This window comes from Thalassospira sp. MIT121401, assembly GCF_047125595.1.
In the GTDB taxonomy this organism is placed as follows: domain Bacteria; phylum Pseudomonadota; class Alphaproteobacteria; order Rhodospirillales; family Thalassospiraceae; genus Thalassospira; species Thalassospira povalilytica.
In genome coordinates, this window is sequence record NZ_CP138926.1 from 2,886,372 (window position 1) to 2,944,042 (window position 57,671).

Here is a 57,671-nt window from a genome sequence, read left to right on the forward strand (position 1 = left end):
AGTATCGTTCCGTGATCTACACGACCAACCCCGATCAAAAAGCAGCGGCAATTGCATCGCGCGATGCTTATCACGCGGCCCTTGATACTGCTGGTCAGGGCGGGATCACCACAGAAATTTCCGATGCGCCGACCTTCTATTATGCCGAAGATTTCCATCAGCAGTATCTGCACAAAAATCCTGATGGATATTGCGGACTGGGCGGCACCGGGGTTTCCTGCCCCGGTATGTAAAAGCCGAATTTGACCTGTCTTCAAAAACGGACCGCATCGCGTGGGCTATCGACAAATCAGATGCTTGTCATATTTCATGACCGGTATATTCTTTGGCTTGATTGGTAGGCAAAGGATATACAAAGAGATATGCCGGGTCCGTTTTTGAAAGACCGATACTTTATCGGCCTGCATATATCCTGGTGGCTACTGGGACTTTGGTTGTGCGGCGGCATTGAATATGCCCTTGCCATGACCGATAGTGACGCGACATTTCCCCCGCTTTCGACATCACTTGTCTTTTTCCTGTCCGTTGCCGGATTGCTTGCGATCGTGCATTTCATGGTGCGCCGAAACGCCAAATCACGGCAGCGGTTCTTTGCCCGCCTGCCCGGGCTGGTGTTCCGCATTGACGAGTTCGGCAAGATCGAATTTGCATCGGACCAGGGTCTTGACTGGGCCGGTGCATCAATTACGGACAGCCTGCGCAACCAGATTTTTGACCATGAAGCCCTGATGAACCTTCGCCAGGCGGCAATCGAGGCCAAAGGCGAAATTCAAACAACCGAAATGTCTGTAAAAACCAATCACGGTGAACAACGCTGGGTGCGTATTCAAATGCGTGCCTTACCGCCAATCACCCCGGATTGCCAGATCGATTGCATCATCTGGGACATCACCGAACTGGTCGAAGAACGCAACCGCCGCCAGGAAAGCGAAGAACGGCTCAAGATCCTTGAAACCCTGAGCAACGAAGCAATTTTTCTGCATGATGGCGGGAAATGCATCGATACCAATAATGCCGCCGAACGCATGTTCGGCTATGATCGTTCCGAACTTCTGTTGCTGAGTGCAGCGGACATTATATCAAGCGAAACCTTGCCGCTTGTCATGGCCAATATCCGCTCTGGATATAACAAACCCTATGAGGCGATTGCTGTTTGCAAGGATGGCAGCAAGTTTCCCTGTGAAATCAATGGCAGAAACGTCGTTGTCCAAGGCCAGACTTTGCGGCTGACCAGCTTTACCAATATCTCGGATCGCAAATTCACAGAGGAACAAATTCGTTTCCAGGCCAATCATGATGCGCTGACATCGCTTCCGAACCGCTATTTGTTCATGGACCGGCTGAACTTTGCGATCAAACTGTCAAAGCGACGGCGCGAATGCTTTGCCCTGATGTTCATCGATATTGACGAGTTCAAGTCGCTGAATGATACCGGTGGCCATTCCACAGGCGACAAGGCACTTGATGAAATTGCCAAGCGACTGACAGGAACATTGCGCAATGTCGATACCGTTGCCCGCATTGGCGGTGATGAATTCACCATTATTCTGCCCGGCACCGAGACGCCCGAAGACGCCGAACTTGTTGCGCGCAAACTGCAAACCGCCCTATCGGGCAGCGCCATTGAATTTGGTGATGACCTGTCGCCCTATACGGTGACAGCATCCATTGGCATCGCGCTTTATCCCGATCACGGCGAAACCGTCGATGAATTGATTGCCGCGGCGGATGATGCGATGTATGCCGCGAAAAAAAGCGGAAGGAACACCTTCCGCTTTGCGACAAACAACCGTTCACGTACCGAATAGCTGAACAACCAGCGAGCTTTGCCGGTTTATACCGGCTTCCCGCCATATTCACGGCTGAGATCGGCACAAACACGCCGAACCTTAAGCCCAAGTTGTTCGATGTGATCGTTTGGAATACGTGCAGCCGGCCCTGACAGGGAAAGGGCTGCGATCGGACTTCCGGTTTCATCGCGAACCACCCCTGCGACACATCGCAGGCCAACGGCATGTTCCTCGTCATCAAGGGCGTAGCCACGCTGGCGGGCGCGTTCCAGATCCTTTTCAAGTGCACCGGTCGAAACCAGTGTCCGTTCCGTGATTTTTGGCAATCCATGCTTGGCAACGACGGATTTCAGTTCGGATTCCGGCAGGAACGCCAACAGCGCCTTGCCAACACCTGAACAATGCATCAGTGCGCGGCGTCCGGGCGTGACCAGTGCGCGCATCATTTTGCGGCATTCGACCTGTGACAGGAAAATGACCTCCCCACCGTCGGCCACGGCCAGATTAACTGTTTCACCGCTATCTTCCATCAATGCCCGCATATAGGGACGGGCGATCTGGCTCAGATTGCGGTTTTTCGTGAATGCATTCCCCACACTGAAGGCCTGAACACCGACAAACCACAATGTCCGTTCGCCATCAAACGACACATAGCGTTCGTGTTGCATGGTCGTCAGCAACCTGTGGGCGGTTGATGGAGGCAACTTCACCTGTTGCGCAATTTCGGTCAGCGTCATGCCATCATCGCTTTCTGCAAGCGCATTAAGGATGCTTAACGCCCTGACCAGTGATTGAACCTGCTGCATGCAGATACGTCTCCCTGAACTGGTCCGTTTAACGGACCGCTATTTCACCATTGCCAGTGATATTATGGGATCATTCTAATGGGCGCACGGACTTTTGCTTCATCCAAACGAAAGTGGAATATGTAACAAGGTAAACCGTTGCTGCTGCAAACGAAACCAGCGTCCCGACATTCAGCCCAAGCACAGGATAGCTCAGCGATACGGCCAGGATATATGTCCAAAGTGCCCCCATGCCGCGCGGGAAATTCCGCACCAGCGTATGAACAGGTGCCGCCCCGTAACTGAAATGCAAAATGATCATTGTCGGATAAAGCGCAACCGGAAAACCCGAAAGCAACCCTGACCACCGTGGGCCAATCCACGCTGCCAGACCACTGATAATCAGCACGATCACCGACGCCAGTCCGGCCCGGAACAGGATAACGCGTTTGGTGACCCGCACCCGGTTGAGAATTTTGACATTCTCGATTTTCCGAAACAGGACGAGAGCGGCAAAAATCGCAAACAACAAAATGATCGCAGCCTGCGTCAGGGTCATTGATGTCAATTGGAACAACCACGACACCGCAAGATACACAGCAAAGGCCGCAAGCGAACTTAGCACAATCTGCGGGATCACGGGCAAACGCACCAAGCGACATGATGCGTGAAAATAGCCATACAGAAATGCCAGCGTGGCAATCAGCCCCGGCATCGCATAGACGGCACTTTCACTGGCGAAGGCAATGCCCTGCTCTACTGCGATAAAATAAAGCAAAATTGCCGTCCCCAACGGATAACCCGACAGGATACCTGCGGCACGCGGGCCTGCGCGTTCTGCCAGAAAGGACAGACCAAGAACCATTCCAACCGAGACACTCAGTTTGGCCAGTATCAGTTCCACGTTCGGGCACCTCGCGCACAACAGTCACTTAATGACAATTTATCAACAAATTGACTGTATCGCTATATGGTTTGCCGAACGCGGGCAAGCATGAACCACTTTGCAATGGTCCGCGCATTAAAAATGCGGACATCGTGATCGATACATCACGCCGAAAACAGAACGACCGCATCCCAAAGCAGCTTGATCCCTGTCAGGAACAGCAATGCGTAGCAAACCCTGTAAAACAGCACGACGTTCACCTTGTCATGCGCCCACAGCCCCATCCAGGTGCCGAACAATGCAACAGGTATCAGCACGGCTGACGTTCCAAGGTTTGCGCTGCTGAACTGGCCCAGGAACCAGTACGGTAAGAGTTTGACGTAATTGACGACGATGAAAAACATCACCGTGGTGCCGACAAAAATCGACTTGTCCATCCGCTGCGGCAACAAAAAGACTGAAACCGGCGGTCCGCCCGCATGGGCGACAAAGCTTGTGAACCCTGCAAGGCTCCCCAGGACCGATCCTTTTCCCCAGGTTGCTTCTTTTGGCGTGTCGCCTGCTTTCTTGCCACGCAGCCAGTGATCAAGGGTAAAGACAATGGCAATAAGTGCGATGATCAGTTTGACAGCCGCCACACTCAGATAACTGAAGGTCAAGACACCAACCAGGATCCCGACAAGTGCTGCGGGCACCAGAATAAGCATGTTGCGCCGGTCCCAACGATTGCGATAGGCCCAGACATTGGCAACATCCATCAAACACAGGATCGGCAACATGATTGCTGCTGCGGCTTGTGGCGATACGGCCAATGCCATCAATGGCACGGCGATCACCCCCAACCCGCCACCAAATCCGCTTTTTGAGACCCCGGCAATCAGAACAGCCGGCACTGCGACCGCATAAAAGAAACGATCTGTGATGAAATCCATGGAATTTCCCTGAGACAGATTAGGTCAGTGATGAAAAGAAATCCAAGGGCCGTTAAGCGGCCCCTTTGGCGCGATCTTCAACGTTCGGTAAGACGCGGCATCAATTCGACGAAATTGCAGGGGCGATGGCGAATATCGAGTTGATAGGTCAGGATTTCATCCCACGCATCCTTGCAAGCACCGGTCGATCCCGGCAGCGCGAACATATAGGTGCCCTTGCACACCCCGGCTGTTGCCCGGGATTGCACGGTTGATGTCCCGATCTTCTGGAACGAAATCCAGCGGAACAGTTCCCCGAAACCCGGGATTTCCTTTTCGTAAAGGGCACGATGGGCTTCGACCGTAACGTCACGCCCGGTGACACCCGTGCCACCCGTCGTGATGATCACATCAATTTCCGGGTTCTCGCACCAGTTTGCCAATTGGTCACGCAGTGCGCCCTGATCATCTGGCAAGATTTTCCGATCAAACACGCGATGACCGTTTTCTTCGATGCGACTGACAAGAACATCACCCGATGTGTCATTCGCGGCCGTTCGCGTATCACTGACCGTTAAGACGGCAATGTTGATCGATACGAACGGCTTGCTTTCATCTATCCCGGCCAAACTGACCTCCCGACTTTTTTGTGGCCAGATCAAACTAGTACGCCGCATTTGATGTGCAAGCCTTTTCATATTAACCGACATTTTGATTGCAGGCACCGAATCATGATCGACCAAAATCACATTGATTTTTGTCATTTAATTAGCAAACCGCGCAAATAATCACCAATCCCGGCAAAGATTTTTTACTTCTAATGATTTCCAATAACATCGATATTTATCAAATGATTATCAAACTATCTCAATCTTATATCGCAGGATTTTTGACATAATTGGTATTACCAATATTGGGCATCGACGTTACTCTGCTTGCCGCCCGACATTTTTCACCGTAGAAAAACGGTATGAAGATACCAAATTAGCGCCCCATTTGGACGCTATCAAACAATCACAAACAGGCAGGAAACAGAGGCCCCATCATGAGCGACGTGCTTTGGAAACCGACGACGGAACGCGTTGAAAACGCAAATGTCACCAGCTTTCGCCGCTGGGTTAACGATAAACACGGTCTGGATCTCCAAAGCTTCACAGCGCTGTATGACTGGTCTGTGGATCAGGCTGAAAAGTTCTGGCCTGCCCTGATTGAATATACTGATCTTAAAGCTGAAACCTGGGGTGAGCGCGTCCTGATTGACGGCAACAAAATGCCCGGCGCACAGTTTTTCCCCGATGCACGCCTGAATTTTGCGGAAAACCTTCTGGTTCGCGATGACAATACCGATGCCCTGGTTTTCTGGGGCGAGGACAAGGTAAAAACACGTCTGTCATGGGCGGACCTCAATATCGCCGTGTCGCGCTTTTCACAGGCCCTGCGCGCCGAAGGTGTCGGCAAAGGCGATCGCGTCTGCGGCTATATGCCCAATATGGGCGAAACCGTGATCGCGCTGCTTGCAACGGCCGCCATCGGGGCAACCTGGTCTTCCGCCTCCCCCGACTTTGGCGTTCAGGGCGTTGTTGATCGCTTCGGCCAGATCGAACCGACTGTGATGATTACGGTCGATGGATACCATTATAATGGCAAACAGCACGACATCCGCGAAAAGGTCCGCGATGTTGTTGACCGGATCGACAGCCTGAAAAAGGTCGTCATCGTCAAATATGCCTTTGATGGCACTGACAGCACCGGCATTCGCAACGCGGTTACCTATGATGATTTCATCGCCCCGTTCGAAGGCGCAAAGATCACCTTTGAACAGGTTGAATTCAATCATCCGCTTTATGTCATGTTCTCGTCGGGAACAACGGGCAAACCGAAATGCATTGTCCATGGCACCGGCGGAACCTTGTTGAAACAGGTCTCCGAACATGTCCTGCATTGTGACGTGGCACCGGGCGACCGGGTATTCTATTTCACCACCTGCGGCTGGATGATGTGGAACTGGCTGATGGCCGGTCTGGCTGCCGGGGCAACGCTGCTGCTGTATGATGGATCGCCCTTCTATCCCAGCGGCAACATCCTGTTTGACTATGCCGATGCAGAAGGCATGACCCTGTTCGGGACATCTGCCAAATATATTGATGCCTTGGCCAAGGCAGAACTCAAACCGCGTGCGACCCACGATCTGTCAACCGTACGTGCGATGACATCGACAGGCTCGCCGCTGGCACCTGAAAGCTTTGATTACGTTTACCGCGACATCAAGGAAGACATTCATCTGGCATCAATTTCGGGGGGCACCGACATCCTTGGCTGTTTCGTGCTGGCATCACCGGTTCTGCCGGTCAAACGCGGCGTCATCCAGACCCGCGCCCTTGGGGTTGCTGTGGACATCTTTAACGATGACGGCAAAGCCGTTCGCAACGAGAAAGGCGAACTGGTCTGCACCAAGCCCTTCCCGTCCATGCCGGTCGGCTTCTGGAACGATCCGGACGGATCACGGTATCATGCCGCTTATTTTGACCGGTTCGAGAATATCTGGTGCCATGGCGATTATGTCGAACTCGACGACGAAGGCGGCATGGTTATCTATGGCCGCTCGGACGCGACGCTTAATCCGGGTGGTGTGCGTATCGGTACGGCCGAAATCTATCGCCAGGTCGAAAAGCTTCCTGAAATTCAGGAATCGATTGTCATCGGTCAGGACTGGGATAATGACGTAAGGGTCATTCTGTTTGTTGTGCTGCGCGATAATTACGAATTGGATGCAGCTCTGATCGACAAGATCAAAAAGCAGATCCGCAACAACTGCACCCCGCGCCATGTTCCGGCAAAGGTGATTGCCGTTGCCGATATTCCACGCACCAAATCGGGCAAGATCACCGAACTTGCGGTGCGTGATGTGGTTCACGGGCGCCCGGTCAAAAATCAGGAAGCTCTAGCAAATCCCACAGCGCTCGAGCTGTTCTCCAATCTTGGTGAACTCAAGAAATAATCACACAACACCTCCTGAACATCCGGTCAGGAGGTGTTTTTCTTTTGCGGTTTCACGCGGCCCCGGCGGAAAGAGGCCGGAGTCATTCCCGTCCGATTCCGCACCGCGAAGTGCATCATTTTTACACAGGGTGAAATATTGACCTTTTTTTGAACAGTTGTTCATTCTGCGCGAAAAAAGTTCGTGCAATCTGCAAAAGCATCCCCTTGCACTGTCAATTCATCCGTTAAATTACTGATATAACAGATAATTCTCAATTCGCCATTTATAGAAGTTCAAACATTCATACCGCGACCAACAGCCAAAAACCGGCGATTTTCCGACCAAATCGGCTTTGGCCCGACCAGTATAAAATTTTTCGCACTTGACACATAGCGGCCTAAAATTTCTTAATTTGGCAATCCAATCTATTTGGATAGATGGATATGCTACATCGCGTATCCAGGGTGGTACAAAAGCTAAAAACAATGCTTTGCTAATAAGGGAGCTCATCTATGAAAATCAAAACGATCCTTGCCGCAGGCGCAATGACCGTTGCAGCCGTTGCCGCGCAGAATGCACAGGCTGGTGCCGTGCTTGACGGCATTAAGGCCAAAGGTTTCGTTCAGTGTGGCGTGAACACCGGTCTTCCGGGTTTCTCCGCTGCCAATGCCGAAGGTAAGTGGGAAGGCATTGACGTTGATGTTTGCCGTGCAATTGCAGCAGCAGTTCTCGGTGACGCAAACAGCGTTCAGTACACCCCGCTGACCGCCGCACAGCGTTTCACCGCTCTGCAGTCTGGTGAAATCGACATTCTGTCGCGTAACACCACGGCAACCACCACTCGTGACGCGAAACTGGGTCTGACCTTTGTCGGCATCAACTACTATGACGGTCAGGGCTTCCTGATCCCGAAAGCTCTTGGCGTTAAAAGCGCGACCGAGCTTGACGGCGCAACCGTCTGCGTTGAGCCGGGCACCACGACCGAGCTGAACCTGGCTGATTACTTCCGCGCGAAAGGCATGAGCTTCGAGCCGGTCGTTATCGAAAACATCAACGAAGCAACCGCAGCCTTCTTCTCGGGCCGTTGCGACGTTTACACCACGGATGCTTCGGGTCTTGCTTCGATCCGCACCACCATGGCGGAAAACCCGGATGATTACATGATCCTTCCGGAAATCATCTCCAAAGAGCCGCTTGGCCCGGTTGTCGCCCAGGGTGACGAACAGTGGTCGGACGTAGCTCGTTGGGCGCTGACCGCAATGGTCGAAGCAGAAGAGCTTGGCGTCACCATGGAAAATGTTGACGACATGAAAGCAAACAGCACCAACCCGGGCATCCAGCGTCTGCTGGGCGTATCGCCGGGCATGGGCGAAGCTCTTGGTCTTGACGAAGAGTGGGCTTACCGCATCATCAAGAACGTTGGTAACTACGGCGAAAGCTACGAGAAAAACGTTACCGCCAAGCTTGGCCTCGAGCGTGGTCTGAACGCTCTGTGGACCGATGGTGGCCTGCAGTACGCATGGCCGGTTCGCTAATACGATAGCAACCGTACGCTAAAACCTACGAAGCTCCGCCCCACTGCCTGAACGCATGGGCGGAGCTTTTCGTTAGGTGGCTACTGATTTTGGATACAATCTACACCTGAGGGTCATATGAGTAAGCCTCAAAATGCCCAGGGGGATGTTCGCTCCAAGAGCCTCGTCGATTACCTGAATGACGAGAACGTTCGCGCCGTGCTTTACCAGATCGTCGCGATCGGTCTTATCATTCTGGCTGGTTGGTACCTGGTGTCGAACACCCTGTACAACCTCGCGCAGCAGAACATCTCTACCGGCTACGGGTTCCTTGATCTTGAAGCATCCTTCGAGATCAGCGAGACCATGATTGATTACAGTGCCAAAAGCAATTACGCGACAGCACTGGTCGTCGGTCTTCTCAACACCGTAAAGGTCTCGGTGCTTGGCATCGTTCTTTGCACGATCATTGGTACGATTTTCGGCGTCGCACGCCTGTCGTCAAACTGGATCGTACGGAAACTGGCAACGGTTTACGTTGAAACCTTCCGTAACATCCCGGTCCTGCTTCAGCTGTTCTTCTGGTACGCGCTGATCCCCGGGGCGTTCCCCCACCCGCGTGATGCGCTGGAACCTCTTCCGGGTGTGCTTTTCACGTCGCGCGGCATGTATATGCCGGTTCCGGTGGCTGATACGGCCTATACCCTGATGGGGATTGCCGCGATCATCGCACTTGTTGCGATCTTCTTCATCAAACGCTGGGCGAAGAAACGTCAGGACGCAACCGGGCAACCATTCCCGATGTTCCTGACCGGTCTTGGCATTTTTGTCGGTCTTGTCTTGCTTGCCTATCTGGCAGGTGGTGCACCGACCGAAATGAGCATGCCGGAACTCAAAGGCTTCAACATTCGTGGCGGTTATAACATTTCGCCGGAATTCTTGGCGGTTCTGATCGGCCTGACTGTCTATACCTCGACCTATGTTGCCGAGGTTGTCCGTTCCGGTATCCAGGCTGTTCCGAGTGGCCAGTGGGAAGCGGCCGACAGTCTTGGCATCAAGCGTTCTGTCGCCCTTCGCAAAGTGATCCTGCCGCAATCCATGCGCGTTGCGATCCCGCCGCTCACCAACCAGTATCTGAACCTGACCAAAAACAGCTCGCTTGCGGTTGCGGTTGGTTATCCGGATCTGGTTTCTGTTTCCAACACGACCATGAACCAGACAGGTCAGGCGATCGAGGCCATCTCGATCTTCATGTCGATCTATCTTGGTTTGTCCTTGTTGACCTCGCTCTTTATGAACTGGTTCAACAAGAAAATGGCACTGGTGGAGAGGTAATATGTCCGATAACGCAAAATCACCTCCTCTTCCTACCGGCACCTTTGCCGAACGTGCCGTGTCCTGGTCGAAGAAGAACCTGTTTGACGGCTGGTTCAATTCCATCCTGACGATTGGCGCCATCGCCTTTCTGCTGTGGTTGATCCCGCCGATCATCGAATGGGGCATTGTCAACGCAACCCTGGAACCAACCATCGAGGGCTGTAAAGAAGTAAGCGGTGCCTGCTGGGGCTTTGTGAATGCCAACTTGCGGCTGATCCTGTTTGGCACCTATCCGTATGATGAACAGTGGCGTCCGCTGCTGGCCATGATCATATTGATGGGCATCATCTGCGGCAGCCTTGGCGCGGTTAAGTATCCCCGCCTGCGCAAGGCAATCATCCCGATGTGGGTAATCGGTGTACCGATCATTGCCATTCTGATGTGGGGTGGTGTTCTGGGTCTTACCTATGTCCAGAACAGCTATTGGGGCGGCCTGCCGCTGACCCTGATCCTGTCATCGATCGGTGTGATCTTTGCCTTTCCGTTCGGTTTGCTTCTTGCACTGGGTCGCCAGTCGCACATGCCGGCCATCAAAACCATGTCCGTGGTCTATATCGAAGTCATTCGTGGTGTGCCGCTGATTACGGTTCTGTTCATGGCATCGGTCATGTTCCCGCTGTTCCTGCCCGATGGGGTTACCATCGACAAGTTGCTGCGTGCACAGATCGGTATCATCCTGTTTACCGCCGCCTACCTTGCCGAGGTATTCCGTGGTGGTTTGCAGGCCGTTCCGCGTGGCCAGTTTGAAGCAGGTGACAGCCTTGCACTGTCCTATTGGCAGTCCATGCGCCTGATCATCCTGCCGCAGGCACTGCGTTTGGTTATTCCGCCAACCGTGAACAGCTTTATTTCGATGTTCAAGGATACCACGCTGGTCGTGATTATCGGCCTGTTTGACTTCCTTGGCACCGTGAAGCTGGCACTGCGCAGTGACCCGGCCTGGACCAAGTATTACGTCGAAGGTTATGCCTTCGCCGCGGCAATTTTCTTCCTGATCTGTTTCTCGATGGCGAAATATTCCGCCTATCTTGAAAAAGAGCTTCGCAAAGGCGAACGCAGGTAAGGAGTGAGGAAAGAACAATGACTGTAGCAACTGAAACCACTACCGGCGCTGTGCCTTCTCCGAGCGAGGAAGATGTCATCGTCGTCAACAAGATGAACAAATGGTACGGCAATTTCCACGTTCTGCGGGATATTGACCTTACCGTTCGCAAGGGTGAGCGTATCGTTATCTGTGGCCCGTCGGGTTCGGGTAAATCGACACTGATCCGCACGATGAACCGTCTGGAAACCTATCAGACCGGCGAAATCACCGTGGATGGCATCCTTCTTGGTGACGATGTCAAAAACATCGAAGCCGTTCGTCGCGAAGTATGCATGGTATTCCAGCACTTCAACCTGTTCCCGCACATGACTGTGCTTGAAAACCTGACACTGGCGCCGATCTGGGTTCGCAAGATGCCCAAGAAAGAAGCCAATGATCTGGCCATGCACTATCTTGAGCGTGTCCGCATCGCCGAGCAGGCCCACAAATATCCGGGTCAGCTTTCCGGTGGTCAGCAGCAGCGTGTGGCCATTGCCCGTTCGCTCTGCATGCAGCCGAAAATCATGCTGTTTGATGAGCCGACCTCGGCACTTGACCCGGAAATGGTCAAGGAAGTTCTCGACGTTATGGTCGAACTTGCAAAAGAAGGCATGACCATGCTGTGCGTGACCCACGAAATGGGCTTTGCCAAAGAGGTCGCCGATCGCGTGATCTTTATGGATGCCGGCCAGATCATTGAAATGGCTGGTCCGCATGAATTCTTCGACAATCCGAAAAGCGAACGTACCAAGCTGTTCCTCAGCCAGATTCTTTCGCACTAATCGGATTCTCAGACTTCTCGACCTTATGCAAAACGGCCCCGATCGGGGCCGTTTTCATTTTTGTGAAATTGATGCTTGCCCCCTGCCCGCCAATTGCCGAAACTCTGCGCAAACTGGATCACAACCGGAATTTCAATGACCCAAGCTGCATCTTCTCATTCGGATAGCACGGCCTTCGTTGCCGTTCAAAAACTCACCAAACGCTTCGGGTCTGTGGTTGCCGTCAACAATGTCGATCTGACCCTTTCGCGGGGCGAAACACTGGCGATTATCGGGCCGTCCGCGGCCGGGAAAAGTGTTCTGATGAAATGCCTGGTGGGCATTTATGGTGCTGATGAAGGTACCATTTACCTTGATCAGGATGATGTCAGCGATACCAACGCTCCCGAACGTCCGAAATGGGCGGCAAAGATCGGCATGCTGTTTCAACAAAACGCCCTGTTTGACAGTCTGACGGTCTGGGAAAACATCTGTTTTCGTCAGATTGAACTGGGCACACTCAGCCGCAAGGCCGCCAAAGAACGCGCTGTCGAACTGCTTGGACTTGTCGGGCTGGCCGAAGAAAGTGCGGAACTGACACCAAGCGATCTGTCGGGGGGCATGCAAAAGCGCGTTGGCATTGCGCGGGCAATCTCAACCGATCCGGAACTTCTGTTGCTTGACAATCCGACTGCGGGGCTTGATCCGGTTTTGTCGAACCATATCGAACTGATGATTTCAAAAATCGCGACACAGCGCGGCACCACCGTCATTTCGATCACCAACGATATGCAAATCGCCCGCACCCGGTATCAAAACCTGATGATGATGCATGATGGCAAAGTCTATTGGTCCGGCAAAACTGACGATATTGATGATGCCCACAACGCCCATCTGACCCAGATGCTTGATGGTTCATCGCAAGGCCCGATCACCATGCGAACCGGCAAACGCGAAGACGGCATCTTCGCCTGATCCCGTCCCTTGCCTCACGCCAAATCACGCACCGCTCAGACCGGACGCAATTATTACCCTTGATCAGTTTGCGGTATAGACCGACACATCGGCTTCACGGATCACATCCGACCAGATTGGCCCGGGATGGCGATCGGTAAACAGGGCATCAATTTCGGATAGGTGCCCCAGACGTACCATGGCGCGCCGCCCGAATTTCGAGGCATCGGTACACAGGAATGTCTGACGCGCATTGGAAATGATCGCGCGGGCAACCCGCACTTCCCGATAATCGAAATCCATCAAACTGCCGTCTTCATCGACACCGGAAATGCCGATAATGGCGTAATCGACCTTGAACTGGTTGATGAAGTCTATCGTTGCCTCACCGATCACGCCAAAGTCACGCTGGCGCACAACACCGCCGGCAATGATTACCTCAAACCCCTGATTGGCGGCGCAAATTTCCGCGACATGCAGATTGTTGGTGATGATTTTAAGGCTTTTATGACCCGAAAGCGCATGGGCCACTTCCTCGTTGGTGGTGCCGATATTGATAAAGAGCGATGCACCTTCGGGAATATGTTCGGCAACCAGTTTCGCAATTTCGCGTTTGCTGCCAAGGTTGAGAACCTGACGGTCCTGATAGGCCGTATTCTCGGTCGTGGACACGCTTGCCGCGCCACCGTGATAACGCGCAATTAGTCCCTCTTCGGCCATCTCGTTGATGTCTCGACGGATGGTTTGCGGGGTTACGGAAAAATGTTCGGCAAGGGAATCAATCGTCATAAAGCTGTTGGACGCCACAAGTTCGAGTATCTCACGACGCCGCCGATCCAGTTTTCCCATGCCGTTCTCTCCTGATATTTTCTGATTTTCATATTGGCGGGCAAATTTTCGTTACCGATCAAAATGCGGTGAATTTTCCTGTCTTGCAAGCGCAGTTGTGCAAATTCAGTCGCAATTTTTCAAGTACAGGGCAATCGGTTACACAAATTGGCTGGGGAAACCCGCAAACCAGTCATTCGATTTTGCTGTTTCAGCCCGAATAAAATCAATGAGTGGTCGAATACGCGCCGCGTCAATGACGTCATTGTGACACACCAGAAAATAGTCCCGATGGATTGGAATGCTGTGGGGCATCACCGCAACAAGGTCATCAAACATGTTGCCCATATAATATGGCAGGACACATAACCCGTAACCCGCACGACACGCCTTGGCCTGCGCAAACACGCTTGACGTCTGATAGGACGGCCGCAATCCGGGGACGATCTCACCCAAATAGTTCAGTTCGGGTGTAAAGATCATGTCTTCGATATAGCCAATAAAAGGATGCTTCGCCAAATCCGATCTTCGTTCGATTTTGCCGTGCTGTTTCAGGTAATCCTTGGATGCATAGATATAGAGTATATAGCTGCAGATCTTTTCAAAATAGTATGCCCCCGCCTTTGGCGTATTAAGCGAAATCGAAATGTCCGCTTCGCGCCGGGAAAGAGAAACAATTTGCTGAATATTGACCATTTCAATGGTCAGGTTCGGATGTTGCGACGCGAAGTGCGGAAGCCTGTCTGCGATGAAGAAACTCCCGAATCCTTCCGGAACACTTAGCCGGATCACCCCGCTTAGCGGTATTGTGCCCTCGCCGACGACACCAAGCATCTTGTCGGCTTCAATCGACATCGCCCGGGCCGGTTCCATCAGCTTTTCCCCCATGAAAGTCAGGGTATAGCCTGTTCCGCTTCGTTGAAACAATTTGGCGCCGATGCCTTCTTCAAGGCGGTCAATGCGCCGGGCAACCGTTACGTGGCTGGTGCGCAATCGGCGCGCCGCCGCAGACAGCTTGCCCTCTTGTGCAACTGCGAGAAAATACTGCAAATCATCCCAGGAGAATTGACGCATCCACCGACCTGTTCATTTTTGTACAATCATTGTCCAAAATTATATATTTGAAGGTGTTTTGGTCAATGTTATCGTAATTCAAAGTTCTGAATAACCAAATCAAACTAACAAAAAATACCAATAATTCAGATACTTGACTGACACATTTCACTTGCGCCCACCCATAACAAAAATGTGCAGTCAAACAACGTCCTACAGTCCGTTGTCTCATTCTTGACGACGGATACTTCATTCCATCAGGGAGGAATCTAGATGAAGAAGTTCACGATTGCATCGGTTGCAATTATGGCAGCAGCCGCTGCACTGCCCGCCCATGCCGAGATTTCAGATGACGTCGTCAAAATCGGCATTCTCAATGATCAGTCGGGCGTCTATGCCGACTTCGGCGGTGTCTGGTCATTCGAAGCAGCCAAAATGGCTGTTGAAGATTTTGGCGGCACCGTTCAGGGAAAGCCGGTTGAAGTCATTACAGCAGACCATCAGAACAAGCCTGATGTCGCGGCCAACATTGCACGTCAATGGTATGATCAGGACCAAGTTGATGCCATCATGGAATTGACGACATCTTCGGTCGCACTTGCCGTGCAGGGCATTTCAAAAGAAAAGAAAAAGATCGATATCGTTACCGGTGCTGCAACAACGGCACTGACAGGCGAACAATGTTCCCCATACGGTTTCCACTGGGCATATGACACGCACGCACTTGCTGTTGGCACCGGCGGCGCACTGGTCAATAACGGTGGAGACAGCTGGTTCTTTCTTACTGCCGATTACGCATTTGGCTATTCACTCGAAGAACAGACCGGTAACTTTGTAAAGGAAAGCGGCGGTACCGTATCGGGTTCAGTCCGTCATCCTCTTGGAACGAACGACTATTCTTCCTTCCTGCTTCAGGCACAGGCATCCGGGGCAAAAGTTATTGGCCTTGCCAATGCCGGTCTTGATACCGCCAACGCAATCAAACAGGCATCGGAATTCGGGATCGTACAGAGCGGCCAGCGACTGGCTGCCTTGCTCTTTACGCTTGCAGAAGTCCATGGTCTTGGCGCCAAGGCATCCCAGGGGCTGACCCTGACCGAGGGTTTCTATTGGGATCGTAATGACGAAACCCGCGAATTTGGCAAACGCTTCTTTGACCGCACGGGTCGTATGCCAAACATGATCCAGGCTGGCACCTATTCGGCAGTTCTTCAGTATCTCAAGGCCATTGATAAAACCGGCACTGACGAAACCGAAGCTGTCGCCAAGGCCCTGCATGAAATGCCGGTCAATGACGTTTTTGCCAACAATGGCAAGGTCGGCGCCAACGGCCGCATGATTTACGACATGTATCTCATGGAAGTAAAATCGCCAGACCAAATGACGGGTGACTGGGACTACTACAACATCCTTGATACCGTTCCTGGCACCAAGGCCTTCATCGATCCGGCCGAAAGCGGTTGCAGCCTGGCATCGAAATAAGACCATGACGGCAACCGAATTTCACACGAAACCCGGTAGCCAGCAAAACGAGACAAAGTCACGAGTGGTTCTTTCCGCTCGTGACCTTCGTCGCGATTTTGGCGGCTTTACTGCGGTCAACAACGTCAATATCGACGTTCATCACGCCAAAGTGCATGCGCTGATTGGACCAAATGGCGCAGGCAAAACCACCGTATTCAATCTTCTGACAAAATTCCTGCAGCCGACCAGCGGCAAGATCACCCTTCTTGGTCAGGACATTACCAAGACAGCGCCTGCGCGCGTCGCGCGCATGGGATTGGTGCGATCTTTCCAGATTTCGGCAATTTTCCCTCATTTGACGGTACTGGAAAATATACGCGTCGCCCTTCAGCGTCCGGGTAATTTGTCGACACAGTTCTGGCTGCCTTTGTCCAAACTCGATGTTCTCAATGATCGGGCGATGGAACTTCTGACCTCGGTCGGATTGCAAAATCAGTGCAACAGCCTTGCCGCGGACCTGTCCTATGGACGCAAGCGTGTGCTTGAAATCGCGACCACGCTGGCACTTGATCCGAAGGTTCTCCTTCTTGACGAACCAATGGCCGGTATGGGCGGCGAAGATGTCGGAATGGTCGCAGAGCTCATAAGAGAAGTTGCAAAAACGCGGGCTGTCCTGATGGTCGAGCATAACCTGAACGTTGTGTCTGACCTGTGTGACCACATCACCGTCCTGCAACGCGGTGAAATTCTGGCAGAGGGCGACTACGCCACCGTAAGCAATGACGAGCAAGTCAAGATCGCCTACATGGGGACGGACCATGACTGATAAAACTCTTCTCTCCGTTCGGGATCTCAATGCCTGGTACGATGAAAGTCACATCCTGCATGGTGTAAATCTGGAAGTCCGTGAAGGCGAAACCGTCACGATACTGGGTCGCAACGGTATGGGTAAGACAACCACCTTGCGTTCAATCGTTGGCATTCTGCGCAAACGTACCGGCACCATCAGCTTTGACGGTACCGACCTTATGAACCGCCCGCTTCATCATACTGCACGGGTCGGCATTGGTTTTGTCCCGGAAGAACGGGGAATTTTCTCGACTCTCAGTGTTGAGGAAAATCTTATGCTGCCCCCTGTCGTGTCCGATACCGGAATGACGGTAGAGGAAATCTATCAGCTTTTCCCGAACCTTAAGGAAAGACGTAACAGTCAGGGAACCAAGCTTTCCGGTGGTGAACAACAGATGCTTGCCATGGCACGCATGCTGCGTACAGGCGTCAAGATGCTGTTGCTTGATGAACCGACCGAAGGTCTCGCACCGGTAATCGTTCAACGCATCGGAGAAGTGCTGCAAACCCTAAAAGCGCGTGGCATGACCATCTTGCTCGTTGAACAGAACTTCCGTTTTGCAAGCAAGATTGCCGACCGCTTCTACGTTATGGATCACGGGAAAGTGACAGACGGTTTTGATTTGGCGGAACTGCCCGCGAAAATGGAAACCCTGCACGAAGTTCTGGGAGTATGACGCCGTGATTATGATTTTTGGTATTCCAATTCAGGCGTTTCTCGGTCAGCTTCTGATCGGCCTGATCAATGGTTCGTTCTATGCCATGCTCAGTCTTGGGCTGGCGATTATTTTTGGCCTTTTGCGTGTCATCAATTTCGCGCATGGCGCCCAATACATGATGGGCGCTTTCGCAGGTTTTCTTCTGCTGTCATGGGTCGGCGTCAATTACTGGTTTGCCCTTTTGCTGGCGCCGGTGATTGTTGGTTTGACCGGGATCGTCATTGAACGGTTTGCTTTGCGCCGTCTCTACAACCTGGATCATTTGTACGGCCTGCTGTTTACATTTGGCCTTGCGCTCGTGATAGAAGGCAGCTTCCGCTATTTCTATGGAACATCCGGCCAACCCTACGAGACACCCGAATTGCTGTCGGGCGGGGTCAATCTTGGCTTCATGTATTTGCCAATTTACCGCGGTTGGGTTGTTGTTGCTTCGCTGATCGTTTGTATCGGTACCTGGCTGTTGATCGAGAAGACAAAGCTTGGTTCCTATTTGCGTGCCGCAACCGAAAACCCGACGCTTGTGCAATCTTTCGGCATTAATGTCCCGTTCCTGCTGACGCTGACCTACGGGCTTGGTGCCGGGCTGGCGGCACTTGCAGGCATCATGGCGGCACCGATCTATCAGGTCAGCCCGCTGATGGGTTCAAACCTTATTATTGTGGTTTTTGCCATCGTTGTTGTCGGCGGCATGGGATCTATCATGGGGGCGATTGTTACGGGCTATATGCTCGGCATTCTGGAAGGCCTGACCAAAGTATTCTATCCGGAAGCCTCCAACATCGTGATCTTTGTGATCATGGCCATTGTACTGTTGATCCGGCCTGCGGGTCTGTTTGGTCGGGATGCTTGATATGACTGAAATTAGTATGACCTCCGAAACACGCAATCAGACTGCAAACCGCGTCCAGATTGCGCTTATCATCGCGCTGCTGATCGCGCTGATATTTGCGCCCTTCGTGTTGTATCCGGTTTTCCTGATGAAGGTGTTGTGCTTTGCATTGTTTGCCAGCGCCTTTAACCTTCTGCTGGGCTTTACGGGGCTTCTTTCCTTTGGCCATGCCGCCTTCTTTGGTGGTGCCGCCTATTTCACCGCCCATGCTGTCAAGGAATGGGGATTTTCACCGGAGGCCGGAATTCTGCTTGGTGTGGCCGGTGCCGCTGTCATGGGTCTGGTGATCGGGTTCTTCGCCATTCGCCGCCAAGGTATCTATTTCGCCATGATCACCCTGGCATTGTCGCAAATGTTCTTCTTCTTCTGCCTTCAGGCTGAATTCACCAAAGGTGAAGACGGGCTTCAAGGGGTTCCGCGCGGACATCTGCTTGGCTTCATCGATCTTAACGAGCCTTTGAACATGTATTTCTTTGTTCTTGGCGTCTTCGTTCTTGGTGTTTTTGCCGTCTGGCGGATCGTTCATTCCCCTTTTGGCATGATACTTCGGTCCATTCGGGAAAATGAAAATCGTGCAATTTCGCTTGGTTATTCGGTCAATCTTTACAAACTGGGTGCCTTTGTAATGTCTGCTGCACTTGCCGGTCTGGCTGGTGGTCTTAAGGCATTGGTTTTCCAGTTTGCCACCCTGACCGATGTTGCCTGGCAGATGTCGGGTGAAGTGATCCTTATGACATTGCTGGGTGGAATTGGTACCATATTTGGCCCGATTTTTGGCGCGGCCTTTGTGGTCACGGTCCAAAACTACCTCTCGACCACAGGATTCCCGGTCACCGTTCTGACCGGCCTTATTTTCATCGTCTGCGTATTATTGTTCCGTCGCGGGATTGTCGGCGAATTTAATGCGTCAAACCTGGCTGTAAAGCTGGGCCTGAAATCCCCCAAATAGAGTATCAGGCGCATGGAGCAAAAATTCGACTACATCATTATCGGTGCAGGATCGGCCGGGTGCACATTGGCAAACCGTCTTTCGGAGATGGCTGATGCAAACATCCTGTTGCTTGAAGCTGGCGGCAAGGATCGCAATCCCTGGATTCACATCCCGGTCGGTTACCTTTACTGTATTGGCAACCCGAACGTGGACTGGTGTTTCAACACCGTCCGCGAACCGGGGTTGAACGGCCGATCGCTTGGCTATCCGCGTGGCAAGGTTCTGGGCGGCTGTTCATCGATCAATGGCATGATCTATATGCGTGGTCAGGCCAATGATTATGACCAATGGCGCCAATCGGGTTGTTCAAATTGGGGCTGGGACGATGTGCTGCCCTTTTTCAAGAAATCCGAAGATTATTACCGCGGTGCTGACGAATTGCACGGCGAAGGCGGCGAATGGCGGGTCGAACAGGCTCGCGTGCGCTGGGAAATCCTCGAAGCCTTTCAGGATGCCGCCGAACAGGCCGGCATTCCCAAGGTTCCCGACTTCAATCGTGGCACCAACGAAGGATCATCCTATTTCGATGTGAACCAGAAACGCGGTATTCGCTGGAATACATCAAAGGCGTTTTTGCGCCCTGCCCTTGATCGTAAAAATCTTGAAGTCCGCACCAACGCCCATGTCCGTCGGCTGATCATTGCTGATGGACGTGTCACCGGTGTTGAATATGAACGCGGCGGCAACATCGAAACGGTCTATGCCAATCGCGAAACCGTTCTGTCTGCCGGCTCTGTCGGATCCCCGCAAATTCTTGAACTTTCCGGGATCGGGCGTGGTGACATTCTTCAGCAATATGGCATTGAACAGGCTGTCGACAGCCCGCAGGTCGGTGAAAACCTTCAGGATCACCTGCAACTGCGCTGTGCATTCAAGGTAAGCGGCATTCGAACCCTGAATGAAAAGGCCAGCAGCCTGTTTGGCAAGGCAAGCATCGCGCTGGAATATCTGTTCAACCAGTCCGGCCCGATGTCGATGGCACCAAGCCAGCTGGGCATTTTTACGAGGTCTGACGCCTCGTTTGAAACGCCCAATTTGCAATATCATGTGCAGCCGCTGTCGCTTGAGAAATTCGGCGAACCGGTTCACCCGTTCCCGGCCTTTACTGCCAGTGTCTGCAATCTTCGCCCGCAAAGCCGGGGCAGCATCCATATCACCAGCCCGGATCACACCGAGCAACCTGCCATAGCGCCAAATTACCTGTCCGCGGATGCCGATAAAAAGGTTGCCGCAGATTCCATCCGCCTGACGCGCAAAATTGCAAGCCAGCCGGCACTGTCACCCTATGCCCCCGAAGAATTCAAACCCGGCCCCGCCTATGATAGCGAAGAAGACCTGATACGTGCCGCCGGTGATATCGGCACGACCATTTTCCATCCGGTGGGGACATGTCGGATGGGGGCGGATCCGGCATCGGTTGTTGATCCGGAATTGCGACTGCGCGGTCTTGACGGTTTGCGCATTGCCGATGCGTCAATCATGCCGACCATCGTGTCAGGCAACACAAATTCACCAACCATCATGATCGCCGAAAAGGCCGCCGCCATGATCAGGGCATCTGCAACACAATAAAAAAAGCCGGGGTAATCCCCGGCTTTCCTTTTTCACATATCATGCGCTGACGTTTTAGCCCTTAAGGCTGGCCACAATGCGTTCGCGCACGGCGGGTTCCGACCCGGTCGGGGCAACGTCACCATCGCCAATCACGATGGCTTCACGCAGCAATGCGGTCGCCTCGTCCAATTGCGCCTGATCACGGGTATGCGCGACACACAGGGGGGTTTCTGCTGAAACCGGCTGGCCGACCTTGATGAAATCGGTAAAGCCGACGGCGAAATCAATCTTCTGATCGGCACGCGTCCGCCCGCCCTTAAGCGCGACAAGCGCCAGGCCAACCTTGCGGGCATCCATCGCCAAAACACGACCGGTCTTGGCCGCGGTGACGGCATTGGTCATCGGGGCCGCTTCAAGATAGTTGGCATGTTTTTCGACAAAGTCGTTCGGACCGCCCAGGCTGGCAACCATTTTGCCAAAGACCTCAGCCGCCTTGCCGCTTTCAAGCGCGTCGGTCGCCTGACGCAGACCTTCGGACACGTCGGTGGCAACACCACTGACCGCCAGCATTTCGGCTGCCAGCGCCATGGTCACATCATAGACACGCTGTTCCTGATGCTTGCCGGTCAGGAAATCGATCGCCTCAACCATTTCAAGCGCATTGCCCACCGTATCGCCCAATACCTGTTCCATATCAGTCAACAGGGCAACTGTCGGAACGCCATTGCGGGTGGCGACTTCGGTGATGCTTTGCGCCAGTTCACGCGCGCGATCATATTCATTCATGAACGCACCCGACCCGAACTTCACATCCATCACCAGCGAATCAAGCCCGGCGGCCAGTTTCTTTGACAGGATGGATGCCGTAATCAGCGGAATGCTTTCGACCGTCGCCGTTACGTCGCGGATGCCATAAAAACGTTTATCAGCCGGCGCAAGGTCGGACGTCTGACCAATGATCGCACACCCGACGTCACGGGTAACTTTGGCGAATTCTTCAAGGGTCGGCGTGGTGCGGTATCCGGGGATGGAATCAAATTTATCAAGTGTTCCACCCGTGTGACCAAGTCCACGGCCCGAAATCATCGGAACAAATGCACCACATGCCCCGACAATCGGCCCCAGCATCAGGCTGACCTTGTCACCAACGCCACCGGTCGAATGTTTGTCAACGACCGGTCCGTCAAGTCCGAGCGCCTTCCAGTCAAGGACGGTGCCACTGTCACGCATGTTGCGGGTAAGTGCGGCACGTTCGTCCATGGTCATCCCATTGAAAAACACCGCCATGGCAAGGGCCGCAACCTGTCCCTCGCTAATGCTGTCATCGGTGATGCCTTTGACGAAAAAGGCAATTTCTGCGTCTGTAAGAACTTCGCCTTCGCGTTTGCGGCGAATAATTTCCTGCGGCAGCATCTGCTGTCTCCTGCGCGCTTGTCGTTACTGTCTCAGACCGTTTTCCGGTCTTGGCCGCGTTTAGGCAGCACCTGAAAAATATTGAAGCAAGATCTTGATAAGATTGGCAGATCCTATTTTGGACATTTCAAGTGTCTGCTCGTGGCTCAGCGGTGTTGCGCTCATGCCGGCGGCAAGGTTTGTGATATTTGAAATTGCCGCCACCTTGAAGCCAAGGCGACGCGCAAGAATGTTTTCCGGAACGGTCGACATCCCGACCGCATCCGCCCCAAGGGTCTTGAGCGCACGGATTTCAGCCGGGGTTTCAAAGCTTGGCCCCGTGCACCAGCAATAAGTGCCTTCAAACAGCTTGATCCCCAGTTTGGCTGCCGTGTCATGAAGACCCGAACCGATTTCCGGATCATAAGGCACATCCATGCCGACAAAGCGGTCATTCCCGTGATAACCAATCAGCGGGTTCGGCCCAAACAGGCTGATATGATCGGTAATCAGCATCAGACTTCCCGGAACGGCTTCGGGCAGCAACGATCCGGCGGCATTGGTCAGAATAAGGCACTCTGCCCCCAGTTCCCGCATGGTTTCAAGCGGTTCTGCCATCAAATCGGAACGACCATGTTCGTAATAATGCGCCCGTCCCTGCATCACCGCGACCGAAACACCACCAATCCGGCCAAGCACCAGTGTCCCGCCATGTCCGACAACGGTCGGGCGCGGAAAGCCGGGCAAATCTTCATAGGAAATGCGGATTGCATCGCTGACGGCATCAACAACCCCGCCAAGACCACTTCCAAGTACCAATGCCACCTCGGCCTTGAAGCCGGGTGCCTTTGCGGCGATCACGTCCAATGCAGCTTTTACGTTGCTCATTTGAGGTTCTCCGGACCAAAGGAATGTGGAATCAGTTCTTCACGCGACAAGGTCAAAAGCGTTTCACCGGCATCATTGATGATAAAGATCGTCGCATCAGAACCGGTAAATTCGCGAATTTTCTGGCGGCAGCCACCACAAGGTGTGCAGGCAACATCCCCAAGACCGACAACCACGATTTCATCGAATTTGGTTTCGCCCGCCAAGACCATTGCCGAAATCGCCCCGGCTTCGGCACAGACGCCTTCGGGATAGGCTGCATTTTCAACATTGCAGCCAGCAATGACTTTGCCCTCGGCTGTACGCAATGCGGCACCGACATGAAATTTTGAATAAGGCGCATAGGCCTTGTCGCGCGCCGCCAATGCAGCGTCAATCAGATCGCGCGGTGCCGTTTTCATCTCGCCCATTTACGTAATCCTGTTTGAAATTTCACACCGTCCCGAACGGGACAGCATCGGTTGACATGTAGTCATGATTAAAATTCTTGCAGCGGAAATCGCAAGAAAGTGCGGTCCGGCTGCCTATGTTGCGCAACCGGACCGGATCAGACTTAGCGTTCCTTCACATACGGACGGCCAAGCGCCTTTGGCGGAATGGCCCGTCCGATAAAGCCGGCCAGCAAAATCACCGTCAGCACATAGGGCAACGCCTGCACAAGCTGAACCGGGACTTCGCCAATCACCGGAAGAACAACACCCTGCAAGCGGGTTGCTGCCGCATCAAGGAAACCAAACAGCAAACAGGCCGCAAGTGCCGGGAACGGCCGCCACTTGCCAAACACCATGGCAGCAAGCGCGATATAGCCTTTGCCTGCTGTCATGTCCTGAAGGAATGATGCCCCCTGCGCAGTCGAAAGATACGCCCCCGACATGCCGACAAGCACACCACTGCAAATCACTGCACGATAGCGCATGGCCACCACGCCGATACCTGCTGTATCAACCGCACCCGGGTTTTCCCCGACTGCCCGCAGACGCAGACCAAATCGCGTGCGATACATCACCCACCATGCTGCCGGCACGGCAAGAAACGCGATATAGACCAGAATGTTATGCCCGCTCAGAAGTTCGAAATAGATCGGACCGATGATCGGAACATCCTTGACGGCCTCGGCACCGGGCAAGGTGATCGGCTGAAAACGGGCTGCTTTGTCAAGTGCCGGCGTTTTGCCGCCTTGTGCAAACAGGGCAATCCCGACCAGTGCCGTCAAACCCGACATCAGGATATTGATCGCCATGCCTGATACGACCTGGTTGCCCTTATGGGTGATACAGGCAAATCCATGAAGCAATGACAACCCGATCGTGGTCGCAATGGCGGCCAGAAGACCGATCCACGGATCATCCATGTAAAAGGCCACAGCCGCCGCCGAGAACGCCCCGCCAAGCATCATGCCTTCAAGGGCCAGATTGATGGTGCCCGAACGTTCGGAAAACATGCCGGCAAGTGCCGCAAGGATAAGGGGTGTTGATGTACGAAGCGTCGCATCAAGCAACAGAATGACGAGTTCGAAATTTTCCATCACACGGCCTCCTGCGCGTCACGGCGTAAGCGCCACGCGGTGTACATCTTGGTCACGCGCGGACGGAACATATGTTCCATCGCCCCGGTAAACAGGATCACCAGGCCCTGAATAACCACCACCATGTCATTGGAAATGGTTGGAATTTCAAACGAAAGCTCTGCCCCGCCCTGATACAGCATGCCAAACAGCAACGCGGCCAGGAAGATACCGAACGGATGGTTGCGGCCCATCAGCGCCACAGCAATCCCGACAAAACCGTAACCGGCAGTAAAGTCGATCAGCAAACGGTGCTGAACCCCCATGATCTCGTTTAGCGCCATAAAGGATGCAAGTGCGCCTGAAATCATCATCGCAATAATGATAAACCGGCCCGGCTCAATCCCGGCATAGGTCGCGGCAACCGCATTGGCACCAACCGTTCTGATCGCATATCCCCACCGGGTATGCCAGATGAACAGCCAAACCATCACACTGGCCAAAATCGCATAAACGAAGGACAGGTTAAGCGGGCTTGACGCCATCTCGATGCCGAGCGCGCCTGCAATGTCATGGATGAAGGGCAAACGCAGATTTTCGGCGATCTGTTCGCTTTCCGGGGTCATTGATCCTTCGGGACGCAACACATTCACCAGCAAATACACCATCAGCGATGATGCGATGAAGTTGAACATGATCGTGGTGATCACGATGTGCGATCCGCGGCGGGCCTGCAAATAGGCCGGGATATAGGCCCAGGCCGCACCAAAGATCATCGCTGCAAGCATTCCGACCACAAGCATGACCGGAAATGGCAGGAAATCAAGATACAGGGCGGCAAGCGTCACCCCGAGACCACCGACATAGGCCTGGCCTTCGGCACCGATATTGAACAACCCGCAATGGAATGCGACCGCAAAGGCAAGCCCGGTAAAGATAAAGTTCGTGGTGTAATAAAGGGTGTAACCCCATGCTTCTTCATAGCCGAACGCGCCATAAAGCAGGATTTCCACCACTTCTGCCGGGTTCTCGCCAATCGCAAGAACCACAAGACCCGAAACAACAAGCGCCAGCAAAAGGTTGAGGAGCGGCAATGCCCCCACATCAATCCAACGCGGCAACTGGACGGTCGTACTCATGACTGTCCCTCCACGGCTTTGGCTTCGCTCGGGTCAACACCGGCCATCATCAGACCAAGCACACGTTCATTCGCATCAGATGCAGCAACTTCGCCGATGATCGCGCCATCGCACATCACCAGAATACGGTCGGCAAGCGACATGATTTCGTCAAGCTCCACGGACACCAGCAGGACGGCTTTGCCCGCGTCCCGCATGGCGACAATTCGTTTATGGATGAATTCGATGGCCCCGATATCGACACCACGGGTCGGCTGTCCGACCAAAAGCAATTCCGGGTCGCGCATGATTTCACGCGCCAGAACAAGCTTCTGCTGGTTACCACCGGAAAAATTGGCAGCCTTGAGATCCGGATTATCCGGGCGCACGTCAAATTCCGACATCATCTTTGCGGTCGCATCGGAAATCGCATGCCAATCAAGGAACACACCCTTCTGATAGGCCGGATCATCCTCGTAGCCCAAAATCGCTGCTTCTTTGGCCGAGAACGCGGTTACCATTGCCATGCGATGGCGATCTTCTGGCACATGCGCCACACCGCGACGGCGCAATTCGGCGGCATCAACACCCTTGCCCGGCGTGACATCCTGACCGTTAAGTTCAACAACGCCTTCGCTGGCCGCACGAATGCCGCCAAGTGCTTCAAGCAGCTCGCTCTGACCATTGCCGGAAACCCCGGCAATGCCGACGATTTCACCCGCACGAATGTCAAAGCTGGCATTCTTGACCTTGCGCACGCCCTGGGCATTTTCCACGCAAAGGTTTTCGACCTTAAGAACGGTATCTTTGGGCTGTGCCTGTTCTTTTTCCAGACGCAGCAACACCTTGCGACCGACCATTAATTCGGAAAGTTCTTCCGGACTGGTATCGGCGGTTTTGCGATGGGCAACCATCGCCCCCTGGCGCATGACGGAAACATTGTCCGTTGCAGCCATGATTTCACGCAGCTTGTGCGTAATCAGAACAACCGTCTTGCCCTGCTCTTTGAGGGTTTCAAGAATACGGAACAGATGGTCTGCTTCTTGCGGGGTCAGAACCCCGGTCGGTTCGTCCAAAATCAGGATTTCGGCCCCGCGGAACAGAGCCTTGAGAATTTCGACACGCTGCTGAAGACCGACCGACAGATCGCCAACAATGGCGTCCGGGTCAATGTCGAGCGAATATTCACGCTCAAGACGTTGAAGTTCTTCGCGGGCACGGTCAACACCGTCGCGCAGAACTGCACCACCTTCAACACCGAGAATTACGTTTTCAAGAACCGAAAATGTCTCGACAAGCATGAAATGCTGATGGACCATGCCAATCCCTGCGGCGATGGCATCTTCGGAACCTTTGATATCGCACAATTTGCCGTCGACATGGATGGTTCCCGCATCGGCCTGATAAAAGCCGTACAGAATGCTCATCAGGGTCGATTTGCCCGCGCCATTCTCACCCACGATACCGTGGATCGTTCCTTTATCGACCTTAAGATCGATTTCCTTGTTCGCGTGTACCGCTCCGAACCGCTTGTCAATGCCACGCAGTTCAATAGCGGGTTGCACGGCACCGGTTTCCCCGGTGCCGTGCATTTGATGCATCGTATCCGACACTACAAATCCCCGGTTTGCTTCAAGACTGCCTTATTGCGGGCAGGCGCTGTCGCTCATGTAGTCATGAACTTCAAGGCTGCCGGAAGTGATTGCTTCCTTCGCCTTGGCAACGGCATCTTTCATTTCAGCGGTAATGAGCTTCTCGTTGTTTTCATCAAGAGCCCAGTCAACACCACCTTCGGCCAGACCCAGAATGGTCAGCCCCGGCTGCCAGTTGTCACCGGCCGCAGCAGCGAATGCTTCGTAAACTGCAACGTCAACGCGCTTGAGCATCGATGTCAGAACCGAACCCGGATGCAGGGCATTCTGGTTGGAGTCAACGCCAATACCCAGTTTGCCAGCATCAGCAGCCGCCTGAAGAACACCAACGCCCGTACCACCAGCAGCGTGGTAAACAACATCAGCGCCACGGTCAAACTGCGACTTGGCCAGTTCGCCACCCTTTACCGGGTCGTTCCAGGCCGCACCGGTGGTGCCGGTCATGTTCTGGAAAACTTCTGCGCTCGGATCGGCGTATTTGACGCCCTGAACATAACCGCAGGCAAATTTGCGGATCAGCGGAATGTCCATACCGCCAACAAAGCCGACCTTGTGGGTTTCAGATGCCATTGCGGCAAGAACACCAACCAGGAACGAACCTTCATGTTCCTTGAACACGACGGACTGAACGTTCGGAAGATCGACAACCATGTCAACGATGGTGAACTTGGTGTCCGGGAATTCTTTGGCAACTTTTTCAAGCGCGGATGCCTGCGAGAAACCAATAGCAACGATCGGGTTCATGCCGCGACGTGCAAAGTTCCGCATTGCCTGTTCGCGCTGGGAATCGTTCTGGATTTCGAAGTCACGATACTCGGTACCGGTGTCTTCTTTGTATTTTTCTGCGCCGTTATATGCGCCCTGGTTAAACGAACGATCAAAACGGCCACCCAGGTCATAGACCACTGCCGGTTTGATTTCTGCAGCCGAAGCGACACCCGCATAGCAGGCGACAGCCGCGACCACCGAGGTCAGAAGCTTTTTCATTCCGATGCCCTTCATTGCTTGAATTCTGATTATTCTTCCCGCCGGTGCCCTTAACCGGGGGAACTCCCTCATCGAAAACACATGATCACACCATATCGGGACGACTACGGTCCCTCAACCTTAGCTGTCCGCATGTTTATGGTGCGAACGCGTATGGTAACTACAAAATATAGTGCCCTGTAAATAGCAGACCATGCAAGGGAAAGACAAAAGCTGTCCAGCCGGTCAAAATTCGGCGGAACCAAACCAACCCCTCAATCCGGTTTCTGCGGGGTTTCCCTTAGTTTTATGATCCAACCGCCAATTCGTCTGGCGAATTTCTGCGCAATATATTTTCTTGCCAGTCTTAATAATCCCGACTGTGAATTTTTTGCAAAATCGCCTTCCCCTACCCGATTTGCAGTCTGCCCGATTCTACAAAACAGCGATATTTGGGGCCATTCACATTGCGCGATGATCAAACTTTCACAGCGCCGTAATCAACCGGGCATACCGTCCCCATGAATTTGGTGCTACCATCCCGTGTTGGGGAACGCTTTACTCCCGATATCTTTGATCTGTCGTAGCACCCTTTCCCGTGAGGGACAGGAAAGGTGCCTATTTGCTGGAGAATAGTAATGAAATACAAGATTGCAGGGTTGCTGTCGGCCTGCACCATGCTGACCCTTGGTGCAGGAAGCGCATTGGCGGATTACGACTTGCGCATTCTTCACACCAACGACGTCCATGATCGCGTTGAATCGGTAACCAAATACAACAATACCTGTAAGGCCGAAGACGATGCCGAAGGCAAATGCTTTGGCGGATATGCCCGTCTTGCCACGGCCATCCGCGATGCGAAGGCCCAGGGCGGCAATGTGCTGGCCCTTGATGGCGGCGACCAGTTCCAGGGATCACTTTACTATTCGACCTACAAAGGCAAACTGACTGCACAGTTGATGGAAATGGCCGGCTATGACGCCATGACCATCGGCAACCACGAATTTGATGACGGCCCCGAAGTTCTCGAAGCTTTCATCAAAGCCAGCAAAATTCCGGTGCTGTCGGCCAACGTCCACCCGACCGCGGCATCCAGCCTCAAAGATGAAATCGCACCCGATACCATTATCGAACTTGGCGGCGAAAAAATCGGCCTGATCGGCATCACGACCGAAGAAACACCGGATATCTCAAGCCCGGGTGACAAGGTCGCCATCACAGATTCCGAAATGGCCCTGCGCTATTCCATTGCGCGTCTGCGCCTTAAAGGTGTCAATAAAATCATCGTCATGAGCCATTCGGGATCCTACAAGGATTTTGAACTCGCACGCGCTGTCAGTGGCATTGACGTCATTGTCGGCGGTCACGACAACCAGCTGTTTTCAAACACCGATGAAAAAGCCAACTACCCCTACCCGGTTGTTGAAACCGCACCGGACGGCAAACCTGTTCTGGTCGTGCAGGCCTATGCCTATAGCCGCTATCTTGGCGAGTTGAATGTAACCTTTGACGATAACGGTGTCGCGACTGCCTGGTCCGGCAACCCGATCGCCCTTGATGCCAGCGTCAAGCCCGCTGAAGACGTTCTGGCAGTCATTGCCGAGGCCAGCCAGAAGGTCGATGCTGTTCGCAACATCGAAGTCGGCAGCTTTACCACGGCTGCGGACGGGTCGCGTGAAACATGCCGCCATATGGAATGTTCAATGGGCTCCCTTGTGGCGGACGCCATGCTTTGGAAGGCCGGTGACGGTTATCAGATCGCCATTCAGAATGGGGGCGGTATCCGCGCCAGCATCGATGAAGGCACTGTCACCATGGGCGAAGTGCTGACCGTTTTGCCGTTCCAGAATGCGCTGGCAACATTCAAGCTGTCGGGCAAGGACGTTGTTGCATCCCTTGAACACGGCGTTTCCAAAGTTGACGAGGATAAAGGCCAGTTCCCGCAGGTGGCCGGTCTTAAATTTGATCTCGACCTGTCGCAGCCGGTCGGGTCGCGTGTTTCAAATGTCATGGTAGCCGAAGGCGACACCTTCGTTCCGATTGACATGAACAAGACATACGGCGTTGTTTCCAATGACTTCATGCGCAATGGCGGCGATGGTTATGCCCTGTTCCGTGACAATGCCACCGATGTTTATGACTTCGGCCCGAACCTTGAACAGGCTGTTGCCGACTATATCGGGATGAATTCGCCAATGACCCCGATGGCCAAAGACCGCATCATCATGAAGTAAACTGCTTCATCTGATCGGGAATACACATCGTGAATGCAAAGGGCGGCCGACACGGGTCGCCCTTTTTGTTTTTCTTGCCTTGGCAACCTGTCGCAGCTTATGACAGTCACCAATCGTGACATGCCCACACAAAGAGCGACATAACGTGATCACTCCGACTGCCAATATCCTTTGCTTTGGCGCGGCTCATTTTGACCGTACCCTGCAATGTACCGGCCATTATATTCCGGCTGCGTCAAACCCGGTTCGCACCCTGCATCGCAAGCCCGGTGGCGTTGCCCGCAACATCGCCGTTCATTTGCGCTTGCTTGGCAACAATGTTGCGATGCTTGGCGCGGTTGGTGATGACGGTGATGGCGAACAGGTTATCGCAGCCCTTGCCGATCTTGGCATCGATACGCGACGGATGATCAAGCTCGAAGGCAAGCATACAGCGGGCTACACCGCGGTTCTCGATGAAACCGGTGAACTCGCGATGGGCATGATGGATGCCGAGGTGTATGACCTTCTGACGATTGATCGTCTGGCCCCGCATCTTTCGAATTTTCAGGCATGGCCATGGTGGTTGATTGATGCCAACCTGCCTGCGCAAACCATTGCCTGGCTGGCTGAAAACAAGGGCACGGCAAAGATGTGTGCTGCCACTGTTTCCCCAAGCAAGGCGGTGCGTTTCAAGGATGTGCTGGGCAAGCTTGATCTGTTGATTACCAACCGCGCCGAAGCACAAATTCTGACCGGCATTGAAATCAACGACAAAAGCCAGGCCAAAACCGCCATTGAACTTTTGCGGGGCAAAGGTGTCCCCGATGTTATTATCACTCTTGGCGCGACCGGCGTTGTTTCATCAACCGGACTTGAAACGTCTTTCTGGTCCCCGCTTCCGACCCGGGTGCGTGATGTAAATGGTGCGGGTGATGCCTTCTATTCCGGGTTTCTGGCATCCTATGCCAAACCGGGCACCAGCTTTGATGCCGCGATTGCGTCGGGCCTTGCCATGGCAAGCCTGACTGCGGAAACCGACGGCACAACGGTCTGGAACCTGACACAGGACGCGGTTTCAAGCCGGGCTGCGCAGGCACGCAAAACATCTCTTTAGGGGCTGCCGGTTTTGATGGCGCCCGCGTGATCGCTGCTAGGTGATTGCAAGGTCCGTCCAAGCCGGGTAGCTTGTCTGAAATTCAAATTCAAACTGGAGCCGTTCCGATGCATCCGTTCTTCATTTTCGTAAAATGTGAACTTGGCAAAGCCTATGACGTGGCCGCAGACCTTGTGGAAGAAGTCGAAGGTGTGTCGGAAGTCTATTCGATCTCCGGCCCGTTTGAACTTCTGGTCAAGGTCTATGTCGAAGACGAACAGGATATCGGGCGCTATGTGAATGAACAGATCCACAAGCTGCCCAACATCAAGGACACCCAGACCATCATTACCTTCAATGCCTTTACCTGATTGATCTGATCGCGGATCAACAAGGCCAAAACGACATGCGCGGCGATATTATTCGCCGCGTTTTTTTTTCTGATTTGACGACCTACCGGTTACGTGCCACGTCGCGGATAATATCAAGAATAAGGTTGGTCCCCCGCTCAATCAGAACCACGTCATCACCGATAATCTGGCGGACTGCGCCATCCGTGCGATTTGGCAATTTTGATGCGAGGTTTGCTGGCAAATCACGCTTTGCAATGCCCGGCGGCAACGTACCGCCGCGCTCAAGCTTCATCGCAATGCCTGGCGGAAGACCCTTGTTGCCTTTTCCTTTATCGCCTTTGCCACCTTTGGAACCATTGTTGCGATCGCTGTCATCGCCTGTTGCAATATCAAGCACTTCGCGAATGATCTGACGTTCTTCGTCCGAGAAAACGCCGCCACCCTGTGCGATTTCGACAGGTTCATGCTGGTGCAGGCCGGCTGCCGTATGTGATTGGGCCATCGAAACCGGCAAGAGGATCGCAGTCATTGCAAGCAATACAATCGTGGCAAATCCCGGGATATGGCGCTGTTCAGACATTTCACCCTCAATCACTGTGGCACTTTGTTTATCAAAAGATATTGATTGCGGACCCGATTACGAGATCCGCACAACAGAATAACGATTTTGATAGGGATTTTCTGCCATCGGGAAAAAGAAAAAAGCACCCTTTTGGGGTGCTTTGATCAATGGCGGGCAAAGAGGGATTCGAACCCTCGATAGGGCTTGTCACCCTATACTCCCTTAGCAGGGGAGCGCCTTCAGCCACTCGGCCATTTGCCCTGTATGTCTTTGGTGTTCCCTGCGGAACGACGCCTTTCTTAAACACCGTCATGGCGCATGTCAATGCCCGAAACCGGCCTTGATGACGTTTTATTTTTAACAGGCCTTCCAAATAAAACCAGCAGCTTTTTGACCGCCCTGCCCATGAAATTTTCTGGTTGATGGGCAAAACTGTCTTCAAACCATCATAAAGCTGTCATCGGCTGGAAAAAAACAGCTGTCATAAAGCCTTGGTCGATTGGTCTTACATTGTCACCCGACACAAATGCTGGTTGGAGAAAGATGCGCACCATCTATCAAAGCACCGATGATTTCGGGCATACCCTCCGCGCCCTGAAATTGATCAAGGAAGGTCATAACGATCCGGTCTATATGGGCCTGGTCATTCAGGATCGCGAAGTGCTGTTCCGTACCCGTGAAAACAGCTCTCGCGAATTTGTTTTGCAGAAGATCAAGGAATTCGTTGCCGGCAACGCCGCATCGTTTGAATCACAACCGGCCTGATGGCCGGTTTTTTATTGGCCGGACAGCATCGTTGCATAACGTGATCCGGCGCGGAACGATTGAGTTTTTCAGTCGCGCCGGGGCGAAACTCCCCGTTTGCCCCGCAACTTCACCGCCGGTCGTCATGACCGGCGGTTCCTTTTATCTTTTTCATGCCCTGGCCTGTGCGGCTGATCGCTGTGCGACCAGTCCGCGCCACATCAAAATCATCGCAACCACAAGAACGGGCACCACGCCGTAATTCACCGGGATCCACCCTGCCCCGGCGATCAGGGCGCCACTGGCGATCGAGGCCGCAGTTGCCGTGATGCTGTTGCCAAGCTCCATCAGGCTTTGCGCATGTCCGCGTTCGGATGGATCATGTCCCGCACCAAGCATGGTCGTCCCCGCCAGCAACATCATGTTCCAGCCAATCCCAAGCAGGAATGAACTGATGAGAAATGCTTCTGCCGATATGTCCGTCACAGCAAAACCGACACTGATCAGCAAGATGCCAACACCAAGGGATGCCACACGATGCGCGCCGAACCGGTCAATCATCGGGCCTGCGACAAAGGCAGGCAGGAACATGCCAATCAGATGCCAACGGATGACGTTGGCCGATACATCAATATCAAACCCGCAATATTTCATCGCAAGTGGCGTTGCCGTCATCACAAGGATCATGATCCCGTGGCCGGCTGCACTGACGGCAATGGCCCCGCGGATTACCGGTCGCCGCAAAAGTGTGGCCATTACGGTCCAACTTGAACCGGATCGCGCCGGAATGCCGCCATCGGGCAACATGATCGTTATGATCGCAGCCATCGCTGCCAAACCGGCAAGTGCGACATAGGCACCGGCAAACGGTACGGGCAGGAAATCACGGCTGAACCCGGCGATTTCCGGCGCAACAAGTGCGGCCAGGACACCACCCCCGACAACCAGTGCCGCTGCCCGGCCACTTTGCGTTTTATCCACGGCCTCGATCGCGGCATAGCGATAATACATGGCCGATGCCTGATAGGTGCCAATCAACAACGGTGCAAATGCCACCAACCAGAACTGCCCGATATAAATACCGGCCGCCAGAAGCAACCCGCCCGCCACACCACAAAGCGCACCGAGAAAAAGGCCGACACGCCGGCCGCGCCGTTGCATCACTATGGCAAGCGGATGAACCGACATAAGATTGCCAAGCATCAAAACACCAAGCGGCAATGTCGCAAGCCCGGCACTTGGCGCAAGCGACACCCCGACAAGCGCGGTCAGGGTAATTCCGATCAACGAACAGGACCAGTAAAGGGCCTGTGCAATAAACAGCAGACGCACCGCGCCATTGGTCAGTAACAACATGTTGCCAACTCCGAAAAAATCAAACTGTGTTGAATTGATCAGGCAATCTGCCTGATGCCGGTACTGTGCGGGCTAGATTGCGCCCGCATACGGTTTTCGGGCGAACCGTTCGGCATATTCCTGCGGGCTGACCGACAGATGCCGCTGAAAGGCCCGGCGCAAGGTTTCCGGATGCCTGAAACCGCACAATTCGGCTACCCGCGATACTGTAATCCCGTCATCTTGCAGCAAGGCCCGCGCGGCTTCGACCCGGATACGTTCGACATAGCGTGCCGGGCTCATTCCAAGGTCGCGGCTAAAGACCCGTGAAAAGGTTCGCGGCGTCATACCCGCCCGACCGGCCAGCGTTTCAAGCGACAAATCTTCGGCCAGATTGGCCGGCAACCATTCCAGCAACCCGGCCAAGCGGGTGGTCGCCCCGCCTTCCGGCGTCAGATAGGCACTGAATTGCGCCTGCCCGCCCGGCCGTTTAAGAAACATCACAAGCCGCCGCGCAACCGATAAGGCCAGCGCCCGACCGTAATCGGCCTCGACAATTGCAAGGGCAAGATCAATGCCCGCCGTCACCCCGGCCGATGTAAAGACATGCGGGTCACCGTCATATCCGGTCGGATCGTAGCTGTGCAGTCGATCTGCCATCAGATGGATGGCCGGATAATCACGGATCATCTGATCACAGCGCGACCAGTGCGTTGTCGCCATGCGCCCGTCCAGAAGCCCGGCCTCGGCCAGGATCAGCGCGCCTGAACAAACAGATCCAAGGCGCGGAATGACTTTTTCCGCAGCACAGAGCCATTCAAGAAAATCATGGTCATCAAAAAAACGCGCAACCCCGTCCCCACCGGGCACAAGCAACGTATCAACCGTCGCAAGATCAAGATCCTGCCAGCCACAATCGGCATAAAGCTGCACCCCGCAGGACGTCCTGACCGGACCGGACCGGGTGGCTGTGACAAGCACGTCATATCCTGCTGCCCGCCCGGTTCGGGTCAATTCGTCATTGGCGGAACCAAAAACCTGAAGTGGCCCGACGACATCGAGGCTCATCACCCGGTCATAGGCATGGCAGACGATCAATCGTCTTGGGGTTTCTGATTTTGCGGCTGTTTTGGATACTGACATGCGGACACCTCGCTGGATTGATCCAAGCATGCCGCAAACAGGTTTTGGCAACAATGACAAACACCCCACGAATTTTGCCAAATGGCATCGCGGGGTGTTTTCAATCAGATCAGGAATGCAGTGGGCTGGCGGTCAGAACCCGCTTCGTTGCAGCAACGCATAAAAATCGCGAATTGTGCCTTCCTTGGCGGTCATATCCTTGATGTCATCAACCAGCTTGTCGGTAAAGTTGGGCTGTTTCAGATATCCAACCACCCGTTTGCGCGCCATTGCCGCCGATTTACCTTCGATCAGGACACCGCTGGAACAGAATTGCACAAGCATATAGGCACGCTTGCGCAGGTGCAGAGACGGATTATCAATCCGTTCGATCACCTTTTCACGTACCAGATATTCTGCCAGTCCATCATCAAGCTTGGCACCAATCTGGGTCTTTTGGTCTTCGGGCAGGTTGCTTTCGCTGAGCAGGTCATTCATATGCTTGACCGTTGCCATCTTGTCGCGCGGCTTGGATTCCGGATCACAGAAGGCCCGCAAGGCCCGCATATCCTTTACCGCGTCCTGCATCATGACATACAGCTCGTCTGCAAAATCTTCGACGATGCCGCTATTGGCAACCGCAATCAGCCAGGTCAGCTTGCGATAGTTGGGGATCAGGCGGCCGTTGATTTCGGCAACACCTTCGATCAGGGCGCGTGGACCCCCAACATTGCGCAACCGCGCACCGCGTTCTGCGATGGCTTCGACCATCGGGGTCCCATAAACAACGCCGCGCTCCGTGATCAGACGATCAAGAATGCCAATCAGCGGATCGGGATCACTTTCATGGCGGGTCAGGTTGTTGGCACTGCGCAACTCGCGTACGACGTAATCAAACATCGCTTCCTGACTGGTCGACAGCAGCCCGGATCCGAATAACGGGTTCAACAGTTCAAGAATATCATCCGCGGCCCCGCGGTTGCCTTTTGCACGGCCAAGAGCCAGATCGATATGAAGCGTCACCGCTTCGCCAAAGCTGCGTGAACTTCCCAGCAATTCCTTAAGCGCGACCGGTGATCCCAGAATATCGGCAATCACGTCATCAAGCATCTTGCGGGCGGCTTCGTCTTTTTCGTCGCCTTTGACCTTCAGGGCAAGATCAAGCTTCCCGACCCAGTTGCGGGTTGATGACAGAACGCGTGTTAGCGCTACCATCGTCAGGAAATCAGTATCTTCGGCCAGGTTAAGACGACGAATTTCGTCGCGCACTTCCGAGATGGTGGCGTCTTCGAATGCCGGCAGATCAACCTTTTCAACTTCGCGGGCGCGCGCAGACAATTGTTCGATCGCGCCATGAAGGTTGTTCATCGCCTCGATATGGTCGCCATCGGTCGCCTTGGCATGCAAACCGGCAACCTTGTCGACAGCCGTCGGCATCAAGGTGTCATGGAACATCAACTTGCGGAGGTTCTGGTAATTATACATTACCTCGCAAGGAGTCAGAATTTCCTGTTCGAAATATTTGCGCAGCAACCGGTTGATGGTTGCGCGGCTTTCTTTCTGCAAAAGGTCGTTGTCGGTCTCGCAAAGCGGCGCTTCATCGATCGAAGAAACACGGACGTCTTCTTCTTCGCTGTCACCTGCCCCTTCTTTTTCCAGAAGAACCTTTTCAACATGACGACCATCGCCGCGTTCCCAGTTACGGACCACGCGTACGGCAGACACCTTGGTTTTCAGAACCTTTTCCGCTTCTGAAACCGCTTCTTTTTCGACGTCAAATGTCGAGTGGATGATCCAGCGATCCCCCCGCTGAACCAATACTTCAAATGTCGTATCCGACATGATGCGCTCTGGCTCCCTAACTTCCTGTTTGGGCGGCATTTACTTGCCGGTAATCAGTCAGGCGCGTGTCCCGTTTTTTATATTTGTATCTTCTTTATAAGTCCATTCGGGGTATGAAAACAATAGGTTGATCAACAACTTTTACAATAACTGCGCTTTCCGTTGCCCTTCAATGCCTTAACGGCCCTGAAATCCAAGGCATCGTCCCTTTATGCCGGGATGCGAATTCACACGCATAACGTGCGCATAACCCATTGTATAGATTAGGGAATATGACTTGCGATCTCGCCGGTCATGTCTGAAAGCAACGTGCTCATGGCCACAACGGTGCTTTCGATTGTGGTGTCGGCCGGCTTGCTGATCTTGTTATATTTTGCCGACTGAACAATGGCGCCGTCTTCGAAATGCACCAGTTTCCAGCGTGCCACCAGAACAACATTGCCATCGGCCTGGCGTTCGAACCGGTCAATATCAAGAACGATCTGCCACACCACCCCGTCACGGGATGTCCAGGGGAATGTTTCAAGCCGCGACGCGCGCCCGGTTCGATCAAGATTGTCCATCAGAACCCGGTTGATGTTTTCATCAAGCGGTTCAGCCCAGCGATGACCGGCATTGACTTCCAGCCGATTGGCACTGCTGCGCGTGACAATCGTTGACCGGTCCAGGTGGCTTGGAATGGTCACCGGCCCGACACCGACAACCGGTGCCTGTGCGGAACGATCTGCCGTTTGCTGCATCATTGAAGACAGCAGGTAATAACGATCTGTTCCCGATTGCGATGCGCAGGCAACAAGCAGCGGTGCGACAAGCAACAACAGATATTTACGCGTCTGCATCCGGATTATCTGTCGCATCATTCATCCTCCTTCGGGCCACTTTTTCCAAGGATCAGCGCACTTGGGTTCTGTTCAAGGAACTCGGTCAGATCCCGCAATGACCGTGCTGTGGCACTCAGTTCCTTAAGCGCCTGTTCCAGATTGTATCGCACGGGTGATGTCGGGGCCGTCACATCGCGCACCCCACCCAATGCCTCGCGCGCGGTATCAAGGGCGGTCTGGGTTGCGGGCAGAACGCTGGTATCAAGGTTGTTGACCAGACTGCTCACACCTGCCGCTGCCTGTTTAAGGTTGGTCATCGCATCACTCAATGCCGGCGAAGTGACGATATTTTCCATGCCTTCAACCGTCCCCAAAAGACGAATGCCGATTTCCTCGAGCGGGAAGGTTTCGACCTTTTCAAGCAAGCTGGTCAGCGAATTGGCGATTTCGTCAAGTTTTTGCGGCAAGGTTGGCAATTCCGGATACGGCCCCTGCCCGTCGCCAAGATAACGGGCGGGCGAAACCGGGTTCATCGCCAGGTCAACAAACAGTTGCCCTGTGATAAAGCTTCCGGTTTTAAGACGGGCGCGCAAACCATTGGCGACAAGCGTTTCAATGGTTGCCTGCGGATCACGGGTGCCAAGATCACCACCAACCAGTCGCACGCGTTCAGGCTCGATCGTGACCAGGACCGGAACCCGGAAAATATTGCGGTTCACAACATATTCCAGATCGACACTTTCGACCGTTCCGACCCGGATACCATTGAATTCAACCGGCGCCCCGCGCGACAGGCCACGCACCGAAGAATCGAAATAAAGGATATATTCCTGACTGTATCCCTGGGCCAGCAGTTCGGCCTTTTCCAAACTTGGATGCAGGCGAAAGACCGTATCGGCAGACGCCATATCGTCATTCGTGCTGTCGTTGGGCGTATAGAAATTGATCCCGCCTGCCAGAACCGAACGCACCGACTGTGCACGAACCGACAAGCCCCCGGAATTGAGATCAAGCGCAATACCACTTGAATCCCAGAAACGTGTATCGCGCTTGACCAGGGCATCAAACGGTTTGCGTACAAAGATCGGGATGGTCACACCGCTTGCATCCTCGGTCAGTTCGGTATCAAGAACTTCACCGACTTCTATGCCGCGCAGCAGAACCGGCGTGCCGGTCCCCAATGAGCCAAGCTCGTCAGCCTTGAGCACAAAGCGCGTTCCGTCTTCTTCGTCATGAATGATCTGTGGTTCTTCCTCGCCAACGAAATCGCGTTGTTTTTTACCGGTCTTGTCGGGCACGACTTCGATATAGGCCCCCGACACAATGGTATCGAGACCGGTGATCCCGCGCACGGTCACCCGCGGTCGAACCACCCAGAAACGCGTTTTGTCGGTCAGATAGTCGCCAAGATCCGCATCCATGCGAATGGTCAGGCGCACGTGATCAAGGTCTTCGGCAAGATCGATTTCGACCACCTGCCCGACATCAACATCGCGGTAGCGAACGGCAGTCTTTCCTGCGGCGATGCCTTCTGCCGATTCAAAGGTGACAGTGATTTCCGGCCCCTTTGACATGACATCGCGCCATAACAGCCAGCCCCCGATGATCAACGCCACCAACGGCACAAGCCAGACGATGGAAAAACGCCCCCATCCCTTTTTGACATCCGGCGATCCGGGTCGCGGATCTGATGAAGTCGAATGTTCGTCAATCATGACGGCGTCCCCTGTTTTTCAACTTGGTTCCGTTCAAAACCTGTATCGGATCGCGATTTCAGCGCCTTCAATTCCGCACGATCCCAAATCAGCCGCGGATCGAAGGCCATTGCTGATAACATGGTCAAAATAACCACACCACAAAATGCAACGGCGCCAAATCCGGGATGAACCGATGCGATATTGCCCAGCTTCACAAGCGCGGCCAAGATCGAAACCATAAACACATCAACCATCGACCATCGCCCGACCAGCTCTGTCACCCGGTAAATAAGGGTGCGTTCACGAAGCGGCCCGGCAAGACCAAGATAGGTTGCCAAATACACCCACCCCAAAAGCACGATCTTGACGATTGGCACCAGAATACTGGCGGTAAAGACCACAATGGCGATTGGCCATTCCCCGGCTGCTGCCAATGCCGCAACACCAGACAGAATGGTATCGGCTTCGGACCGGCCAAGATAGGTCACCTGCATGATCGGAAACACATTTGCCGGCACATAAAGGATCACCGCCGCCAGCAAAAGCGCCCAGGCACGTGACAGGCTTCTTGCCTTGCGCTGATGCACAACATCGCCGCAACGCGGGCATTTCGTTGGCCCATTGTCCTGTTCGATGACCACCATCGCGCAGGTATGGCAACTCAGCAAGCCGTGCTTTCGCGCAACCGCCCCCGATATTGGCATGGTGCTTTCGCGCAAATCATCCTGATCGGGATAGCGCAATGACGACGGAGCAATGCGCCGCCAGACCGCACGCGTATCAAGTGTTACATTCATCAACAGAACGGTCGGGATCAGACAGCAAATCGCAAAAAAGGCCGGGCCAGCAATCACCTGGGCAAAGTCGGTCAGCTTGGTCAACGCCACCAGCAATCCGATCAGGAAAACATCAAGCATCGACCATGGACGTACCACGGCAAGAACACGCCATACCCGTTTCATCCCGGGCCAACTGGTTCCCCGCCAGATCGGCAACAACACATAAATATGCGCCGCGATCAAAAGCAACGGTGCGATGATTGATGTCACGGCCACCATAAAGGCAAGGAACGGAAATCCTTCCTGCCAGAATGTTATCACCCCGCTTGCCAGTGTATTGGTTTCAACCCGGCCTTCCATGCCAAACGTCAAAACCGGAAAGGTGTTGGCGATAGCAAAAAGAATGAGTGCCGTCACCGCCAATGCCAGGGGTTTGTCGAACCGGTTTTGTTCCGCGGAATAAAGCGGTGAGCCACATCGCACACAACACGCCACACTGCCTGCCGGGATGTCTTCCTCGACATGGAGATAGTCGCAATGCTCACACGCAATCAATCGACGCGACATGGTTTTCCTGTTGAAACAAACCGTTATCCATGATGGCTCGTCCATCAAAGTAAGCGACACTTTTGACATGAAGTCAAACCGCATCGGTGTCGCCACGATCACATGATCCCTGAACAGACACCCCGAACACTATCCGCTATCTTGTTGTTATGTCGTAATTTTGGGCAAAAAACGGCGGGCTTGTGAAAGCACGATCTCATTGACCTGATCAAGCAAACGGCTTTGGATGGTTTTGTGGTGCCAATATAGCGGCCGGTCAATTTCAAACGGGCATGGACGGATCAGACGACCGGTTCTCAATGCTTCCTCTGCCTGATGTTGTTCAACAACGGCATAGGCAATACCCTGTTCCGCGACCGTGACAAAGCCTTGTGAACTCGGAATGGTGTGGGCCGGGAATTCGCCTGGATTCAAGCCGAAATATTGCTTAAGAAACTGGTTTTGCAGTTCGTCATGTTCGGAAAAATTGACGGCCGGACAGGATCGCAATGCATCTGCCGTCACGCCGTTTGCAAAATGGCGCGCATTGAATTCCGGCGAAACGACCATGACATAGCGCATCATCCCCAACGGACGCACCCGGCATCCCTGGATCGGTGTTGAACGCATATCGACCGCACCAAGCACGGTGCCATCCTGAAGTGCGCTGTGATTAAGCGATTCATCGCCCACCTTCAAATGCACAAGAAGCCCAAGCTGATCAAACAGATATTTGGGGACATCAACAAACCAGGTTGCCAGACTGTCGGCATTCACCGCGAGCGCGACCTGACCATATCCGCCATCACTTTGAATGTCGGGCATTTCATCAAGCAGTTCCTGTTCAAGCAACCGAACACTTTGATAATGCTGAAGCAATCTTTGCCCTGCGGCCGTGGCGGCAATCGGCTTTGCCCGAATGATGACCGGCTGCCCCAAACGTTCCTCAAGAAGTTTGACGCGCTGTGACACAGCAGATTGTGTCAGCCCAAGATCACGTGCGGCCTTTTCAAAGCTGCCATGGCGGATGACTTCGGCGCTGGCCTGCAACAGTTTGTAATCAAGCATGCCTGATCCATAATTTTTTCTAATGGCACTTAATCATAATTCGATTTTCTTATTTTGTGAAATTGATATCAGTGGGCCATCACTTCAAACAGGAACACCGACATGCTTTTGACTTACGCAACCGGATTTGGCCTTGGCGGCGGATTGATTATCGCGATTGGCGCCCAGAACGCATTCGTTTTGGGACAGGGATTGCGTCGTAACCATCCGCTGATGGTTGCGCTGGTCTGTGCGCTGTGTGATGCGATCCTGATTGCGGCGGGCGTGGCCGGGTTGGGAACACTTATTGCGGCCTACCCGCTTCTGACCAAAATTGCGGCCTGGGGCGGCGGTGCCTTTTTGATCTGGTACGGTATCGGCGCGTTTCGGCGGTTGTTTGAAACCGAAACGCTGTCAGATGACACCAGATCAAAGAAGGGCTGGAAGGCAGTACTTTCAACGACACTCGCCGTGACGCTTCTTAACCCGCATGTGTATCTTGATACCGTGGTGATGCTGGGCGGGATCGGCGGCCAATATCCGGCGGACGAACGACTTGGCTTTGCCCTTGGCGCCATGAGTGCCAGTTTCGTCTGGTTCTTTTCGATCGCGCTTGGGGCTGCGTGGCTTGCCCCCTATGTCGCGCGTCCGATCACCTGGAAAATCGTCGATGCGATCACCTGTGCGGTGATGTGGCTTGTTGCCTATAGCCTGCTTGCACCGGAAATCAGCGCCATCCTTGCGTAAGCGCGTGCCACTGGACCAGAAACCATTATTCAGACCTCACTGGCCCATGGCATCCTTGAAATGGCGGCGGCATACCGGGACATATCGGTCATTGCCGCCGATTTCGACCTGCGCCCCTTCACGGACCGGGTCGCCATTTTCATCGACACGCAGCACCATGCCGGCTTTACGACCGCAATGGCAGATGGTTTTGAGCTCATTAAGCTTGTCCGCCCAGGCCAGCAACCATTTGGAGCCTTCGAACAACTGCCCTTGGAAGTCGGTGCGAATGCCATAGCAAAGTACCGGAACACCATGCTTGTCCGCGATATCGGAAAGTTGCCAGACCTGTTCCTTGCTCAGGAACTGGGCCTCGTCAATCAGGACGCAATCGACCTTGCCCTTTTTCATTTCCCCAAGGATCAGCGCACACATATCGGTTTGGCCATCAAACAGAATTGCCGGGGCTTCCAGACCAATGCGTGACGCAATCTTGCCCTCGCCAAAACGGTCGTCAAAGGCAACCGTCAGCAACAGCGTTTCCATACCCCGTTCGCGGTAATTGAAGCTTGCCTGAAGCAGCGTGGTCGATTTGCCCGCATTCATGGACGAGTAATAGAAAAACAGATTGGCCATGGATCCCCCCGAAAGTCGTCAATGGGACATAGCCGATCAGGCACAATTGATCAATATGGCGATGATTGCACCGTCATCCATTCCGTGAAATATCGATGTCACGCAATTCACGGCGCATGAATTCCAGCAATGCCTGGACTTTGGCGCTGCGCGTTACACCGGCCGGATAAACGGCATAGACCTGCAAATCCGGCAGAATACAGTCAGGAAGAATTCGGACCAGATCCCCGCGCTCAATATCATCCTGAACATCACATAGCGGCACAACAGCCATGCCGTGCCCGCCCCGAAGGAACTGTAACCGCGCCGTGGCATTATCAACGCGGACATGACCGTTAACCCGGACTTTCTGTTCTGTACCGTTGCAGGTCATGGTCAGGGTTTCCGGGATGCGGCTATACATCACCCAATCATGCAGGGCCAGATCGTCAATCTTTTCCGGCTGCCCCGCGCGATCAAGATAGTCCGGACTGGCGCAGACAATGCGACGTGTTTGATAAAGCTTGAAGCTTTTGAGATCGGAACTTTTCAGCGGTCCTGACCGGATGCCGATATCCATGCCCATACCAATCAGATCAACAACATCGTCACTCAGATGCACATCAATTGCGACGCTGGGATATGTCCGGCGGAACCGGTTCAAAATCGGAACGATCCGCAAATTGCCAAGATGCACCGAAGACGTGATTGAAATCTTGCCAACAGGTTCATCACGCAATTCTTCGACCCGTTTGCGGGCCGCTTCGGCCTCCAACATGATGGTGCGGCAACTGTCGTAATACCGTTCACCGGCATCCGTGATGCTGAATGTGCGAGTGCTTCGGCGCAACAACGGTACACCAAGTTTGGCTTCAAGCTGGCGGATCTGATGTGAAATGGCCGCGCGACTAAGCCCCATCTTGCGCGCAGCAGCCGAAAACCCGCCCTCCTCGACCACGCGGGCAAAGATCATCATTGCTCTGACTTCATCAAGTGCCGACATTTTATATGCTCAATTAATTTGACAATCTGTTCAATAATTCACGCTTACGCAAATTTTGTCAGCCAGTTACGATCATGGCAAATGAAATCAGCGCATGGAGGATTTGATGCGTATTTTGATGATTACGACGTCGCACGACCGCATGGGTGATACCGGCCACAAGACGGGTATCTGGCTTGAAGAACTTGCAGCCCCCTATTTCCGTTTTCTCGATGCCGGTGCGGAAATCACCCTGGCATCGCCCAAAGGCGGCAAGCCGCCCCTGGACCCCAACAGTCTGGTTCCCGATGCCCTGACCGAGGCGACCGAACGCTTTGAAAAAGATGCGGCTGCCAAACAGGCCTTTGAAAACACCGTCACGCTTGACGGCCTTAAGGCAGATGATTTTGACGCATTGTTCTATCCGGGTGGGCATGGTCCGCTTTGGGATCTTGCAACCGATGCAAAATCAATTGCCCTGATCGAAGCATTTGTCGCACAGAACAAACCGGTCGCCGCTGTTTGCCACGGCCCTGCTGCGTTGGTGAACGCCAAAACAGCTGATGGCAAGCCGCTTGTTGCGGGCAAACGTGTCACCGGCTTTACCAATGACGAAGAAAAGGCTGTCGGCCTTGAAAAGGTGGTTCCGCTGTCGATTGAAGACGAATTCAAGAAGCATGGCGGCACTTATGAACGTGGTGAAATGTGGGCGCCATTTGCTGTGGTTGACGGCAAACTTGTGACCGGACAGAACCCGGCATCAAGCGACGCAACCGCAGACGAAGTTATCAAACTTTTGTCCGCATAAAACTGCTTGACCTTCCATCTACTGGAACCTTCATACTGCAGGCATAGATACCGGTTTTATGGAGTATTCAAATGGTAAAACTGAAGGTCGAAAAAATGAGCTGTGGCCACTGCGCCAATGCAGTGACCGCAGCCGCCACCAAGGTCAGCGGCGTTGAAAGCGCAAAGGTTGATCTGGAATCTGGTGAAATTGCCGTTTCCGGAACCGCGGATGTCAACGCCCTGATCGCAGCGATCACCGATGCAGGTTATCCCGCGTCCGTGACCAGCTGATCAACACCATCAACGTTCGTGTCTCCCCCCACCCGAACGTCAAGGCCGCCTGTATAATCATGATACAGGCGGCTTTTTTATTTACTCATCGCCAACCGGCCCGATCACCGCGGGCATGGATGATGCATTTTGCCGCACGGACCAATGCCCGCCCCTGGCAGCATTATCACCATGAGCGCATCGCGACGGGCCCGGCATTCCTCATACAAAAAAAGCCGCCCGATCAGGGCGGCTTTTTCAATGGTCTGATGATTAATCAGCCAAGGATCTTGTCACGCAGCAGCTTGTTGACCATGCCCGGGTTGGCTTTGCCGCCGGTGGCCTTCATGACCTGACCAACGAACCAGCCCAGCATGCGGTCTTTGCCGTCACGGATTTCCTGTACCTTGTCCGGGTTCGCTGCGATGACTTCGTCAATCGCCCCTTCAATGGCACCGGTATCGGTGATCTGCTTAAGACCTTTTTCCTCGACGATCTTTTCAGGATCATCACCGGTTTCGATCATGATTTCAAAGACATCCTTGGCGATACGGCCCGAAATGGTGTCATTGGAAATCAGATCGATCAGCTTGCCGAGGTTTTCAGCCGAAACCGGGCTGTCTGAGATGCCGACTTCTGCCTTGTTCAGCGCGCCAAACAGGTTGGTGATCACCCAGTTCGCAGCCAGTTTGCCGTCACGGCCCTTGGCGACGATTTCGTAGTAATCAGCCTTTTCCTTTTCCGCAACGAGAACACCGGCATCATATGCCGACAGGCCGTTTTCACGCATGAAGCGGGCTTTTTTCTCGTCCGGGAGTTCCGGCAGCTCTTTTTCGATTTCCGAGATGAAAGCATCATCGAAGACAAGCGGCAGCAGATCCGGATCCGGGAAATAGCGATAATCATGTGCCATTTCCTTGGACCGCATCGAACGGGTTTCACCCAGACGCTGATCATACAGGCGGGTTTCCTGAACGATTTCACCGCCAGCTTCCAGAACTTCGACCTGGCGTTTGGCTTCGATCTCGATCGCCTGCATCACGAAACGGATGGAGTTGACGTTTTTGATCTCGCAACGGGTGCCGAACGGCTCACCGGGACGACGGACCGAAACGTTGGCATCGCAACGCATCGAACCTTCGTTCATGTTGCCGTCACACGTACCAAGATACCGCACAATCGCACGCAGCTTGGTCAGGTATGCACCGGCCTCTTCCGGGGTCCGAATATCTGGCATGGACACGATTTCCATCAGCGCCACGCCCGAACGGTTCAGGTCGATATGCGAATATTTCGGGTCCTGATCATGCATTGACTTGCCGGCATCCTGTTCAAGATGCAGACGTTCGATGCCAACCGACTTGGTCGAACCATCGGGCATATCAAGAATGATCGTGCCTTCGCCGACAATCGGTTTGTCAAACTGCGAAATCTGATAGCCCTGCGGCAGATCGGCATAGAAATAGTTTTTGCGGGCAAAAACGCTTTCCTTGTTGATCTTGGCCTTAAGGCCCAGACCGGTTTTAACGGCCTGGCGCACGCACTGGGCATTTACAACCGGAAGCATCCCCGGCATCGCCGCATCAACAAGGCTGACATTGGTGTTCGGTTCATTCCCGAACTTGGTCGATGCACCGGAAAACAGTTTGGACTCGGAAATCACCTGACAGTGAACTTCCAGACCGACAACGATTTCCCACGGGCCTGTCGAACCTTCAATCACATAGCTCATGGATTAACCCTCCAGCCCGGACGGTTTTGCGGTGAAGTTGGCGGCACTTTCAAGCACACCACCGACACGCAGAACGGTTTCTTCATCAAACGGCTTGCCAATCAGCTGCAGGCCAAGCGGAAGTCCTTCGGACGACAGACCGGTCGGAAGCGACAGGCCCGGAAGACCCGCAAGGCTTGCCGGAACGGTGAAGACGTCGTTCAGATACATCTTGACCGGATCGCCTTCGTTTTCACCGATGGCGAACGCGGCCGACGGTGCGGTCGGTGCCAGAATGGTGTCAACCGTGCCAAAGGCATTGGCGAAGTCTTCGTAAATGCGACGACGGACTTTGAGCGCCTTGTTGTAATACGCGTCATAGTAGCCAGCCGACAGCACATAGGTGCCGATCATGATGCGGCGCTGGACTTCCTTGCCGAAACCGGCTGCGCGCGACTTCATATACATGTCATCAAGGCTGTCGCCTTCATCCATGACACGCTGGCCATAACGCAGGCCGTCATAACGTGCGAGGTTCGAAGATGCTTCTGCCGGGGCCACGATATAATAGGTGCCAAGCGCATATTTGGTGTGCGGCAGGGTCACATCGACCACTTCTGCACCCGCATCGCGCAGCATGGCAACACCATCGTCCCACAGCTTGCTGATTTCTTCGGGCATGCCATCAACACGGTATTCTTTCGGAATACCGATTTTCATGCCGCGAATGTCACCCGTCAGGGCAGCTTCGAAATCAGGAACCGCCATTGGCGCAGACGTGCTGTCCTTGGCATCGTGACCGGCCATCGAACCCAGCATGATTGCCGCGTCGCGAACGGTTTTGGTCATCGGGCCGGCCTGATCAAGCGAACTTGCAAAGGCAACAATACCCCAGCGCGAGCAACGGCCATAGGTCGGCTTCAAACCGACAATACCGCAATAGGATGCCGGCTGGCGGATCGAACCACCGGTGTCGGTACCGGTTGCCGCAAGCGCCATGTTGGCAGCAACAGCAGCCGCAGAACCGCCCGACGAACCACCGGGAACCAGGTCCTTGCCGTCCTTGCCTTTCCACGGGTTGATTGCATTGCCGTAATAGGAAGACGTATTTGACGACCCCATGGCAAATTCATCAAGGTTGGCCTTGCCCAGCATCACCGCGCCATTTTCAAACAGCTTGCTGGTGACCGTGGATTCATATTCAGGTTTGAACCCTTCGAGGATATGCGACGCCGCCGTGGTCTGGACACCTTCGGTGCAGAACAGATCCTTGACCGCAATCGGCAGGCCTTCCATTTTGCCAGCTTCGCCCTTGGCGCGCTTGGCATCGGATGCCTTGGCCATTTCGATGGCCTTTTCCGGGGTTTCGGTGATGTAAGCGTTCAGATTGCGATGCGCTTCCATCGATTTCAGGTGCGCTTCGGTCAGTTCGACCGAGGTATATTCACCCTTTGCAAGCCCGTCGCGGGCTTCTGCAAGTGTCAGCTTTGTCAGATCAGTCATTATTCAACCACCTTGGGCACAACAAAACAGCCAGCATCGGTCATCGGTGCATTCGACAGCACTTTTTGCTGGATGTTGCCATCGGTGACTTCATCCTTGCGCAGCGGCAGGGTAAGATCGGCAACCGAGGTCAGCGGTTCGCAACCCTCGACATCAACTTCTTGCAGTTCCTCGACGAAATCGAGGATACGGGTCAAATCTCCCGCCAGTTCGGACAGGCCTTCTTCGGACACGTTGATACGTGACAGATAGGCAATACGGCGAACTGTTTCCTTATCCAAAGACGACATGGATGAAAGTCTCTCTTAAGGAATGACAAAAAACCCGGCAGATACGAAATCTGCCAGAACTTGAATTACAGCGCGGAAACTAGCACCCCGCCGCCCCTATCGCAAGGGCCGCAAACGGCCTAAATGCGCGACATCGGCGATCATTGTTCATCCGGGCGCGATCTGGCGATAAAAATGCCCGCAAGCAGCACCAAATGACGTTACAATCAGGCATGTCTGAATTGCATTGCCATCGCGGCAATTCGGCTGGTGTTTTCCAATCAACACGCCTATAAGGTCGCCATGATTTGCAATGATACTCAGGAATTGCTGCGGTTCTTACCACCAGCAGCGCGCGTTTTGGGCCTGGACCTTGGCACCAAAACCATTGGCGTGGCCCTTTCAGATGTCGGGCTGCAGATCGCTTCACCTTATGAGCTGATCTCGCGGAAGAAATTCACCCGCGATATCGCACAGCTGTCATCGATCATCGACAAGCAGAATGTCGGCGGCATCATCATCGGCTTCCCGCGTGAACTTGACGGTTCGATCGGCAAGGCATGCCACCGTGTCTATGCCTTTGTCGACGAGATGGAAAAATATATCGATCTTCCGGTTCTGATGTGGGACGAACGTCTGTCGACCAATGCGGTTGAACGTATCCTGATCGAAGAAGTCGACATGACCCGTAAACGTCGTGCCGAAGTCGTTGATAAAACGGCGGCGGCCTATATTCTTCAGGGCGCGCTGGACCATCTTAACCGTCACACCGACCCCGGCGAAAATGCCGAACCCGATGAAGACGCGTTCGATGAAGACGAAGACTGATTTAAGATCGGTCACACAACAAGATCAAAAGCTGCCAGGTTCGCCCGGCAGCTTTTTTTTGTGCTTCATTTCGACTTGATGACGACCATCACGCCAAAGAACTTCGATGGCGGCAGGATAATCTGGCCTTTTTTCTGAACCGCGCCAAGTGACAGAGCGGCTTCGGAAATCCGGGACAGATCATCGACAATCAATTCGAACCCGGCGAAACCGTCCGTCGGAAAATCGGTATCATCAAAACCGTATTTGGCAATCAGCTCGTCACTGTGAAGGGCGTCGACCAAATGATCGATCCCGATGGCCTCGTAAAAATCGCGCACGGCGTCCGCCGCCCAGTGACTAAGCACGACCTTGCCGATCGCCTTTGCACCGTTGGGATGGGATTGATATTCCGGGAAATAGAAATTCTGTGGCGGATGGCGATGCTGGCAAACAAATGACACCGCATGGCGGAGCAACGGGTGGTTGGCAAAGGCCAGTGAAAAGGCAACGCCCACCGTATCGCCCGACGGGGTTAACGCATCGCGTTCAAAATGAAATACCGACGGAACAGCTGCCCCGGCCGCAATGAATTCTTCGCGATCCTTTTCGGCATCGCGCGACTGAAGGGCGAGCATCGACATGCCCTGACGATGGCGCAGATAATCACGGTTATAGATCGGAAATGAAAACGGCACAGACAGGTCGGTTTCGGTAATCTTGTCCGGATCAACAACAGCAAGCAATTCGATATACATGCCGTCAAGCTGGATCAGCGCATTGCCCGTTCCAAACGGATGGGTTGCACGCGGCGTTACTTTAAATCCAAGCTGGGAATAAGCAGCAATTGCCGCTTCAAGATCATTCACACACAGAACAAGATGATCAATCGCGCGCGACATGGCGTCCCCTCGTGGCATTGGTGGCGGTCCGGACAGCTTTAGATTGAATTCAGTTTATCGCTGCCGCACTCTTATAGATGTGCTGACTATCACATTATGCTTTGGCAACAAAGAACAACTCCCATTTAGCTGAATTAAAGTCAGCTGGTGCACGGCACAATTCAATCGCTTGCAGTGATTACATTTTTGTCCGACAACATAGCAGGTCACCCGGTGCGTTGCGCCAAAGCATGACCTGTGCTTTTCGTTCAAAAGGTCCATTCATGATCGCCATTCTTTCCGCCCTGCTGCCGACATTCGCCCTGATTGTTCTGGGCTATGGCCTGCGTCAACGTCAGTTCCTGCCTGACGCATTCTGGCCCGGCGCGGAAAAGCTGACCTATTTCGTGACGTTCCCGGCCCTGCTGTTTTCCAACACTGCCAAGGCCGATCTCGGCAGTTTGCCGTTACTGGGGATTGCCAGTGCGATGCTGGGAACTGTTGCGATTTGCACCATCCTGATCATGGTTCTGAAACCGGTTCTGAAGGTCAGTCCCGCGGCATTTTCATCCCTGGTTCAGGGGGCGATCCGCCCCAATACCTATATCGGGCTTGCTGTTGCGGCCGCCCTTTTGGGAACGGCTGGACTGACGGTAACCGCACTTTGTGTCGCGCTGGTTGTTCCGACGGTCAATGTCATATCGGTTCTGGCCTGTGCGCATTGGGGCGAAAACGACCGCAAACCGGGTTTGCTGTCGCTGCTTCGTGATGTTGCAAAGAACCCGCTTCTGGTCGCCTGCGTTCTGGGCAGTCTGTTTAATGTCGCCGGAATTGGCCTGCCCCCGGTGATTGGCCCGTTTCTTGAAGTTCTTGGCCGCTCGGCCCTGCCCATCGGGTTGCTTGCTGTCGGGGCCGGTCTTGATCTCAAGGCCGCACGCAATGCCGGTTTTCCGGTCGGCATTTCGACCATTGGCAAACTGGTTGCCAGCCCGACCATTGCGGCCGGACTTTGTCTGGCGCTCGGGTTGCCGGGGATCGAAAGTGCCGCTGTGGTGTTTTATGCCGCCCTTCCCTGTTCGGCCAGTGCCTATGTCCTGGCGCGCCTGATGGGCGGTGATGCACAGATGATGGCCAGTATCATCACAGTCCACACCCTTGCCGCGATCATCACCATGCCGATCATTGCCGTTCTGATGCATGTGGTTTGATCCGGCGATCATGAAAATCCCCCGGAAAACCTGACCGGACAGTCAGGTTTTCGGCATGAAATCACACCATTCTTTGGAATATTTACCTTTTCGTCACACGGGCAATTCGTTATGCTCCGCGCGAAATTTTTTCCAGACCATCCAAGGGAAATGTGCAACGCCATGAGCGTCATGGGACCAGCGGCGGATCACTATCCGCACCCACACCTCCTCGGTATCGAGGGTCTCACCCCCGGGGAAATCACCCTTATTCTTGATCGGGCACAGCATTACGCGGAAAAGAACCGTTCTGCTGACAAGACCAGCAATATTCTGGCCGGTGCCACGGTTGTAAATCTGTTTTACGAAAACTCCACCCGTACATTGACGTCATTCGAACTTGCCGCCAAACGGCTTGGTGCGGATGTAATCAACATGACGGTGGGCACCAGTTCGGTCAAAAAGGGTGAAACCCTGATTGACACCGCCATGACGCTCAATGCGATGAACCCGGATGCCCTTGTGGTTCGCCATGCCGATAGTGGCGCGGTCAAGTTGCTGAGTGAAAAGGTCAATTGTGCAGTTCTCAATGCCGGGGATGGTCGCCATGAACACCCGACACAGGCCCTGCTTGATGCCCTGACCATCCGCCGTCACAAGGGGCGCTTGCACCGTCTGAATGTCGCGATCTGCGGTGATATCGCCCATTCGCGCGTGGCCCGGTCAAACATCCTGCTTCTCAATACCATGGGATCGCGGGTACGGCTTGTAGCCCCGCCGACCCTGATCCCGTCAAAGATCGATCGCATGGGTGTCGAGATTTTCCACGACATGGAAGAAGGTTTGAAAGACTGCGACATCGTCATGATGCTGCGCCTTCAGCTTGAACGCATGGAAGGAAGCTTTATCCCGTCCGTCCGCGAATATTTCCATTTCCATGGCCTTGATCGCGCCAAGCTTGCCAATGCAAAGCCCGACGCCCTGATCATGCATCCGGGCCCAATGAACCGTGGCGTGGAAATCGACAGCGAAGTCGCCGATGACGTCGAACGATCGGTCATTCGTGAACAGGTCGAAATGGGTGTTGCCGTTCGCATGGCTGCGCTGGAATTGCTTGTCCAGAACCACAGAAAGATGGGAGGTCAGGCATGAGCCCCGCCATTCGCGCCAAAGGCGCAGGTAAAAAGGCCCTTATCAATGCCCGTCTGATCGACCCGGTCGCACAGACCGATGGCATGGGCGGCCTTCTGATCCAGGATGACACGATTGCCAAAGCCGGCGCGGAAGTCACCAAGGACACCGTTCCTGAAGGATTTGAAATCATTGACCTTGGCGGTGCTTGCCTTGCCCCGGGTCTGGTGGACATGCGTGCCCAGCTGCGTGAACCGGGTTTCGAGCATCAGGAAACCATAGAAACGGCTGGCAAATCTGCGGCCATTGGCGGGGTGACCACCATCATCGCCCTGCCCAATACCGATCCGGTCATTGATGATGTTGCAGGTGTCGAATTCATTGCACGACGCGCGCGCAAGGTCGGCCTGGCCAAGGTGTTTGTCTATGGTGCGGTTTCCAAGGGCATCGAAGGCAAGGAAATCACCGAAATGGGCCTTCTGCATCAGGCAGGTGCGGTCGCGTTCTGTGATGGTGTCAAAACAATCGCCAGTGCCCGCCTGCTGCGCCAGGCACTCTCATATTCCACCTTCTTTGACGGCATGATCGTCCAGCATCCGGAAGAGCCGGAATTGTCCAAGGGCGCATCAATGAACAGTGGCGAACTTGCCACCCGTCTGGGTCTTTCGGGGGTATCGCCGCTGGCCGAAGTCATGCAGATCGAACGTGATTTGCGTTTGGCGGAAATGACCGGCGGGCGGCTTCATTTTGCCCATATCTCGACCGGGGAGTCGGTTGAGGTCATTCGCAAGGCCAAGAAACGCGGCCTGAAAGTAACCTGCGATACGGCACCGCCCTATTTCGCCTTGAACGAGAATTCGGTGTCCGATTACCGGACATTTGCCAAATTGTCCCCGCCCCTGCGTTCAGAAGATGACCGTCAGGCGATCGTGGCCGGTCTGGCAGATGGCACCATTGACGCCATTGCATCCGATCACAATCCGCAAGATGCGGACTCAAAGCGCCTGCCTTTCGCACAGGCGGCGGCGGGTGCAGTTGGTTTTGAAACGCTTCTGCCCATTTCGCTTGAACTTTATCACAACGGCCATATGTCGTTGCTTGATGTCATCACCAAACTGACGCGCGTTCCGGCGGATCTTGTCCGGATCAAGGGTGCGGGAACCCTTGCCGAGGGAACGGCGGCGGATCTGGTGGTGTTTGATCCGGATCGTCCGTGGAAAATCGATCCGTATCAGTTCCATTCGAAATCAAAGAACTCACCTTTTGACGGTCGCCTGACACAGGGCCGCGTTTTGCGGACCCTGATTGATGGCCGCGAAGTTTTCACGGAAGGCTCCTGATATGGAACAGGCACTCGATGAAGGCTACAAAGCCATGTTGATGTCCCTGCAAATTGCGACGGTTTGCGGCTATTTGCTTGGCTCGATCCCGTTCGGTCTGGTTTTGACCCGGATGGCCGGCCTTGGCGACATCCGCAAGATCGGTTCGGGCAATATCGGTGCAACCAACGTGCTTCGCACCGGGCGCAAGGGACTGGCGTTCCTGACCCTGATCGGGGATGCGGGCAAAGGCGCGTTTGCAGCCCTGCTCTTTACCCATCTTTCGGGCGTTGAACAGGGTATCTTTGCCGGTGGTGCTGCGGTTATCGGCCACATGCTCCCGATCTGGCTGCGCTTCAAGGGCGGTAAAGGCGTTGCAACGACGCTTGGCACCCTTGCGGCTATTAACTGGATAATGGGGCTGTCTGCTGCTTTGACGTGGCTTGTCATGGCGCTGATTTTCCGCATTTCGTCGCTTTCGGCATTGATTGCAATGATCGCCGCCCCGCTTGCCGCCTTCTTCATCGCCAATGACCCGGGTGCCGGATGGCTTGGGGTATTTCTGGCTGTGATTGTCTGGGCTGCGCATCACGCCAATATCGGTCGTCTGCTTCGGGGTGAAGAACCCAAGATTGGCCAGAAAAAGAAAGAAGCAGAACAAGATAGCCAGACGGTCTGATCCCGTTCCTTTCTTTTGAATAACTTGACGAAACAACGCCCGGATGATCACAATCCGGGCGTCATGCATTTTAGAGATCAACAACCGGCACGATTGGCACAATCCGAACGCCTTGCCCGTATGCGGCTTGCGCGCAGCACCAATATTGGCCCGGTGACATTTCGCAAATTGCTTGACCGGTTCGGGTCTGCACGCAATGCCATCGACGCACTGCCAGACATTGGCCGTCATTCGGGTACTGTTCGCAAAATCACCCTTGCCAGTCGTGATGACACGGTTGCCGAAATCGAACTGGCAAAACAAAGTCACGCAAAACCGGTGATTTTTGGCGACCCGGAATATCCCGCCCTTCTGGCCCGCACTGAAGATGCCCCGCCCTATTTTTATGCCATCGGTCGGCTGGAACTTTTGGCGCAATCTGCGATCGGGATTGTTGGTGCGCGCAATGCATCTGCCAATGGGTGCGGTTTTGCACGCAAAATAAGTCACGAACTGGTATCGGCCGGATATGTCGTGGCATCGGGAATGGCACGCGGCATTGACGGGGCCGCGCACGAGGCCGCACTCAATGCCGCCCGAACAACCGGTGGCAAAACGGGCGGCGGTACAATTGCGGTCCTTGGCGGGGGTGTTGATGTCATTTATCCGCGCGAACATCGCGCGCTTTATGAACAGCTTTGTCAGGATGGTCTGGTGATATCGGAAATGCCGCCCGGTCTTAAACCGCAAGCACGCCATTTCCCGCGGCGCAACCGGATCATATCGGGCCTCGCACACGGAACCGTTGTCATAGAAGCTGGGCGCAATTCCGGGTCGCTGATTACCGCGCGTTTTGCCGCCGATCAGGGGCGCGATGTTTTTGCGGTTCCCGGTTCACCGACCGACCCGCGGGCGGCCGGACCAAACAGTCTGATCCGGGATGGTGCAATTTTATGCGACTCTGCGGATGTGATTCTTGATGCCGTGAGGTCGGCAGAAAAAAACACACAGCTTTTTGAAAGTTTTCATCAATTCAACGCAGACGGTCGCAACAGTGAGCCCGATCACATACAGGGCACTTATGATGACATTATCAGATCCCTTGAACATGACGCCGAATTTTCCGGCGCAAAACAGGGGCATCAGGACATTGCAAACGCGCAGGAAACCGCGACGCATACCAATGGCGGAACCGATATTGATGACAATGACAAAGTGATTGATTTGCTGTCGACTTCGCCCCTTCTGATTGACGAACTTATCCGCACGTCAAAGCTGTCGGCAAACCGGGTTTCAACAATTTTGATTGAACTCGAACTTGCAGGAAGGGTTGAACGTCACCCCGGAAATAGGGTATCGCGTATCGCCAAATGAGAGTCGCGTCGGATTTCGGCGTGACAAATATTGTTGTGATTTGCCGCAATTTGCGCAATCTGATTTGAAATACAGACACACTATATATATGTGCGTCTCGCATTCGGGTTAATTGAAGCACAACATAAATATCGCCTTCGGGCGCAAGAACCGGACACGAAAAACGTAATGAATCTTGTCATCGTCGAATCCCCGGCCAAAGCCAAGACGATCAACAAATATCTCGGTGATGATTATAAGGTGCTGGCCTCTTTCGGTCACATCCGCGATCTGCCGTCCAAGGACGGATCAGTCGATACCGACAATGATTTTTCGATGGTCTGGGAAACGGATGGACGATCGGAAAAACAGATCCGCGAGATTGCCGCAGCGGCCCGTGACTC

55 protein-coding genes and 1 tRNA gene (2 of these 56 cut by a window edge) are annotated in these 57,671 nt (G+C 53.9%); 28 read left to right on the forward strand and 28 right to left on the reverse strand.

Annotated elements, in window-relative coordinates:
- Together msrA and SIB88_RS13320 are read left to right on the forward strand one after the other, a co-directional pair.
- Positions 1–233, forward strand: partial view of a peptide-methionine (S)-S-oxide reductase MsrA gene (gene msrA / locus SIB88_RS13315; protein ID WP_114112413.1) — the 3' portion only. The gene continues 412 nt to the left of window position 1, outside the view; only the last 233 of its 645 coding nucleotides appear in the window; its start codon lies beyond the left edge, outside the window; the stop codon is at positions 231–233.
- A 129-nt stretch (positions 234–362) separates the two neighbouring features.
- Positions 363–1,808: a diguanylate cyclase domain-containing protein gene (locus SIB88_RS13320; protein ID WP_412558248.1), complete on the forward strand. Its 1,446-nt coding sequence runs from the start codon at positions 363–365 to the stop codon at positions 1,806–1,808.
- A gap of 26 nt (positions 1,809–1,834) precedes the next feature.
- On the opposite strand, the gene SIB88_RS13325 is transcribed toward SIB88_RS13320, so the two are convergent.
- From SIB88_RS13325 to moaB, 4 genes are all read right to left on the reverse strand, one after another.
- Positions 1,835–2,596, reverse strand: a complete 762-nt coding sequence (locus SIB88_RS13325; RefSeq protein WP_250283420.1) for an IclR family transcriptional regulator — start codon at positions 2,594–2,596, stop codon at positions 1,835–1,837.
- Positions 2,597–2,666: 70 nt separating this feature from the next.
- Positions 2,667–3,479, reverse strand: a complete 813-nt coding sequence (locus tag SIB88_RS13330; RefSeq protein ID WP_068519172.1) for a hypothetical protein — start codon at positions 3,477–3,479, stop codon at positions 2,667–2,669.
- A 146-nt stretch (positions 3,480–3,625) separates the two neighbouring features.
- Positions 3,626–4,393 (reverse strand): sulfite exporter TauE/SafE family protein, encoded by a 768-nt coding sequence (locus tag SIB88_RS13335; protein WP_412558249.1) that lies wholly within the window; start codon positions 4,391–4,393, stop codon positions 3,626–3,628.
- Positions 4,394–4,470: 77 nt separating this feature from the next.
- Positions 4,471–5,001 carry a molybdenum cofactor biosynthesis protein B gene (moaB, locus tag SIB88_RS13340; RefSeq protein WP_250283418.1) on the reverse strand — a complete coding sequence of 177 codons (531 nt, stop codon included), beginning with the start codon at positions 4,999–5,001 and terminating at the stop codon, positions 4,471–4,473.
- A gap of 416 nt (positions 5,002–5,417) precedes the next feature.
- Here moaB and SIB88_RS13345 point away from each other — a divergent pair, with 416 nt between their 5' ends.
- The 6 genes from SIB88_RS13345 to SIB88_RS13370 all read left to right on the forward strand — a co-directional run bounded on the left by SIB88_RS13345 (position 5,418) and on the right by SIB88_RS13370 (position 13,063).
- Positions 5,418–7,370 (forward strand): acetoacetate--CoA ligase, encoded by a 1,953-nt coding sequence (locus tag SIB88_RS13345; RefSeq protein ID WP_412558250.1) that lies wholly within the window; start codon positions 5,418–5,420, stop codon positions 7,368–7,370.
- Between the two features lie 494 nt (positions 7,371–7,864).
- Complete coding sequence (locus tag SIB88_RS13350; protein WP_068519176.1) at positions 7,865–8,887, forward strand: amino acid ABC transporter substrate-binding protein; 1,023 nt, start codon at positions 7,865–7,867, stop codon at positions 8,885–8,887.
- 117 nt (positions 8,888–9,004) lie between these two features.
- Positions 9,005–10,201 (forward strand): amino acid ABC transporter permease, encoded by a 1,197-nt coding sequence (locus SIB88_RS13355; RefSeq protein WP_068519177.1) that lies wholly within the window; start codon positions 9,005–9,007, stop codon positions 10,199–10,201.
- Position 10,202: 1 nt separating this feature from the next.
- On the forward strand, positions 10,203–11,306 hold the full coding sequence (locus SIB88_RS13360; protein ID WP_412558251.1) for an amino acid ABC transporter permease: 1,104 nt from the start codon (positions 10,203–10,205) through the stop codon (positions 11,304–11,306).
- Between the two features lie 17 nt (positions 11,307–11,323).
- Positions 11,324–12,109: an amino acid ABC transporter ATP-binding protein gene (locus SIB88_RS13365; RefSeq protein ID WP_068519179.1), complete on the forward strand. Its 786-nt coding sequence runs from the start codon at positions 11,324–11,326 to the stop codon at positions 12,107–12,109.
- Between the two features lie 135 nt (positions 12,110–12,244).
- Positions 12,245–13,063: an ABC transporter ATP-binding protein gene (locus SIB88_RS13370; protein WP_412558252.1), complete on the forward strand. Its 819-nt coding sequence runs from the start codon at positions 12,245–12,247 to the stop codon at positions 13,061–13,063.
- Positions 13,064–13,126: 63 nt separating this feature from the next.
- On the opposite strand, the gene SIB88_RS13375 is transcribed toward SIB88_RS13370, so the two are convergent.
- Positions 13,127–13,891, reverse strand: coding sequence for a DeoR/GlpR family DNA-binding transcription regulator (locus SIB88_RS13375; protein WP_068519181.1), 765 nt, complete (start codon positions 13,889–13,891; stop codon positions 13,127–13,129).
- Positions 13,892–14,029: 138 nt separating this feature from the next.
- Positions 14,030–14,944, reverse strand: coding sequence for a LysR family transcriptional regulator (locus SIB88_RS13380; protein ID WP_287465135.1), 915 nt, complete (start codon positions 14,942–14,944; stop codon positions 14,030–14,032).
- Between the two features lie 252 nt (positions 14,945–15,196).
- Between SIB88_RS13380 and SIB88_RS13385 the strand changes: the two genes are divergently transcribed.
- From SIB88_RS13385 to SIB88_RS13410, 6 genes are all read left to right on the forward strand, one after another.
- A complete protein-coding gene (locus SIB88_RS13385; protein ID WP_412558253.1) occupies positions 15,197–16,405 on the forward strand; it encodes an ABC transporter substrate-binding protein in 1,209 nt (402 codons plus the stop codon).
- Between the two features lie 64 nt (positions 16,406–16,469).
- Positions 16,470–17,213 (forward strand): ABC transporter ATP-binding protein, encoded by a 744-nt coding sequence (locus SIB88_RS13390; RefSeq protein WP_323133589.1) that lies wholly within the window; start codon positions 16,470–16,472, stop codon positions 17,211–17,213.
- On the forward strand, positions 17,206–17,913 hold the full coding sequence (locus tag SIB88_RS13395) for an ABC transporter ATP-binding protein (protein WP_101246134.1): 708 nt from the start codon (positions 17,206–17,208) through the stop codon (positions 17,911–17,913). The genes SIB88_RS13390 and SIB88_RS13395 overlap by 8 nt, the downstream gene beginning before the upstream one ends.
- Positions 17,914–17,920: 7 nt before the next feature.
- Positions 17,921–18,805: a branched-chain amino acid ABC transporter permease gene (locus SIB88_RS13400; protein ID WP_206927787.1), complete on the forward strand. Its 885-nt coding sequence runs from the start codon at positions 17,921–17,923 to the stop codon at positions 18,803–18,805.
- A gap of 16 nt (positions 18,806–18,821) precedes the next feature.
- Complete coding sequence (locus SIB88_RS13405) at positions 18,822–19,793, forward strand: branched-chain amino acid ABC transporter permease (protein WP_231856748.1); 972 nt, start codon at positions 18,822–18,824, stop codon at positions 19,791–19,793.
- A 12-nt stretch (positions 19,794–19,805) separates the two neighbouring features.
- The gene (locus tag SIB88_RS13410; protein WP_289078751.1) at positions 19,806–21,407 is read left to right on the forward strand and encodes a GMC family oxidoreductase; all 1,602 of its coding nucleotides are present in this window, start codon (positions 19,806–19,808) and stop codon (positions 21,405–21,407) included.
- 54 nt (positions 21,408–21,461) lie between these two features.
- Here the strand turns inward: SIB88_RS13410 and deoA are convergent, their stop codons facing one another.
- The 7 genes from deoA to SIB88_RS13445 form a co-directional block, all read right to left on the reverse strand.
- Positions 21,462–22,802, reverse strand: a complete 1,341-nt coding sequence (gene deoA / locus SIB88_RS13415) for a thymidine phosphorylase (protein WP_068519189.1) — start codon at positions 22,800–22,802, stop codon at positions 21,462–21,464.
- Positions 22,803–22,862: 60 nt separating this feature from the next.
- Entirely contained in the window at positions 22,863–23,669 is an 807-nt protein-coding gene (locus SIB88_RS13420) for a purine-nucleoside phosphorylase (RefSeq protein ID WP_412558254.1), read from the reverse strand.
- On the reverse strand, positions 23,666–24,079 hold the full coding sequence (locus SIB88_RS13425) for a cytidine deaminase (RefSeq protein ID WP_341650841.1): 414 nt from the start codon (positions 24,077–24,079) through the stop codon (positions 23,666–23,668). Before SIB88_RS13425 ends, SIB88_RS13420 begins: the two co-directional genes overlap by 4 nt.
- Positions 24,080–24,222: 143 nt before the next feature.
- Entirely contained in the window at positions 24,223–25,194 is a 972-nt protein-coding gene (locus SIB88_RS13430; protein WP_068519191.1) for an ABC transporter permease, read from the reverse strand.
- Complete coding sequence (locus SIB88_RS13435; protein ID WP_412558255.1) at positions 25,194–26,312, reverse strand: ABC transporter permease; 1,119 nt, start codon at positions 26,310–26,312, stop codon at positions 25,194–25,196. The genes SIB88_RS13430 and SIB88_RS13435 overlap by 1 nt, the downstream gene beginning before the upstream one ends.
- Positions 26,309–27,892 carry an ABC transporter ATP-binding protein gene (locus tag SIB88_RS13440; RefSeq protein WP_412559412.1) on the reverse strand — a complete coding sequence of 528 codons (1,584 nt, stop codon included), beginning with the start codon at positions 27,890–27,892 and terminating at the stop codon, positions 26,309–26,311. The genes SIB88_RS13435 and SIB88_RS13440 overlap by 4 nt, the downstream gene beginning before the upstream one ends.
- 42 nt (positions 27,893–27,934) lie before the next feature.
- On the reverse strand, positions 27,935–28,930 hold the full coding sequence (locus tag SIB88_RS13445) for a BMP family lipoprotein (protein ID WP_068519222.1): 996 nt from the start codon (positions 28,928–28,930) through the stop codon (positions 27,935–27,937).
- A 617-nt stretch (positions 28,931–29,547) separates the two neighbouring features.
- On the opposite strand from SIB88_RS13445, the gene SIB88_RS13450 reads away from it, so the two are divergent.
- The 3 genes from SIB88_RS13450 (at position 29,548) to SIB88_RS13460 (ending at position 32,589) form a co-directional block, all read left to right on the forward strand.
- Positions 29,548–31,143, forward strand: a complete 1,596-nt coding sequence (locus tag SIB88_RS13450; protein WP_412558256.1) for a bifunctional metallophosphatase/5'-nucleotidase — start codon at positions 29,548–29,550, stop codon at positions 31,141–31,143.
- A gap of 145 nt (positions 31,144–31,288) precedes the next feature.
- A complete protein-coding gene (locus SIB88_RS13455; protein WP_228195381.1) occupies positions 31,289–32,239 on the forward strand; it encodes a carbohydrate kinase family protein in 951 nt (316 codons plus the stop codon).
- A gap of 107 nt (positions 32,240–32,346) precedes the next feature.
- Positions 32,347–32,589 carry an Lrp/AsnC ligand binding domain-containing protein gene (locus SIB88_RS13460; RefSeq protein WP_033069566.1) on the forward strand — a complete coding sequence of 81 codons (243 nt, stop codon included), beginning with the start codon at positions 32,347–32,349 and terminating at the stop codon, positions 32,587–32,589.
- 82 nt (positions 32,590–32,671) lie between these two features.
- Here the strand turns inward: SIB88_RS13460 and SIB88_RS13465 are convergent, their stop codons facing one another.
- Together SIB88_RS13465 and SIB88_RS13470 are read right to left on the reverse strand one after the other, a co-directional pair.
- Entirely contained in the window at positions 32,672–33,151 is a 480-nt protein-coding gene (locus SIB88_RS13465) for a hypothetical protein (RefSeq protein ID WP_181848891.1), read from the reverse strand.
- Positions 33,152–33,301: 150 nt separating this feature from the next.
- Positions 33,302–33,394: transfer RNA gene (locus tag SIB88_RS13470), tRNA-Ser, on the reverse strand.
- Between the two features lie 282 nt (positions 33,395–33,676).
- On the opposite strand from SIB88_RS13470, the gene SIB88_RS13475 reads away from it, so the two are divergent.
- Positions 33,677–33,898: a hypothetical protein gene (locus SIB88_RS13475; RefSeq protein WP_068519195.1), complete on the forward strand. Its 222-nt coding sequence runs from the start codon at positions 33,677–33,679 to the stop codon at positions 33,896–33,898.
- Positions 33,899–34,048: 150 nt separating this feature from the next.
- Here the strand turns inward: SIB88_RS13475 and SIB88_RS13480 are convergent, their stop codons facing one another.
- From SIB88_RS13480 to SIB88_RS13510, 7 genes are all read right to left on the reverse strand, one after another.
- The gene (locus tag SIB88_RS13480) at positions 34,049–35,233 is read right to left on the reverse strand and encodes an MFS transporter (protein ID WP_412558257.1); all 1,185 of its coding nucleotides are present in this window, start codon (positions 35,231–35,233) and stop codon (positions 34,049–34,051) included.
- Positions 35,234–35,305: 72 nt separating this feature from the next.
- The gene (locus SIB88_RS13485; RefSeq protein ID WP_412558258.1) at positions 35,306–36,355 is read right to left on the reverse strand and encodes a GlxA family transcriptional regulator; all 1,050 of its coding nucleotides are present in this window, start codon (positions 36,353–36,355) and stop codon (positions 35,306–35,308) included.
- Positions 36,356–36,487: 132 nt separating this feature from the next.
- On the reverse strand, positions 36,488–38,176 hold the full coding sequence (locus tag SIB88_RS13490) for a hypothetical protein (RefSeq protein ID WP_101246126.1): 1,689 nt from the start codon (positions 38,174–38,176) through the stop codon (positions 36,488–36,490).
- 263 nt (positions 38,177–38,439) lie between these two features.
- On the reverse strand, positions 38,440–39,036 hold the full coding sequence (locus tag SIB88_RS13495; RefSeq protein ID WP_228195376.1) for a membrane integrity-associated transporter subunit PqiC: 597 nt from the start codon (positions 39,034–39,036) through the stop codon (positions 38,440–38,442).
- Complete coding sequence (locus SIB88_RS13500; RefSeq protein ID WP_068519395.1) at positions 39,033–40,712, reverse strand: intermembrane transport protein PqiB; 1,680 nt, start codon at positions 40,710–40,712, stop codon at positions 39,033–39,035. Before SIB88_RS13500 ends, SIB88_RS13495 begins: the two co-directional genes overlap by 4 nt.
- Positions 40,709–42,040 carry a paraquat-inducible protein A gene (locus SIB88_RS13505; RefSeq protein ID WP_412558259.1) on the reverse strand — a complete coding sequence of 444 codons (1,332 nt, stop codon included), beginning with the start codon at positions 42,038–42,040 and terminating at the stop codon, positions 40,709–40,711. Before SIB88_RS13505 ends, SIB88_RS13500 begins: the two co-directional genes overlap by 4 nt.
- 147 nt (positions 42,041–42,187) lie before the next feature.
- Complete coding sequence (locus SIB88_RS13510) at positions 42,188–43,087, reverse strand: LysR family transcriptional regulator ArgP (protein ID WP_228195374.1); 900 nt, start codon at positions 43,085–43,087, stop codon at positions 42,188–42,190.
- Positions 43,088–43,189: 102 nt separating this feature from the next.
- Here SIB88_RS13510 and SIB88_RS13515 point away from each other — a divergent pair, with 102 nt between their 5' ends.
- Complete coding sequence (locus tag SIB88_RS13515; RefSeq protein ID WP_068519392.1) at positions 43,190–43,813, forward strand: LysE/ArgO family amino acid transporter; 624 nt, start codon at positions 43,190–43,192, stop codon at positions 43,811–43,813.
- Between the two features lie 36 nt (positions 43,814–43,849).
- Here the strand turns inward: SIB88_RS13515 and SIB88_RS13520 are convergent, their stop codons facing one another.
- Positions 43,850–44,428 (reverse strand): thymidine kinase, encoded by a 579-nt coding sequence (locus SIB88_RS13520; protein WP_412558260.1) that lies wholly within the window; start codon positions 44,426–44,428, stop codon positions 43,850–43,852.
- A gap of 73 nt (positions 44,429–44,501) precedes the next feature.
- Positions 44,502–45,410 carry a LysR family transcriptional regulator gene (locus SIB88_RS13525; protein WP_412558261.1) on the reverse strand — a complete coding sequence of 303 codons (909 nt, stop codon included), beginning with the start codon at positions 45,408–45,410 and terminating at the stop codon, positions 44,502–44,504.
- Between the two features lie 106 nt (positions 45,411–45,516).
- Between SIB88_RS13525 and SIB88_RS13530 the strand changes: the two genes are divergently transcribed.
- Positions 45,517–46,197 carry a type 1 glutamine amidotransferase domain-containing protein gene (locus SIB88_RS13530; protein ID WP_101246442.1) on the forward strand — a complete coding sequence of 227 codons (681 nt, stop codon included), beginning with the start codon at positions 45,517–45,519 and terminating at the stop codon, positions 46,195–46,197.
- Between the two features lie 71 nt (positions 46,198–46,268).
- Positions 46,269–46,469, forward strand: a complete 201-nt coding sequence (locus SIB88_RS13535) for a heavy-metal-associated domain-containing protein (RefSeq protein WP_068519389.1) — start codon at positions 46,269–46,271, stop codon at positions 46,467–46,469.
- A 256-nt stretch (positions 46,470–46,725) separates the two neighbouring features.
- Here SIB88_RS13535 and gatB read toward each other — a convergent pair whose 3' ends face one another.
- Genes gatB through gatC form a run of 3 tightly spaced genes read right to left on the reverse strand, consistent with a single transcriptional unit; the run spans position 46,726 to position 49,952 of the window.
- On the reverse strand, positions 46,726–48,180 hold the full coding sequence (gene gatB, locus SIB88_RS13540; RefSeq protein WP_412558262.1) for an Asp-tRNA(Asn)/Glu-tRNA(Gln) amidotransferase subunit GatB: 1,455 nt from the start codon (positions 48,178–48,180) through the stop codon (positions 46,726–46,728).
- Between the two features lie 3 nt (positions 48,181–48,183).
- Positions 48,184–49,662 carry an Asp-tRNA(Asn)/Glu-tRNA(Gln) amidotransferase subunit GatA gene (gene gatA, locus SIB88_RS13545; protein ID WP_068519387.1) on the reverse strand — a complete coding sequence of 493 codons (1,479 nt, stop codon included), beginning with the start codon at positions 49,660–49,662 and terminating at the stop codon, positions 48,184–48,186.
- The gene (gene gatC, locus SIB88_RS13550) at positions 49,662–49,952 is read right to left on the reverse strand and encodes an Asp-tRNA(Asn)/Glu-tRNA(Gln) amidotransferase subunit GatC (protein WP_008890773.1); all 291 of its coding nucleotides are present in this window, start codon (positions 49,950–49,952) and stop codon (positions 49,662–49,664) included. Before gatC ends, gatA begins: the two co-directional genes overlap by 1 nt.
- A 282-nt stretch (positions 49,953–50,234) precedes the next feature.
- Between gatC and ruvX the strand changes: the two genes are divergently transcribed.
- Complete coding sequence (ruvX, locus tag SIB88_RS13555) at positions 50,235–50,759, forward strand: Holliday junction resolvase RuvX (RefSeq protein WP_068519423.1); 525 nt, start codon at positions 50,235–50,237, stop codon at positions 50,757–50,759.
- Positions 50,760–50,824: 65 nt separating this feature from the next.
- Here ruvX and SIB88_RS13560 read toward each other — a convergent pair whose 3' ends face one another.
- The gene (locus SIB88_RS13560) at positions 50,825–51,640 is read right to left on the reverse strand and encodes a VOC family protein (RefSeq protein ID WP_068519386.1); all 816 of its coding nucleotides are present in this window, start codon (positions 51,638–51,640) and stop codon (positions 50,825–50,827) included.
- A 263-nt stretch (positions 51,641–51,903) separates the two neighbouring features.
- Between SIB88_RS13560 and SIB88_RS13565 the strand changes: the two genes are divergently transcribed.
- From SIB88_RS13565 to topA, 6 genes are all read left to right on the forward strand, one after another.
- Complete coding sequence (locus SIB88_RS13565) at positions 51,904–52,827, forward strand: AEC family transporter (RefSeq protein WP_412558263.1); 924 nt, start codon at positions 51,904–51,906, stop codon at positions 52,825–52,827.
- Positions 52,828–52,998: 171 nt separating this feature from the next.
- Positions 52,999–53,958: an aspartate carbamoyltransferase catalytic subunit gene (locus tag SIB88_RS13570; protein WP_101246441.1), complete on the forward strand. Its 960-nt coding sequence runs from the start codon at positions 52,999–53,001 to the stop codon at positions 53,956–53,958.
- Positions 53,955–55,277 carry a dihydroorotase gene (locus tag SIB88_RS13575; RefSeq protein WP_206927517.1) on the forward strand — a complete coding sequence of 441 codons (1,323 nt, stop codon included), beginning with the start codon at positions 53,955–53,957 and terminating at the stop codon, positions 55,275–55,277. The genes SIB88_RS13570 and SIB88_RS13575 overlap by 4 nt, the downstream gene beginning before the upstream one ends.
- Before the next feature lies 1 nt (position 55,278).
- Positions 55,279–55,935 carry a glycerol-3-phosphate 1-O-acyltransferase PlsY gene (gene plsY, locus SIB88_RS13580; RefSeq protein WP_412558264.1) on the forward strand — a complete coding sequence of 219 codons (657 nt, stop codon included), beginning with the start codon at positions 55,279–55,281 and terminating at the stop codon, positions 55,933–55,935.
- 93 nt (positions 55,936–56,028) lie between these two features.
- Entirely contained in the window at positions 56,029–57,288 is a 1,260-nt protein-coding gene (dprA, locus tag SIB88_RS13585; protein WP_412558265.1) for a DNA-processing protein DprA, read from the forward strand.
- A gap of 168 nt (positions 57,289–57,456) precedes the next feature.
- Positions 57,457–57,671, forward strand: partial view of a type I DNA topoisomerase gene (gene topA, locus SIB88_RS13590; protein ID WP_068519382.1) — the 5' portion only. Its footprint extends 2,434 nt past the window's final position; 215 of the gene's 2,649 nt are visible here — the first part of the coding sequence; it begins with the start codon at positions 57,457–57,459; its stop codon lies off the right edge, out of view.

Coding starts and splice junctions, on each gene's coding strand:
- SIB88_RS13485 (WP_412558258.1), bottom strand. CDS start 36,355: ATGTCAGTATCCAAAACAGCCGCAAAATCAGAAACCCCAAGACGATTG.
- SIB88_RS13395 (WP_101246134.1), top strand. CDS start 17,206: ATGACTGATAAAACTCTTCTCTCCGTTCGGGATCTCAATGCCTGGTAC.
- SIB88_RS13495 (WP_228195376.1), bottom strand. CDS start 39,036: ATGATGCGACAGATAATCCGGATGCAGACGCGTAAATATCTGTTGTTG.
- SIB88_RS13435 (WP_412558255.1), bottom strand. CDS start 26,312: ATGAGTACGACCGTCCAGTTGCCGCGTTGGATTGATGTGGGGGCATTG.
- SIB88_RS13500 (WP_068519395.1), bottom strand. CDS start 40,712: ATGATTGACGAACATTCGACTTCATCAGATCCGCGACCCGGATCGCCG.
- SIB88_RS13410 (WP_289078751.1), top strand. CDS start 19,806: ATGGAGCAAAAATTCGACTACATCATTATCGGTGCAGGATCGGCCGGG.
- SIB88_RS13440 (WP_412559412.1), bottom strand. CDS start 27,892: ATGCATCAAATGCACGGCACCGGGGAAACCGGTGCCGTGCAACCCGCT.
- SIB88_RS13405 (WP_231856748.1), top strand. CDS start 18,822: ATGACCTCCGAAACACGCAATCAGACTGCAAACCGCGTCCAGATTGCG.
- SIB88_RS13360 (WP_412558251.1), top strand. CDS start 10,203: ATGTCCGATAACGCAAAATCACCTCCTCTTCCTACCGGCACCTTTGCC.
- SIB88_RS13445 (WP_068519222.1), bottom strand. CDS start 28,930: ATGAAAAAGCTTCTGACCTCGGTGGTCGCGGCTGTCGCCTGCTATGCG.
- SIB88_RS13510 (WP_228195374.1), bottom strand. CDS start 43,087: ATGCTTGATTACAAACTGTTGCAGGCCAGCGCCGAAGTCATCCGCCAT.
- SIB88_RS13425 (WP_341650841.1), bottom strand. CDS start 24,079: ATGGGCGAGATGAAAACGGCACCGCGCGATCTGATTGACGCTGCATTG.
- SIB88_RS13565 (WP_412558263.1), top strand. CDS start 51,904: ATGATCGCCATTCTTTCCGCCCTGCTGCCGACATTCGCCCTGATTGTT.
- deoA (WP_068519189.1), bottom strand. CDS start 22,802: ATGCTGCCGCAGGAAATTATTCGCCGCAAACGCGAAGGCGAAGTTCTT.
- SIB88_RS13575 (WP_206927517.1), top strand. CDS start 53,955: ATGAGCCCCGCCATTCGCGCCAAAGGCGCAGGTAAAAAGGCCCTTATC.
- SIB88_RS13475 (WP_068519195.1), top strand. CDS start 33,677: ATGCGCACCATCTATCAAAGCACCGATGATTTCGGGCATACCCTCCGC.
- SIB88_RS13480 (WP_412558257.1), bottom strand. CDS start 35,233: ATGTTGTTACTGACCAATGGCGCGGTGCGTCTGCTGTTTATTGCACAG.
- SIB88_RS13460 (WP_033069566.1), top strand. CDS start 32,347: ATGCATCCGTTCTTCATTTTCGTAAAATGTGAACTTGGCAAAGCCTAT.
- SIB88_RS13325 (WP_250283420.1), bottom strand. CDS start 2,596: ATGCAGCAGGTTCAATCACTGGTCAGGGCGTTAAGCATCCTTAATGCG.
- SIB88_RS13515 (WP_068519392.1), top strand. CDS start 43,190: ATGCTTTTGACTTACGCAACCGGATTTGGCCTTGGCGGCGGATTGATT.
- SIB88_RS13365 (WP_068519179.1), top strand. CDS start 11,324: ATGACTGTAGCAACTGAAACCACTACCGGCGCTGTGCCTTCTCCGAGC.
- SIB88_RS13420 (WP_412558254.1), bottom strand. CDS start 23,669: ATGAGCAACGTAAAAGCTGCATTGGACGTGATCGCCGCAAAGGCACCC.
- SIB88_RS13370 (WP_412558252.1), top strand. CDS start 12,245: ATGACCCAAGCTGCATCTTCTCATTCGGATAGCACGGCCTTCGTTGCC.
- SIB88_RS13350 (WP_068519176.1), top strand. CDS start 7,865: ATGAAAATCAAAACGATCCTTGCCGCAGGCGCAATGACCGTTGCAGCC.
- SIB88_RS13530 (WP_101246442.1), top strand. CDS start 45,517: ATGCGTATTTTGATGATTACGACGTCGCACGACCGCATGGGTGATACC.
- SIB88_RS13430 (WP_068519191.1), bottom strand. CDS start 25,194: ATGGAAAATTTCGAACTCGTCATTCTGTTGCTTGATGCGACGCTTCGT.
- SIB88_RS13505 (WP_412558259.1), bottom strand. CDS start 42,040: ATGTCGCGTCGATTGATTGCGTGTGAGCATTGCGACTATCTCCATGTC.
- SIB88_RS13380 (WP_287465135.1), bottom strand. CDS start 14,944: ATGCGTCAATTCTCCTGGGATGATTTGCAGTATTTTCTCGCAGTTGCA.
- plsY (WP_412558264.1), top strand. CDS start 55,279: ATGGAACAGGCACTCGATGAAGGCTACAAAGCCATGTTGATGTCCCTG.
- SIB88_RS13355 (WP_068519177.1), top strand. CDS start 9,005: ATGAGTAAGCCTCAAAATGCCCAGGGGGATGTTCGCTCCAAGAGCCTC.
- SIB88_RS13385 (WP_412558253.1), top strand. CDS start 15,197: ATGAAGAAGTTCACGATTGCATCGGTTGCAATTATGGCAGCAGCCGCT.
- SIB88_RS13570 (WP_101246441.1), top strand. CDS start 52,999: ATGGGACCAGCGGCGGATCACTATCCGCACCCACACCTCCTCGGTATC.
- SIB88_RS13450 (WP_412558256.1), top strand. CDS start 29,548: ATGAAATACAAGATTGCAGGGTTGCTGTCGGCCTGCACCATGCTGACC.
- SIB88_RS13465 (WP_181848891.1), bottom strand. CDS start 33,151: ATGTCTGAACAGCGCCATATCCCGGGATTTGCCACGATTGTATTGCTT.
- gatC (WP_008890773.1), bottom strand. CDS start 49,952: ATGTCGTCTTTGGATAAGGAAACAGTTCGCCGTATTGCCTATCTGTCA.
- SIB88_RS13535 (WP_068519389.1), top strand. CDS start 46,269: ATGGTAAAACTGAAGGTCGAAAAAATGAGCTGTGGCCACTGCGCCAAT.
- SIB88_RS13320 (WP_412558248.1), top strand. CDS start 363: ATGCCGGGTCCGTTTTTGAAAGACCGATACTTTATCGGCCTGCATATA.
- SIB88_RS13520 (WP_412558260.1), bottom strand. CDS start 44,428: ATGGCCAATCTGTTTTTCTATTACTCGTCCATGAATGCGGGCAAATCG.
- SIB88_RS13490 (WP_101246126.1), bottom strand. CDS start 38,176: ATGTCGGATACGACATTTGAAGTATTGGTTCAGCGGGGGGATCGCTGG.
- ruvX (WP_068519423.1), top strand. CDS start 50,235: ATGATTTGCAATGATACTCAGGAATTGCTGCGGTTCTTACCACCAGCA.
- SIB88_RS13345 (WP_412558250.1), top strand. CDS start 5,418: ATGAGCGACGTGCTTTGGAAACCGACGACGGAACGCGTTGAAAACGCA.
- SIB88_RS13560 (WP_068519386.1), bottom strand. CDS start 51,640: ATGTCGCGCGCGATTGATCATCTTGTTCTGTGTGTGAATGATCTTGAA.
- SIB88_RS13525 (WP_412558261.1), bottom strand. CDS start 45,410: ATGTCGGCACTTGATGAAGTCAGAGCAATGATGATCTTTGCCCGCGTG.
- SIB88_RS13335 (WP_412558249.1), bottom strand. CDS start 4,393: ATGGATTTCATCACAGATCGTTTCTTTTATGCGGTCGCAGTGCCGGCT.
- SIB88_RS13375 (WP_068519181.1), bottom strand. CDS start 13,891: ATGGGAAAACTGGATCGGCGGCGTCGTGAGATACTCGAACTTGTGGCG.
- gatA (WP_068519387.1), bottom strand. CDS start 49,662: ATGACTGATCTGACAAAGCTGACACTTGCAGAAGCCCGCGACGGGCTT.
- gatB (WP_412558262.1), bottom strand. CDS start 48,180: ATGAGCTATGTGATTGAAGGTTCGACAGGCCCGTGGGAAATCGTTGTC.